The sequence below is a fragment of the Mesorhizobium sp. WSM1386 genome (genome assembly GCF_055901595.1).
Genome location: NZ_CM148373.1, coordinates 840736 through 896167, shown reverse-complemented (window position 1 = coordinate 896167; position 55432 = coordinate 840736). Strand labels below are relative to the sequence as shown.

Below are 55432 nucleotides of genomic sequence, written 5' to 3'. Positions count from 1 at the left end.
GCAATGGTCACATTGGAGAAATCAGGCGTGCCGCCCGGCCGCACTTCCGGCTCGGGAACATGGAAACGCAACATCCCAGCATCGGTCATGACCTTTGTCCTCCAATGTTGCCCAGTGCCGATACTTGCACATCCGCGCCGCCAGACCAGTGCGAATTCGCTGGGGCAGGCCTCGCGCATCGGACCAGCCACGCCGGCCGATCCAGCCTCCCGCGCACAAGATGTAGATATGTCCGCGAAATTTCTTGTCGATGTTGGGCGGCGGTGCGCAATTTGGCGCAAGCTTGGGCGGGGTTTGTCGGAAGATAAGGCGATTGGCTGGCAAGCTCGCGCCTTTCCTCTCCCCCGTCGATCGGGGGAGAGGTGTCGAGCGAAGCTCGACGGAGTGGGGGTCGACCAGCTTCCGCTGAGCGCCGCTCGCTCGAGTTCTTGCTCGCCAGCGTGTGCCGTCTTGCGGCGGCGCGATTGACGAGCGGCTTCCCCCACTCCGTCGCTGCTTCGCAGCGCCACCTCTCCCCCCTCCGGAGGGAGAGGAAGGGTGCCTGTCCGAACCGGATAGATAGGTAACAGAATGGACCTGATGGATGGGTGACAGTTTTCTCCTTCGCTGGGAGGACCGGCGATGGTTTGGCGAGAGACTGGCATCATGGACGAGCGACTTCGGTTTGTTGTGGACTGCCTGGCAGGTGAGGAGACGATGAGCGAGATTTGTGCGGCCTACGGCATCTCTCGCAAGATCGGCTACAAGTGGCTTGGTCGCTATCGTGCGTTGGGCCCGGAAGGTTTGCGCGATCTGCCACGGGCGCCGCTCAATCACGGCCGGGCGACGGCTCTGGATCTGGTGGAACGGATCGTGGCGGCAAAGGAGACGCATCCACTGTGGGGGCCCAAGAAGATCGTGGCGCGGCTCAAGCGCACGGCCCCCGAGCTGCGCTGGCCGTCAGCTTCGACGGCGGGTGCCATCCTTGCACGACATGGGCTTGTGGGCGCGCGCAAGCGGCCACGGCTGCGGGCCTGCGGCAACGGCCCTGGCCGCCGGCCGAGGAACCGAACGCAGTGTGGACTGGCGACCACAAAGGCTGGTTCCCGACCGGCGACAAGCGGCGTTGCGAGCCCTTGACGGTGATGGATGCGTCAAGCCGCTATCTTCTGGCGCTGGAAGCAACGGGCTCGACGGCCGATGCCGAGGCCTGGCCGGTGTTCGAGCGGTTGTTCGAGGAGCATGGGCTGCCGGATCGCTTCAGAAGCGACAATGGCCCGCCGTTCGCGTCGGCCGGCGTCGCCGGGCTGACGCCACTTGCCGCGCGCTTCGTCAAACTTGGCATCGTGCTGGAGCGGATCGCACCCGGCAAGCCGCAGCAGAACGGCCGCCATGAGCGCTTTCATCTGACCATGCTGCCGCTGGCCAAGCACCCGCAAGCCGACAGAACAGCTCAGGGTCGAGCCTTCGAGGCCTTTCGGCGCAGCTACAATGAGGAGCGACCGCATGAGGCGCTGGCCATGGACACTCCAGCCCAGCATTACCGCCGCTCACAGCGCCTCATGCCAAGAACGCCACCCGAGCCCGATTATCCGGCCGAGGCCGCGGTCCGCCACGTGCGCCACAATGGCGAGATCCGATGGAATGGCGGCTTCATCTATGTCTCGCAAACACTGGCCGGTGAAGCGGTCGCGGCCACCGAAACCGAGGATGGCCAATGGGCGCTTTCCTTCTATGCCCATCCCCTGGGCATCATCGACACGAGGCGCATGAAGCTCGTCCGCCGCAGCGCCGCGCCAACCAAACCGCTTGGCGCTGCGGCGGACGAATAGAGGGGAGAAGTGTTACCTATGTATCCGGTTCAAAGTGTTACCTATCTATCGGCTGGACATGCCAAAGCTGGAAGCCGCCCCCGCATCATGCTAACCCACCCTTCATGGCACAGAAGAAAGCTTTCGAGGTCGATACCTGGCTCGCGCGACCTGATCCGCGCGTCTCAATCGTCCTGCTTTACGGCCCCGATCGCGGCCTCGTTTCCGAGCGTGCGAAAGCCTTTGCCGCAAGGACCGGCCTGCCGCTCGACGATCCCTTCTCGGTGGTCAGGCTCGAGGGCTCGGAGGTCGATCGCGACGAGGGTCGGCTGCTCGACGAGGCCCGCACCGTGCCGATGTTTTCCGACCGGCGCCTGCTCTGGGTGCGCAATGCCAGCGGCCAGAAGGCGCTGGCCGACGATGTCAAGGCGCTGGCGGCGGAGCCCGCGCGTGACGCGATCATCCTCATCGAGGCCGGCGATTTGAAAAAAGGCGTCGGGCTGCGTGCCGTGGTCGAAGGCGCCGACATTGCTATGGCGCTGCCATGCTACGCTGATGAGGCGCGCGACATCGATACGGTCATCGACGACGAGCTGCGCAAGGCCGGCATGTCGATGACGCTGGAGGCGAGGCAGGCGCTGCGCCGCAATCTCGGCGGCGACCGGCTGGCCTCGCGCGGCGAGATCGAGAAGCTTATTCTTTACGCCCATGGCCAGAAGGAAATCGGGCTCGAAGAGGTGCGGGCCATGTCCGGCGACGTGTCGGGCGCCTCGTTCGACGACGCGGTCGACGCGCTGCTCGAAGGCAAGGTCGGCGACTTCGACACCGCCTTCACCCGTCACTGCCAGTCCGGCGGGCCACCTTTCCTGGTGCTGTCCTCGGCCATGCGCCAGCTGCAGCAGATCCAGGTGATGCGTGGCCAGATGGAGCAAGGCGGCCGCAATGCGGCCTCGGTCGTCGCCGGCGCCCGCCCGCCGGTTTTCTTCTCGCGGCGCAAGCTGGTCGAGAAGGCGCTGGAGCGCTGGAGCAGCGACGCGCTTGGCCGTGCACTAACCCGGCTGCAGACGGCAGTATTGCAGACGCGCCGGCGGCCGGATTTGTCGGTGGCGCTGGCAAGACAGGCGTTGCTGGGGATTGCGGTGGAGAGCGCGAGGCTGGGGCAGCGCGGCTAATCTCCCCCCTCGAGGGGGAGATGTCGCCGAAGGCGACAGAGGGGGTCGGCGCGACCGGACGCCGACCTCTTCTTCCCCTTCAACAGGACGCCGGCGCTTGATGGAGACGACCCCCTCTGGCCTGCCGGCCATCTCCCCTCAAGGAGGGAGATTGGCAGCCTCGCCGATTTCGCCAATCATCGACGCTGAAAAAGAGAAGGGCTGGCAACGCCAGCCCACGCCGAATCCCGAAGGTAATTCGCCGGCTAACTACCGCTCCTGCTTCAACCGCCGGCACAGCTCGTCCAGCTGCTCCAGCGACCTATAGGAAACCCTTAACTCGCCGCCCTTGCCCTTGTGGTCGATGGCCACGATCATGCCGAGCGTGTCGGTCATCAGCTTTTCCAGCGCCAGCGTGTCGGTGTCCTTTTCCGGCGCACCCTGCGGCTGCTTCGGCTTGGCCGGCGTGGGACCGACCGGCATCTGCGCCAACGCCTCGGCCTGGCGCACCGAAAGGCCCTCTTCGACGATGCGCTTGGCCAGACCAGCCGGATCCTCCGCGGTGACCAACGTACGGGCATGACCCGCCGACAGCGCGCCGTCGACCAGCATGTCGCGGATCACATCCGGCAGCTTCAGCAGCCGCAGCGTGTTGGCGACGTGGCTGCGGCTCTTGCCGATGACATTGCCGAGATCGGCCTGGGTGTAGCCGTGCTCGTCGATCAGCTGCTGGTAGCCCTGCGCTTCCTCGACCGCGTTGAGGTCGGCGCGCTGGACGTTCTCGATGATCGCAAGCTCGAGCGCGGTGCGGTCGTTGACCTCGCGGATGATGACCGGGATCTCCGTCAGACCGGCGCGCTGCGCCGCCCGCCAGCGCCGCTCGCCGGCGATGATCTCGTAGCGGCCAGCCTGCGTCGGCGACGGCCGCGCCACCACCGGCTGCACCACGCCATGTTCGCGGATCGACTGGGCGAGATCGGTCAACTCGGCATCGCCAAAATGCCGGCGCGGATTTTTCGGGTTCGGGCTGATGAACTCGATCGGCACCTTGCCATCGGCGCTCATGCCGGGCTTTTCGGGTGCCGCCGGCCGGTCGATTTCGCCGATCAGTGCAGCCAGCCCACGGCCCAGTCTCTTTCTCGAAAGGTCTTCGCTCATCTCTATCCCAAGTCTTCTTTATTCAAGGTCGCAAGATCGTTTCGGTATCGAATCGGCTGTTAATCCTGCATCGGCTCTAATCAAGCGGCGCGCAATTTGCGCTCGCGACGGATCACTTCCGAGGCCAGTTGCAGATAGGCCTGGCTGCCGGAGCACTTCAAATCATAAAGGATCGCCGGTTTGCCGTAGGACGGCGCCTCCGACACCCGCACATTGCGCGGAATGATGGTCTCATAGACTTTGTCGCCCATATGCTGCCGCACGTCCTGAACCACTTGGTTGGCGAGATTGTTGCGGCCGTCATACATGGTCAGCACGATGCCCTGGATGGTGAGGTCCGGATTGATCGAGCGGCGGACCTGCTCGACGGTTTCCAGCAACTGGCTGAGGCCTTCGAGCGCGAAGAACTCGCATTGCAGCGGCACGAGAACAGAATCGGCTGCGGCCATTGAATTCAAAGTCAAAAGATTGAGTGACGGCGGGCAGTCGATCAGCACATAGCCGAACGGCGCTCCGCGCTCGGTCGCTGCGCGCAGCGCGTTGCGCAGTTTGAGCACCCGGTCGGGCGCCGATGCGATCTCCATCTCAATGCCGAGCAGGTCGAGCGTCGACGGCACGATCGACAGGCCAGGCACCGCGGTCGGGATTGCCGCTTCTTCCAGCTCCAGCTCGCCGGTCAGCACGTCATAGGACGACACCGTCCGGTCCTTGCGGTCGATGCCGAGACCGGTGCTGGCGTTGCCTTGCGGATCTAGGTCGACGATCAGCACTTTTTCGCCGATCGCCGCCAGCGCGGTGGCAAGGTTGATGGCGGTGGTGGTCTTGCCGACGCCGCCCTTCTGGTTGGCTACGGTGATGATTCGGGGGCCGTTCTTCATCATGGATTTATGCCAGAAATTCATTTTTCGGGTCGCCAATGGCTCGACAAGTCTAGATCAGACAGGTCGCAGGTCGGACAGTTCGAGGATGACGCCATGCGGGTCGGTCACACTGGGATGTTCTACCAGATCGAAGGCCCATCGGTTAACGCTTTCTTGCACTTCGGCGCGATAATCCCGGCCTTTGTGGAACAGGCCGCGCGCGCCTGTCGTCAGCCAGGGCGCCGACAGATCCAGCAGCGTCGGCAGCGAGGCCAAGGCCCGCGCCGTGACGATTTGCGGTGCCGAAACAAGCGCATGGCTTTCGTCGATGCGGCGCGCCACGACCCGGGCCGGCAGGCTGAACTGACCAACCACGGCCTGCAGGAACGACGCTTTTTTGCGGTTGCTTTCCACAAGGTCGATGCTGGCGCCGTCGCGCTCGGCAAGCAGGAAAGCCATCACGAGGCCGGGAAATCCGCCGCCCGAGCCGATGTCGACCCAGCGCTTGGCATCAGGCTCCAACCGCGCCAGCTGCGCGCTGTCCAGGATATGACGCTGCCAGACGTCGCCGGATGTCGACTGCGCCACGAGATTGATGCTGCGGTTCCATTTCTGGAACATCTCTTCGAACGCCACCAGGCGATCGAATGTTTCACGTGAAACCGGACCGGCCGCGTCCTGCAGGCTCTCTAGTGAGCTCACGCAACAACTCTTCGTTCGCTCTGCGGCCTCTGTGCAGCCTCATGGTGCCGGACATGGGCCACAATGATCGCCAGCGCCGCCGGCGTCATACCTTCCATGCGCTGCGCGTCGGCAATGGAACGCGGCCGCCGCGCCTGCATCTTCTGCTTCAATTCATTGGACAGGCCAGGCACGCCGGCAAAATCGACGGTCTCCGGGATCAGCCGGCTCTCCTCATGGCGGATCTGCGCAACATCGGTCTTCTGCCGGTCGAGATAGACAGAATATTTCGCCTCCGTTTCGAGACGCTCCGCCGTCTTGGCGTCGATTCCACCAAATCCTGGCTCGACCCTGGCCAGCCAGGCCACATCGACATCGGGATAGGCCAGCAGCTCATAGCCGGACCGGCGCACACCATCCCTGTTGATCTCCAACCCGTGCCGCGCCGCCTCATTGGGGGTCATCGTCAGCGCCGTCGCCAGCGCCCGCGCCTCATCGAGCCGCCGCATGGCGTCGCCGTACCGCTGCATCCGTTGCGCCGAGGCGATCCCCAGCTTTGCAGCGAGAGGCGTCAGCCGCTCATCCGCATTGTCGGCGCGCAGCGACAGCCGGAATTCGGCGCGCGAGGTGAACATCCGGTAGGGTTCGCTGATGCCGCGGCTGGTTAGATCATCGACCATAACGCCGATATAGGCCTCGGTGCGGCTGAGCACGATCTGCTCGCCGCCCGATGCGCGCCGCGCCGCGTTGAGCCCCGCAAGCAAGCCTTGGCCCGCGGCTTCCTCATATCCGGTTGTGCCATTGATCTGTCCGGCCAGGAACAGCCCGGCGACACGCTTCGTCTCCAACGTCTGATTGAGCTCGCGCGGATCGACATGATCATATTCGATGGCATAGCCGGGCTGCAGCATCACAGCCCGCTCCAGCCCGGGAATGGTCTTCAGGATGTCGAGCTGCACATCCTCCGGCAGCGAGGTCGAAATGCCGTTGGGATAAACCGTGTCGTCGTCGAGCCCTTCCGGCTCGAGGAAGATCTGGTGGCCGTCGCGGTCACCGAACTTGACGATCTTGTCCTCGATCGACGGGCAATAGCGTGGCCCCACGCCCTCGATCGAGCCGGAATACATGGCGGAGCGACCGAGATTGGCACGGATCAACTCATGCGTGGCCGTGGTCGTGCGGGTGATGCCGCAATCGATCTGCGGCGTCTCGATACGATCGGTCATCAGCGAGAACGGCACGGGATCCTCGTCCGCCGCCTGGCTTTCCAGCGACGCCCAATCGATAGTCTTCCCGTCCAGCCGCGGCGGCGTGCCGGTCTTCAGGCGGCCGAGCGCGAAGCCCGCACGGCTCATCGTCGCCGACAGGCCAAGGCTCGCCTGCTCGTTCATGCGGCCGGCGACAATCTTCTTCTCCCCGATGTGAATGAGCCCGCGCAGGAAGGTGCCCGTCGTCAGCACCACGGCGCCGCAGGCAAGTCGCCTTCCATTGGCCAGGAGCACAGCGGCGATCCGTCCCTCTTCGATCTCGAAGTCGAGCACTTCGGCCTCGATCACGTCGAGATCGTTCTGCTGCCGAATCGCTTCCTGCATGGCGAGGCGATAGAGCTTCCTGTCGGCCTGCGTGCGCGGCCCGCGCACCGCCGGGCCCTTGCGGCGGTTGAGCAGGCGGAATTGGATGCCGGCAGCATCCGCAACCCGGCCCATCAGCCCGTCCATGGCGTCGATCTCGCGGACGAGATGGCCCTTGCCGAGCCCGCCGATCGCTGGGTTGCAAGACATCACGCCGATCGTGGCGAAGCGCAGTGTCACCAGCGCCGTGCGGGCGCCGGCGCGCGCGGCAGCACTGGCCGCCTCGCAACCCGCATGGCCGCCACCCACCACAACCACATCATAGTGATCGGTCATTTCCAAATCCTGGACTCGAATAGAATGCAGGGACACATGTGCCCGCAAGATCAAGCTGTCAAGAAAACTTCGCGGCTAGTTTCACGTGAAACAGGAGTGGAATGCACGTCCGGCGATGTTTCACGTGAATCATGGCTGTTGCACCTGTCCACGTGAGTCACAGCCGGGACCTTCCCCAACTTCGTCATCCACGGGCGGAGCAGCCGCGAAGCGGCGTCGCGGAGACCCGAGGATCCATGCCGGACTTCGAAGTGTTGCCACGTTGCTGAATTCTGCTCCGCTGCACCCCGCAAGAAAGGTCGCGGCATGGATCCTCGGGTCTGCGCTGCGTCGCTGCGCTCCTTCCTCCGCCCGTGGATGACGAAGACAGGAGGGCTTCCGCTAACATCTCGGCGCATACCCGACCAAGCAATTGTTTCACGTGAGTCATTTTCCGATGCAGAACTGCGAGAAGATAACGTCGAGCATATCCTCAACGTCGATGGCGCCGACAATCCGGCCCAGCCGATCGGCGGCCAACCGCAGCTCCTCGGCACGCAGCTCCTGGCCGGCAACGCCACTGTCGATGGCGCGAACCAGATGCCGCTTCGCTTCGTCGAGCAATTCGACATGGCGCAGCCGCGACGGCAGGACATCGCCAACGTTCCCAGCCGCATCCGCGGCGCGCCGGCCGATCTCCGTCAGCAACGCATCGACTCCGGCCCCATTCATAACGGAAATGACGAAGTCATACCGGCGGCCCGCTTCCGCGGACGCTTGGGCGCCCAACAAATCTAGCTTGGTTCCGACGCGTAATGCCGGGATGGTCGCGGACAACGGCCCGATATCCCCGGGGTCTGCTACGTCTTCCAACACCAGCAGGAGATCGGCGCGGTCGGCCTTCGCCCTCGCCCTTTCAATGCCGATCGCCTCGACCTTCCCTGGCGTATCCCGCAACCCGGCCGTATCCGTCAGCCGGACGCGCAGCCCTCCGAGATCCAGCGCCACTTCCAGCAGATCCCGCGTCGTGCCAGGCTCATCCGTTACAATAGCGGCATCCCGCCGCGCCAAGGCGTTGAACAGGCTCGACTTGCCGGCATTGGGCGCACCGAGAATGACGACCTCGAACCCATCGCGAATGATCTCAGCGGCATGGAATCCGGCAATGTGCCGATCGATCTCGTCGATCATTACCCGCACATCAGACCAAACCGTATCCGAAACGGAACCGGGCACGTCGTCCTCGTCGGCAAAGTCGATTTCGGCTTCGATCATGGCCCGCGCATGGATCAGCCGCCTACGCCACCCAAGGTAGAGCTCGCTCTGCACGCCCTCGGCGTTGCGGATGGCAAAGCGGCGCTGCGCCTCGGTCTCGGCGTTGACCAGATCGGCAAGTGCCTCGGTCTCGACCAGGTCGACCTTGCCGTTCAGGAAGGCGCGGCGCGTGAATTCACCGGGTTCTGCGTACCTCACGCCGTCAAAACCGGCGATCGTCTGCAGCATTCCAGCGACAACAGCGCGCCCGCCATGGACATGGAATTCGGCGACGTCCTCGCCGGTGAAGCTGGCCGGGCCAGGGAAGAAGACGACCAGTCCGTTGTCCAGCACGGTTCCATCAGGCGCCTTGAACGTGCGCAGGGTCGCCGCGCGCGCCTTAACCATGCCGCCGGCGATCGTTTCGACAACGAATCGAGTCTGCGGACCTGAAATGCGCAGCACCGCGACGCCGGCCGGCAACCGGCCACTCGACAGTGCAATGATGGAATCGCCTGAAATCATTTGCCCGCTTTGTTGAACCGCCCTAGCTTCCGCCACACGTTGAGTTTGCCCCGAGTTGCCTGTCGTGACATTGCCCGCGAAAAACCTGCTTGCCGACGAAGCCAGTCCCTATCTGCAGCAGCATAGCGGCAATCCCGTCCATTGGCGGGCCTGGTCGCCGGCTTCGCTCGAAGAGGCAAAGGCCCTGGACAGACCGATCCTGCTCTCCGTCGGCTATGCCGCCTGCCACTGGTGCCATGTCATGGCCCATGAAAGCTTCGAGAATGACGACGTCGCCGCCGTCATGAACCGTCTGTTCGTCAATATCAAGGTCGACCGGGAGGAGCGTCCCGACATCGACCAGATCTACATGGCGGCCTTGTCCTCCATGGGTGAGCAAGGCGGCTGGCCGCTGACCATGTTCCTGACGCCGGACGGCAAGCCGTTCTGGGGCGGCACCTATTTTCCGCGTCAGGCGCGCTATGGCCGTCCGGGCTTCATCCAGGTGATGGAGGCCGTCGACAAGGCCTGGCGCGAGAAGCGGGCAAGCCTGCACCAGAGCGCCGATGGCTTGACCTCCCATGTCGAGGCGCGGCTTTCCGGCACGCATTCCAGGGCGGTTCTCGATCGCGGCACGCTGTCCGAACTCGCCGGCCGCATCGACGGCATGATCGACCGCGATCTCGGCGGCCTGCGCGGCGCACCGAAATTCCCCAATGCCCCATTCATGCTCACCCTTTGGCTATCCTGGCTGCGCGACGGCAATTCCGCCCACCGCGAGGACGTGCTCGTCAGCCTCGAACAGATGTTGGCCGGCGGCATCTACGATCATATCGGCGGCGGGCTCAGCCGCTACTCGACCGACGCGGAATGGCTGGTGCCGCATTTCGAGAAGATGCTCTACGACAATGCGGAATTGATCCGCTTCTGCAACTGGGCCTTTGCCGCATCCGGCAATGATTTGTTCCGGCTACGAATCGAAGACACCGTCGACTGGCTGCTGCGCGAAATGCGCGTTGACGGCGGCGCCTTTGCCGCCAGCCTCGATGCCGACAGCGATGGCGAGGAAGGGCTGTTCTACACCTGGAGCAGGGACGAGATAGAAGCCGCCCTCGGCGAAGATTCCGCCTTGTTTTTCAAACATTTCACCCTTTCCAGCCCGCCGGCCTGGGAAGGCAAGCCAATCATCCACCAAACCAGCGATCAGCAGTCCGAGAGCGTGGCCGATCGTGAACAGCTCATCCCGCTCAAGGCGAGGCTTCTCGCCGTGCGCGAAGGGCGCGTCAGGCCAGGCCTCGACGCAAAAACGCTCACCGACTGGAACGGCCTGATGATTGCGGCGCTGGCCGAGGCCGGCCGCTCGCTGGCGCGGCCCGACTGGATCGATGCCGCAGCAAAAGCCTTCGCCCATATCAGCGCCGCCAGCCGCGACGACCGCTTGCCGCATTCGATGCTCGGCGCCCGGAAATTGTTCCCGGCTCTGTCGAGCGATTATGCCGCCATGACCAATGCCGCGATCTCGCTGTTCGAGGCGTCTGGCGATTGGACCTATATCGACCAGGCCGGACGGTTCGTCGAACAGCTCGACCTCTGGCATGCCGATGCCTCGGGAACAGGCTATTATCTGACCGCTTCGGACAGCACAGACGTGCCGATACGCATCAGGGGCGACGTCGACGAAGCCATTTCATCAGCCACCAGCCAGATCATCGAGGCGCTGGTCCGGCTCGCCTCCGTCACAGGCGATCTCGACCTGCAGGAGCGGGCCTGGACGATCGCCGAGCATGCCGCCGGCCGCGCCGAGCACCAGGCCTATGGCCAGGCGGGCATCATCAATGCCTGCGCGCTTGCGCTCGAACCGCTAAAATTGGTCATCGTGGACGCGCCGGAGGGGCCAGCGCTCGTTCCGGTGGCGAATCGAAGCCCTGACCCTAGACGTGTGGATATCGTCGTGCCGATTGGTACGGCAGCGAATCGACCCTTGCTGCCGGGTGGTATCCTGCCACCGACCAACAGGCCCGGCGCCTGGCTGTGCACAGGCCAGGTCTGCCTTCCCGCCGTGACTGATCAGGGTGAGTTGGAAGGATTATTGCGGCGATAGCGCTCACCCTCCCCCTTGTGGGGAGGGTCGGCTCATGATCGAGCGAAGCGTAGAGCATGAGACGGGGTGGGGGTGCTCGTAAAGCGCTACCTTGGCGCAGACCCCCACCCCGCTCCGCTTCGCGGATCGACCCTCCCCACAAGGGGGAGGGTGAGCTGAACTACGTATTCATCGAATCGAAGAAATCGGCGTTGGTCTTGGTCTGCTTCAGCTTGTCGATGAGGAACTCGATCGCGTCGGTGGTTCCCATCGGCGCCAGGATGCGGCGCAGCACGAAGATCTTCTGCAGGTCGGCGCGCGGCACCAGCAGGTCCTCCTTGCGGGTACCGGACTTGAGGATGTCCATGGCCGGGTAGATGCGCTTGTCGGCCACCTTGCGGTCGAGCTGGATTTCGCAGTTGCCGGTGCCCTTGAACTCTTCGAAGATGACTTCGTCCATGCGGCTGCCGGTGTCGATCAGCGCCGTGGCGATGATGGTCAGCGAGCCGCCTTCCTCGATGTTGCGGGCCGCGCCGAAGAAGCGCTTCGGCCGCTGCAGGGCGTTGGCGTCGACACCGCCGGTCAGCACCTTGCCGGAGGACGGCACCACGGTGTTGTAGGCGCGGCCGAGGCGGGTGATGGAATCGAGCAGGATGACGACGTCGCGGCCATGTTCGACCAGGCGCTTGGCCTTCTCGATCACCATCTCGGCGACCTGCACGTGGCGCACCGCCGGCTCGTCGAAGGTCGAGGAGATCACCTCGCCCTTCACCGAGCGCTGCATGTCGGTCACTTCCTCCGGCCGCTCGTCGATCAGAAGCACGATCAGATAGCATTCCGGATGGTTGGCGGTGATCGAGTGGGCGATGTTCTGCATCAGCACCGTCTTGCCGGTGCGCGGCTGCGCGTTGATCAGCGCACGCTGTCCCTTGCCGATCGGCGCCACCAGGTCGATCACCCGCGACGAGATGTCCTTGCTGGTCGGGTTGTCGATCTCCATCTTCAGCCGCTTGGTCGGATAGAGCGGCGTCAGATTGTCGAAGTGGATCTTGTGGCGGATCTTTTCGGGATCGTCGAAATTGATCGTGTTGACCTTGAGCAGCGCGAAATAGCGCTCGCCCTCCTTCGGGCTGCGGATCGGCCCTTCGACGGTGTCGCCGGTCTTCAATGAAAAGCGGCGGATCTGCGAGGGCGAGATGTAGATATCGTCGGGACCGGGCAGATAATTGGCATTGGCGGAGCGCAGGAAACCGAAGCCGTCCTGCAGCACCTCGACCACGCCGTCACCGATGATCTCGATCTCCTGGGCGGCCAGTTTCTTCAGGATGGAGAACATCAGCTCCTGCTTGCGCATGACGCTGGCGTTTTCCACCTCGAGCGATTCGGCATAAGCGATCAGCTCTGGCGGTTTCTTGTTCTTGAACTCTGCGAGTTTCATTTCTTGCATAGACGGACTCTGAATCTGCTTTGGGGGAAAAATATATCGGCGGGATGCGACAAATGCCGGGCGCGGCCGAAAACAGTGGGGGCGGCGCATGACGGGAAGGAAGACCCGTCTTTTATCGTCGGTCGGGTGAAAGAGCAAGCTGCGTTTTACGCGACCGATGGAGGCCTAGAACGGCTTGACGACAACCAGGATTACGATTGCAATCATAAGCAATGTGGGGATCTCGTTGATCATCCGCCAGTGCTTCGCGGACTTTTCGTTGGCATCCTCGGCGAATTTCCGCACCGCGCCGGCCAGATAGCCGTGAACGGCGGACAACAGCAGCACGAAACCGATCTTGGCGTGCAGCCAGCCGCCCTGGAAACCAAAGCCTTTCCAGGCAAGCCACAGGCCGAACATCCAGGTCGCGATCATAGCCGGATTGATGATGCCGCGCAGCAGGCGCCGCTCCATCACCTTGAAGGTCTCCGACTGCACCGAGCCCTTCTCGGCATCGGCGTGATAGACGAGCAGCCGCGGCAAATAGAGCATGCCGGCCATCCAGGAAATGACGGCCAGGATATGGATCGCCTTCGCCCACGGATAGAAACCGTCGGGTACAACGAAAAACAAAAGCGCCGTCAGCACGATCAGCGCGGCGATACCGACGGTCATGCGTATCATCGCCTGGCCGGTGCTGCTGCCACTGTTGGTCATATTGCCTGGATTGTTCATCTCTTTTGGCCGAGCCATCAGCGTGTCGCGCTCCTCACCAGTTTCACCATCGCCTCGACATGCGCCACCGGCGTCTCCGGCGTGATGCCATGGCCGAGATTGAAGATCAGCGGTCCATCCCCCAACGCCTTCAGGATAGCCGCGACGCCATCGGATAGTGCCTTGCCCCCTGCCACCAGCCGCAAGGGATCGAGATTGCCCTGGACGGCACCGGAGCGCTGCAAGTCCTTTGCCGCCGCCAGGGGCACGGTCCAGTCGATCCCCAGCCCCGTCACACCGGTCTTCTCGCGATAGCTCTGGTAGCGGGCGCCGGCGCCCTTGGGAAAACCTATGACCGGCACATCGGGATGGACAGCTCTTACCTGCCTGACGATCTCGGCCACCGGCTGAACACAGAACTGTTCGAAGGAGGCATCGTCGAGCACGCCCGACCAGGAATCGAATATCTGCACCACGTCCGCACCCGCTTCGATCTGGCGGATGAGATAGGCGGCGGAATAATCGGCCAGCACCTTCAGCAGCCGTCTGAACGCCACCGGCTCGCGGTAAGCAAACAGCCGCGCCGGCGCCTGGTCCGGCGTGCCGTGGCCGGCGATCATGTAGGTCGCCACCGTCCACGGCGCGCCGCAGAAGCCGATCAGTGTCGTCTCGTCAGGCAATCTTGCCCGCAAGCGGCGAACCGTCTCGTAAACCGGTTCGAGATTCACGTGAAACACATCGCTTTCGAGAGCCAAAATCTCCGCTGCCGAGATCGGCGTCAAAAGCGGTCCTCTGCCCTCCTCGAAGCGCACGTCACGGCCAAGTGCATGCGGAACGACAAGGATGTCCGAGAACAGGATCGAGGCATCGAAGCCGAAGCGTTCGATCGGCTGCAGCGTCACTTCGACCGCAAGGTCGGGGTCGTAGCAGAGGTCGAGGAACGAACCGGCCCGGCGGCGCGTTTCACGGTACTCCGGCAGATAACGACCGGCCTGGCGCATCATCCAGAGTGGTGGAGGAAAAATCGCCTTGCCCTTCAGGACATCCAGCATGATCCGGTTCTGGGGCATCGAGCGCTCGCTTCTCCAAGCCTCTTTCTAATCAAATATTCTTATATCTAAGATTCTTCTGATTCTAAGAGTCTGTTGGTTCTGGTGGTTGCCACCTGTCCCGCTTCGCCTCGCAAAAAGCCAGCAAGCATATTGTCGCGCGCTCGTTTCGCCGGAATGTTGGGTTCTGGGGACAGTCGGGAATCCATCATCGCTTCCAAGGCGTTAGGACCCGGCCGGAAAACCCGGCCCTGTGGACAGGCCAAGGCCAAGCAAATCCGTCCACGGACTTGTCCCCAGCCCACCGGCGAAGCTGACAGCACATCGAATTGTGGACAAACTGGCATCTGATACAGTCGCCTCCAACGAGCCTGGCTCGCTGTCCGACCTTATCCACATCCGCCCACAGCCCCAGGTGATCCTTGTGAACAAACCCCAGAGCTTCTTTCACCTGCACCTGATTTCCGACGCGACCGGCGAAACGCTGCTCGCCGCCGGCCGGGCGGCTTCGGCGCAATACAAGGACGCGCGCGCCATCGAGCATATCTACCCGCTGATCCGCACCGAAAAGCAGGTGGCGAAAGTGTTCGAGGACATCGAGGAGGAGCCCGGCATCATTCTGTACACCGTCGTCGACCAGAAGCTGGCGCGCGGCATCGATGAGCGCTGTGCGGCGATGGGCCTGCCCTGTGTCTCCGTGCTGGAGCCGGTGCTCACCGTCTTCCAATCCTATCTCGGCACGCCGGCCGGCCGGCGCGTCGGTGCCCAGCATGTCCTCGACGCCGAATATTTTCGCCGCATCGATGCGCTCAACTTCACCATGGATCATGATGACGGCCAGCTGCCGCTCAACATGGACGACGCCGATGTCGTGCTGATCGGCATCTCGCGGACGTCGAAGACGCCGACCAGCATCTATCTCGCCAATCGCGGCATCAAGACCGCCAACATTCCGATCGTGCTCGGCGTGCCCGTCCCCGAAAGCCTGGTCGCGGCCAAGACCCCCCTGGTGGTCGGGCTGATCGCCACCGCCGAACGCATCTCGCATGTCCGCCAGAACCGCATCCTCGGCAACAGCAGCTCCTACGTGCCGACCGATTATGTCGACCGCGCCGCCATCAACGAAGAGCTTGCCTACGCCCGCCAGATCTGCACGCGCCATGGCTGGCCGATGATCGACGTCAGCCGCCGCTCGATCGAGGAAACCGCGGCGGCGATCGTTGCCCTGCGGGGGAAGTCGCGCTAGGCAGACGAGATAAGTGAGTATTCCGTCACGCACCCCTCATCCGTCGCCTTCGGCGACACCTTCTCCCGCAGGGGGAGAAGGAAGAACTCGGCGCCGGCGTCCCGCAGATTACCACCAGTTGGCGATTTGCAGCGGCGTCAGCGCAGCACTTCCCTTCTCCCCTTGTGGGAGAAGGTGGCCGAGCGAAGCTCGGTCGGATGAGGGGTGCGTGACGGAACGCCAACCCTGGTGAAGAAGCATGACCGAGAAAATCATCCTCGCTTCCGGCAGTCCGTTCCGCAAGGCCATGCTGCTTAGTGCCGGCGTCGATGTCGAGGCGGTGCCGGCCGAGGTCGACGAGCGCGCGCTCGAGGCGCCGTTGCAGGATAGCGGTGTTTCGCCGGAAGACGTCGCCCTGGTGCTGGCCGAGGCCAAGGCCACCGAGGTGAGCGAGCGCAGGCCAGGTGCGCTGGTGCTCGGCTGCGACCAGACCTTGTCGCTCGGCGACGAGGTGTTCCACAAGCCGGCTGACATGGAAGCCGCGCGGCGTCATCTCCTGGCGTTGTCCGGCAAGACCCATCAGCTCAACAGCGCCGCCGTCCTGGTCAGGGATGGCAAGGTGCTGTGGCGCCATGTCGGCATTGCCGCCATGACCATGCGCAAGCTCGAGCCCGCCTTTATCGGCCGCCACCTCACCCGCGTCGGCGCCAGGGCGCTGGCCAGCGTCGGCGCCTACCAGGTCGAGGGCGAAGGCATCCAGCTTTTCGAGAAGATCGAAGGCGACCATTTCACCATTGTCGGCCTGCCGCTTTTGCCGCTGCTGGCCGAACTGCGCACGCTTGGAGCGATCGATGGCTGAGGCGACGAAGAAGGCCTTTGTCACTGGCCATCCGATCAAGCATTCGCGCTCGCCGAAGATCCACGGCCATTGGCTGGCCAAGCATGGCATCGACGGCAGCTACGAGGCGATCGACGTGGCGCCGCAGGACTTCGCCGAATTCCTGGCAACCCTGCGGGCGAACGGTTATCGCGGCGGCAATGTCACCATCCCGCACAAGGAGGCCGCCTTCGCGCTGGCCGGCCGCCGCGACCAGGCGGCGGAGGAGATCGGCGCCGTCAACACGCTGTGGTTCGAGGACGGCACCCTATGGGGCGGCAACACCGACGGCCATGGCTTTGCCGCCAATCTGGATGATCATGCGCCGGGCTGGGCAAGCAAGGGACCGGCGGTGGTGCTCGGCGCCGGCGGCGCTTCCCGCGCCGTCATCCACGCGCTGAAAGAGCGCGGCGTATCCGACATCCGCATCGTCAACCGCACGCTGGCCCGTGCGGAGGAATTGCGCGATCGTTTCGGCGCCGGCGTTTCGGCGCACGGCATGGCGGCGACCGGCGAACTGCTTGCCGATGCCGGCCTGCTGGTCAACACCACGGCGCTCGGCATGGTCGGCAATGAGGGCCTCGCCGCCGATCCGGCGCTGCTGCCGAGCCATGCGATCGTCACCGACCTTGTCTATGTGCCGCTGGAAACGCCGCTGCTTGCCGCCGCGCGCGCCAGCGGGCTGAAGACGGTGGACGGCCTCGGCATGCTGCTCAACCAGGCCGTGCCCGGTTTCGAACATTGGTTCGGCGTCAGGCCGAAGGTCACGGCCGAACTTCGCGCGATCATCGTTGCCGACCTGGTGCCGAAGCCATGATCGTGCTCGGCCTCACCGGTTCGATCGGCATGGGCAAGTCGACGACGGCCAAGATGTTCGCCGAGGCCGGCGTGCCGGTCCACGATTCCGACGAGACCGTGCACCGCCTCTATGCCGGCAAGGCAGCACCTCTGGTCGAGGCGGCTTTCCCGGGAACAACCGCTGCCGGCGTGGTCGATCGCGCGAAGCTTGGCGCCCGTGTACTCGGTGATACCGCCGCGCTGAAGCAGCTGGAAGCCATCATCCATCCGCTGGTGCGCGCCGATGCCGACGCCTTCCTGGCCAAGCATCGTACCGCGGGCGAATCGATCGCCGTGCTCGATATTCCGCTGCTGTTCGAAACTGGCGGCCGCAACCGCGTCGACAAGGTCGTCGTCGTCACCGCACCCCCCGAAGTCCAGCGCCAGCGCGTGCTGGCACGACCTGGGATGACAGAAGAAAAGCTGGCGGCGATTCTGGCCAAGCAGGTGCCGGATGCCGAAAAACGCCGGCTGGCCGATTTCATCATCGACACCGGCGAGGGGATGGATGCCGCACGTGCTGAGGTCGATGCAATCATCAGGCAGGTCTCCGGGGATCGCTAGGCTCTTCCTTCCCCGCTTGTGGGGGAAGGTGGATCGGCACGCAGCGCCGAGACGGATGAGAGGTGTTCCAGCGGAGTGAGGCGTTGGCGTTCCCTGGAACACCCCTCATCCGACCGCTTCGCGGCCACCTTCTCTCGCAAGGGGAGAAGGGAAAACAGGCATTGGCCATTGCCATTTTGTTCCGGTCTGGCGATTCTGCCCCCAGGAGCACCTGATTCGATGCGCGAGATCATTTTCGATACCGAAACCACCGGCCTGGATTCGCGCGACGACCGCGTGATCGAGCTGGGCGGCGTCGAGCTGGTCAACCGGTTCCCGACCGGCCGCACCTTCCACCACTACATCAACCCTCAAGGGCGCGCGATCCATGCGGAGGCGCAAGCGGTGCACGGCATCAGCGCCGCGGACCTCGCGGGCAAGCCGACCTTTGCCGAGATCGTCGAGGAGTGGCTGGCCTTCGCCGACGGCGCCAAGCTGGTCGCGCACAATGCGACCTTCGATATCGGCTTCCTCAACGTGGAATTCGGCCGGCTCGGTCATCCCGTCATCGATCCCGGCCTTGTCGTCGACACGCTGGCGCTGGCGCGCCGCAAGCATCCGATGGGCCCCAACTCGCTCGACGCGCTCTGCCGGCGCTACGGCATCGACAACACCAAGCGCACCAAGCACGGCGCCTTGCTCGATTCCGAACTGCTGGCCGAGGTCTATATCGAGCTGATCGGCGGCAAGCAGGCCGCCCTTATCCTCGACAGCGCGACCGCGCCGGCGCAGCGCGGTGAAAATGTCCGCCACATCGAAATCATTGCCGCCGTGCGCCCGGCGCCCCTGCTGCCGCGCCTGACCGAGACCGAACGCGCCGCCCATGCCGCCATGGTCGCCACGCTCGGCGAAAAGGCGCTTTGGCTGAAGGCTGCTTCATCCGAAGCAAAGGCCGCGGCGTCGTAAGAGTCAGTACGGCCACTCGCCTCGACCCAGAGCCGCGATCGCCGAAATGATGCTGGCAAATGCGTTTGCCGCTGCCGGCACTGTCGTCCGGGCGCGCAGGAAACTGTGCACCAGGCGCTTTTCCTCGTGCCACCATGCCTTGCCGCCGGCCGCCAGGATGCGGTCGCGATAGGTCTCGCCATCGGATGACAGCGGATCGCATTCCGCCGTGATGATCGCCGTCGGTGGCAGGCCGGAGAAATCCCTGTCGCGCAGCGGCGAAAATGTCGGATCGTCGGGCGATTGCCGCTTGGCCGACCGCACATCGCGGTAGAAGGCAATGTCGCCGACGGACAGCAGCGGCGCGTTTGCGTGTTCGACATAGGAGCCGGACCTCTCGTCGCCGCCGAGACCGGGATAGACCAGCATCTGGCCGATCGCAGCGCGGGAATGACCGCGCGTCGCCTGCGCCACCGCTGCGGCCAGATTGCCGCCGGCGCTCTCGCCGCACAGCACCAGCGGCTCGCTGCTCGTGGCCGCCGCCCATTCCAAGGCGGCCAGCGCATCGTCGAAAGCGGCGGGGTGGACATGTTCGGGCGCCAGCCGGTAATCGACCGACAGCACGGCAAAGCCGGTGCCGGCGCAGATCTCCGCGCAGATATCGTCATGGCTGTCGAGCCCGCCAAGGATGAAGCCGCCGCCATGGTAGTAGAGCACCGTCGCACGCGGAGCGGTGCCGGCGAGCCGGTAGCGCCGGACGGCAATGTCGCGGCCGCCGGCGGCGATCACCCCGTCCTTGGCGACCACGCCAGGCGGATAGGGCTGGCGCAGCGCCCGGCACATGCGGTCGTAGACCGCGCGCTGCTTGGCGATCGGCTGGTCGACGATCTCCGGCGGGTACCAGGCATTGATGCTGTCGATATAGGCCCACAGCGCCGGATCGAGCCGTGTCTCGTATTCGCCGCGGCCGGTCTTGTCAGTCATGCCGGCGATTCAAAGCTCGGCATAGAGCGCGGCCGCATTGTCGAAGCTGAAGCGCAGCGGCACCGAGCCTTCGACCTGCCAGGCGGTGACGGTCTCGCCCGCCAGCAGCCGGCAGGCGCCGTCGTTGTCGGTGACGGCGCCGCCATAGAGCCGATTGGCGAGGTTGAGGATGCCGGTCTGGTGCATGGCCGCACTGCCGCTGCCGCAGGCATCCTTGACCAGCAGCACGCGAAATCCCTTGGCCACCGCGTCCTTCACCGATGCGTCGATGCAGGCCTCGGTCCAGACGCCCGCGACGACGAGCCATTCGATGCCGCTTGCCTTGATCTGATCGGCACCCGGTCCCGAACGGAAGGCGCTGGCCTCGGCCTTGATCAGCAGCGCCTCGCCCTCGGCCGGCGCCACCTCTTGGCAGATTTCGGTCAGCGGGTCGCTCTTGTCGGAAAAGGCCGACTTGCCGTCGGCACCGACCGGGTGAAACGGCCGGTCCTGGCTGTCGAGATCGACGATATAGGCCCAGTGATAGAGCGGCACATGGTTCTGCCGCGCCGCAGCCTGCAGCCGCTGGACATTGGCGAGGATGCCGGCAAAGCCCTCGACCAGATAGCGCGGATCCTGCCGGTGCTCCTCCTGCAGGTCGATGAAGACGGCGGCCACGGTGCCGCGCTTGATGGCGATGGGACTTTTCATGCGGATACGCCTGGGTGATGCATGGGCAAGGCAGTCAAAGACCCTTCCGTATGACGGCGGGACAGGAACGAGGCGCTCATTGGTTGCCAACCGTCAAACCTGCTTCTCCAGAAACTCGTCCTCATAAGGGAAGCGCGATAGGAGCTCAGTGCCAGTCTCGGTGATCAGGATCTCGTCCTCCAGCTTGACGCCCTCGCGGCCGCCCTTCTCGCCTATATAGCTTTCCACGCTCACCACCATGCCTGGCACGATATGGCCGTCGCGGCCATAGGTCTCGTAATCCATGGCATGGGCGATGAACGGTGTTTCGCCATGCATGCCGACGCCGTGCATGACCGAGGTGTAGCGCTGGTCGACGAATCGGTCCGGGATCTTCCACGCCTTCTCGGCGATCTCGCGGAACGCCATGCCGGGTTTGACGATCGAAATGTTGTGCTGAACCTGGTCGTGCGCCATGCGGTAGAGCGACTTCTGGTAGTCGGTCGGCCTGCCCGGCCCGCAGCGGAAGGTGCGGGAAAAATCGGAGTAATAGCCATAGCAGCCGATCGTGTCGGTATCGAGCGCCAGCAGCTCGCCCGGCCGGATCTTGCGGCCACTGGCCTCGTTGAACCACGGATTGGTGCGCTGGCCCGAGGTCAGCAGCCGCGTCTCGATGAACTCGCCGCCCTGGCGGATCACCTCGCCATACATGATGGCGAACAGCTCGTTTTCGGAGACGCCGGGCTTGATCGCCTCGCGCACCGCATAGACGGCGGCCTCGGCGCCGGCCATCGACACCTGCAGGCACTTCACTTCCTCCGGCGTCTTCACCGCGCGCACGGCGAGGATCTCGCCCTGGCAATCCCGCACCTCGCAGCCACGCTTTTCCAAGGCCATCGCCTGCAGATGGCTGCAGCGGTCGAGCCCGAGCTTCATCGAGCCGCAGCCATGTTTTTTCAGGAGTTCCGCGATCTCGTCGGCGAACGGACCGGCGGTCTCGTCGTCGCGGCCGGAGACCGACGACCAGACCAGCTTGGAAGGCCGCGCCTCGTCGATCGTGTCGAGCACCATCGAGACATGGTAGCTCTGCGGATATTCGAACAGCACGATCGGCCCTTCGGTCGGAATGAAGAAATAGCGGGTCGAGTTGCGCAGGAAATAGCCGAACATGTTGCGCGAGCCGGTAGCGTAGCGCTGGTTGTAGGGGTCGAACAGCACGACGCCGCCATAGCCAGCTTCCCGCATCCAGCCGCGCAATTTGGCCAGCCGGCCTTTGCGCAGCGCATCCGCATCGATGAAGGACGGCTCGGTGTCCGACAGCCACATGCCGCCCGCCGGATCGGCCGCCGCGGGGTGGCGCATGCGATCCTTGAAGTCCACGTCCTCGGTGCTGTCGGGGTCGAATACGACGATGCTCATGGGGTGCCTGGCCTTGGGTCGCTTGGGAAGGCCGAGCATGGCGCAGACGGGGTGGAGGCATTGTGCGGAAAACCGCGTTTGTTGTGCGGGATGCCGCTGGGCAACAAGACATGCAGGTGCCAAGCGCCCCCCTCTGTCCTGCCGGACATCTCCCCCTCAAGGGGGGAGATTGGCAGCTTTGGCCTCATCGCTCTTTTCTTCATCGCTGAAAATGGCGAAAGCCGTTGTTACATCCGATCTCCCCCCTTGAGGGGGAGATGTCCGGCAGGACAGTGGGGGGCGCTGTCCCGCCATTCCTTTGACTACCCTAACGCCGTCGAGCCAGCTTCGGCGCGTGCCCATGCTCTTCCCGAAAGGCCCGGGCAAAGCTCGACATCGAGGCGAAGCCGCAGGCCAGCGCCACGTCGCGCACGGCAAGCGTCGAATGTGCCAGCAGGTCGGCGGCGCGTTTCAGCCTGAGCCGCCGGTAATAGCCATTGGGCGAGATGGCGAGTTCGGACCGAAAACTGCGTTCGAGCTTGTCGGAGGAGACGCCAAGCCGCGCCGTCAGCTCGGCCATGCCGAGCCGCTCCTCGACCGCGTCCTCCATGATGGCGATGGCCGACAGCACCAGCTCGTTCTGCACCCCGGTGCGCAGCCTGAGCGGCATCAGCTTGCGGTCGACGCTGGAGCGCAGCTGGCTGTGCACGAACCATTCGGCGACGCCGGCGGCAAGCTCGGCGCCGTAATCCCGGGTGATGATCTCCAGCATCATGTCGAGGCTGCCGACGCCGCCGGCCGACGTAAAACGCTTGCGGTCGATGACATAGAGGTCGCGCCGCAGCTCGATGTTCGGGAACGCCTCGGTGAAGGCGGCCTGGCTGGTCCAGTGCAAGGTGCAGGCATGGCCGTCGAGCAGGCCCGCGCGAGCCAGGAAGAACGCCGCGTCCGCCACCGCGCCGATATGGGCGCCATTGCGCAGGCTGCGGCGGATCCAGCTCGCCGCGTCCTCGGCGACCAGGTGATCGGCATCGCCGCCCGAGCACACGACGATCCGGTCGACCTTGGGCGCATCCTCGGCGTAAAAGCCCGGTTGGATGACGACGCCGTTCGAAGCCTCGACCGCCCCTTTCGTGCCGCCGACGATGATCCAGCGATAGCACTGCCGCTTGGCCAGCACATTGGCGGCGCGCAGCGGCTCGATGACCGAGCTGAACGCCATCATCGGAAAGCCGGGAAACACCAGCACCGCGAAGGTGAGGGGTTCGGTGGGTTTCGGGGGTTCGCGCGTGGCCATGATGTCCGCAGCCGAAATTGAGGAGCTACAATTCGGGCAGATGGTGTGCGGGGTCAACCGGGGATGAGCTATCCCCCCAGCGCCTGATCCAGATCCGCGATCAGATCGTCGCCATCCTCGATTCCCGCCGATAGCCGCACCAGCGAATCCGAGATCCCGATCTCCGCCCGCTTCTCCGACGGAATAGACCCATGCGTCATCAGCGCCGGGTGTTCGATCAGGCTCTCGACCCCGCCGAGGCTTTCGGCCAGAGTGAACAGTTGCGTGCGTTCGAGGAAGCGTTTTGTGCCGGCAAGATCGCGGTCCAGCACGACGGTGATCATGCCGCCGAAGGCGTACATCTGCTGGACGGCGATGGCGTGCTGCGGGTGGCTGGCGAGGCCGGGATAGATGACGCGGCGTATGTCGTTGCGGGCTTCCAGCCACTGCGCGATCTTCAGCCCGTTGTCGGAATGCCGCTCCATGCGCAGCGCCAACGTCTTCAGGCCGCGCAGCGCGAGGAAACTGTCGAACGGGCCCGATATGGCGCCGATCGCGTTCTGCAGGAATTTCAGCTGGGCGGCCAGTTCCTTGTTGTCGCCGACCACCGCCACGCCACCGACCATGTCGGAATGGCCGTTGAGATATTTGGTCGTCGAATGGACCACGATGTCGATGCCGAGTTCCAGCGGGCGTTGCAGATAGGGGCTGCAAAACGTGTTGTCGGCGACCGAAAGGATGCCCTTGCGCTTGGCAAGTGCGGCGACGCCTTCGAGGTCGACGATGCGCAGCAGCGGGTTGGTCGGCGTCTCGACCCAGAGCATCTTCGTCTCCGGCCGGATCGTGGCCTCCACCGCCGCAAGATCGGTGAAATCGACGAACGAGACCTTGAGGTCGGCAGAGCGCTTGCGCACCCGCTCCATCAGCCGGAAGGAACCGCCATAGATGTCGTCGGTGGCCACGATATGGGCGCCGCTGTCGAGCAGCTCCAGCACGGTGGCGATCGAGGCCAGTCCGGAGGCGAAGGCGAAAGCCGCCGAGCCGCTTTCGAGGTCGGCCACGGCGCGCTCGAAGGCAAAACGCGTCGGGTTCTGGCTGCGGGCATATTCAAAGCCCTTGTGCACGCCGGGCGACTGCTGGCCATAGGTCGAGGTGGCGTAGATCGGCACCATCACGGCGCCTGTCAGCGGATCGTGGCTCTGGCCGCCATGGATGGTGCGCGTCGAGAAAGCCAGGCGGTTCTTGCCCGATGGCGAGGGATTTTCAGTCATCGTGCGCGCCTCAAATGGTTGATCAGGTCAATGCGGGTAATCAGGCCGACGAACTCGTCGCCGTCGAAGATGATGGCGACCTCGTTGCGGTCGAACACCGGCAGCAGCGCATCCAGCGTCTGGCTGGCCTGCAGCGTGTGCAGGTTGGAGGTCATCGCCGTGCGCACCGGCATGTTGAAGCGCTCCCAGCGCCCGTCATAGGGACCGTCGACGTGGGCCAGGATATCGCTTTCGTCGACGATGCCGACGAGCTTGCCATTGTCGAGCACCGGCAGCTGCGAGACATCGGAACGGCGCATGCGGCCATAGGCGTTGAGCAGGCTTTCGTCCGGGCCGATAGAGACGGTGTCGCCGGTGCGGTGCGTGCGCATTACGAGGTCGCGCAGGTCGCCATGCTGCTCGTGTTCGGCCAGCCCCTGCTCGGCCAGCCAGAAATCGTCGAACACCTTTGACAGATATTTGTTGCCGCTGTCGCAGACGAAGGTAACGACGCGCTTGGCCGAGGTCTGCTCGCGGCAATAGCGCAGGGCCGTCGACAAAAGCGTGCCCGAGGATGAGCCGGCCAGGATGCCTTCCCGGGAGAGCAGGTCGCGCACCGCCAGCATGCTCTGCTTGTCGGTGATCGAATAGGCCTTCTTGACCAGCGACAAATCGGCATTGGGCGGCACGAAATCCTCGCCGATGCCTTCCACCGTCCAGCTGCCGGCCTCTTCCATCTTGCCGGTCTTGATCAGCGGCGCCAGCACCGAGCCGACCGGATCGGCGAGCACCATTTCGGTCTTCGGCGAAACCTTGGCGAAGTAACGGCCAAGCCCGGTCAGCGTGCCGCCCGAGCCGACGCCGACCACCACCGCGTCGACATCACCGTCAAGCTGCGAAAAGATTTCGGGGCCGGTGGTGGTTTCGTGGGCCAGCGGGTTGGCCGGGTTGGCGAACTGGTTGGCATAGAAGGCGCCGGGCACGTCTGCAGCGATCTTCTCGGCCATGTCCTGGTAATATTCGGCATGCCCTTTGCCGACATCGGAACGCGTCATGCGCACCTCCGCGCCCAGCGCGCGCAGATGCTGGATCTTTTCACGCGACATCTTGTCGGGCACGACCAGCACGATTCGGTAGCCCTTGGGAATGCCGACCTGGGCAAGGCCGAGGCCGGTATTGCCGGCGGTCGCCTCGACGATGGTGCCGCCCGGCTTCAGCCTGCCCTCCTTCTCGGCCGCCGCGATCATCGACAGCGCGATGCGGTCCTTGATCGAGCCACCCGGATTCTGGCTTTCAAGCTTGATGAACAGCCGGCACTTGCCGGTGTCGAACTTGGTCAGCTCGACCACCGGGGTCTGGCCGATAAGGTCGAGAACCGATTTGTAGGGCGGACGCAGCCGGGAGGATGGACCGTCCGAGAGGGCGCTACCCAGGGCAGCGATCTTGTGCTTGCTCATTCAGATGCTCCATGATCAAGCGACCGCCTCGCAGGCTGGGCGGCAGCGTAGCCTCTTTTCCGGCCGTTTACAGTCGGAAAGAAGATAGAACGTGCCAATCGGCCGGCCAGATAAGGAATGAAATTCCGGGTTCTGGCGGTGGCGTACACCAGCCTCCCAATCCAACGATTGGCGGGACGCACCCCCCTCTGTCCTGCCGGACATCTCCCCCGCAAGGGGGGAGATTGGCCGTCATCTCGGCTTTCGCCTATCTCCAACGGCAAAAGTTGGGGCCACCAGAGAAGCTGCCGATCTCCCTCCTTGCGGGGGAGATGGCCGGCAGGCCAGAGGGGGGTGCTGTCCCGCCGGCATCAAGAGGTTTGTCTCAGCCTAAGAGCCGCTTGCTCAGCCGCGCGCACTGGACGCGGATATCGGGGATGGCGTCGATTTCGAAGAAGGTGCCCCTGGTCAGCGGGCCGACCGCCAGGATCTTGGCCGATACCGTGCCGTCGCTGGCGATGATCTCGCAATTGGCCGACACGTCGAGGCCGATGCGCAGCGGGTCCGGCCGGGCCAGCCCGCGGTCGACCAGCGAGCGCACCACGCTGTTCGACGAGGTCGAGATGTCGCGCACGATGCCCGAGCAATCATAGATGCGGGCGACGTCGAAGGTCTCGAGGCGCTGCGTGTGGCGCGACTGGACCTTGACCGTGAACTCCGCGCCGCGTGCGATGTCGATGACGCGGCCGGCCACCAGCCGGATGCGGCCGGACTGCACGGCCTGCGTCACCCGGGCGTAGACTTCGGGCGCCATGCGGTGGCGGTGGATGTCCCACCACGCCTTGGTGTGTTCGACGAAGCGGCGCTTGGCCGAGGATGGCCAGTTCTGCCAGATCTTCTGGTTGAACGGCCTGAGGCCATCGACCACGTCGCGCCAGTCGACGCCGGCCTTCTGGTTTTCCTTGATCAGCTTGCGGAACCAGCCGACGAAATAGGAAAGCTGGGTGCCGAGCGGGATGTCGGCGACGTCGAGTTTGATCGGGTTACCCTTGCGGTGCGGCGAGGGCAGCAGACCGCGCCGCGACACCGCGACGATGTCGCCGCGGTGGCCGCGCTGTTCCAGCGCCAGGAACGCATCGACCATGCTGAGGCCGGTGCCCAGCACCATGACGCTGCTGTCCGGGGCAAGCGCGGTGTCGGCTTCCGAGCCCATCCTGATCGCATGGCCTTGGGCCGGCTCCTCGTCATGGCCGGTGGCCAGCACCGCAAGATGGGCGACGACGCTGGTGCCGTTGGCGAGCGCGACCTCGACGCCGGACGCGGTGGGCGTGATCGACAGGCTTTCCTCGCGGATCAGGCGAAGCCGCCCCGTCTTGAGTTCGCGGGCCTCGAGCTCGTCGAGCAGTTCGCCGAGATAACGCGCATAGACGCTGCGCGGCGCATAGACCGGCGCCTGGTCCTGGGTGGCAAGGCCGCGCTCCAGCAGCCAGCGCCAGAAATTGCCGGGATCGTCGGCATAGGCGCTCATGCCGGCGGCGCTGACATTGAGCACATGCGCCGACAGCAGCGTGGAATAGGCGATGCCCTGGCCGAAATGCGGGCGCTTTTCGACCAGCGTCACGCGCAGATCGGGATTGGGTGATTTCAAGAGATGCGCCGCCAGCACGACGCCGCTGGCGCCGCCGCCGACAATGATGATCGAATTGGCGCGCCCGCTCATGCGCGTTCCAGCCCCATGCGAACTGTCAGGGTGCGAACTGTCAGGGTGCGAGGCGTCAGGCCTTGATCTTGACCGCGACTGCAAGGTCGTCGCTGCCCGTCGCGTCCGCAAGGTCGTCGAGGCCGATGTCGCGCATTTCGGCGAGGCTGCGCTGGTCGAGCACCTCGGCGATCGCCTGCCGGACCTCGAGCATCAGATGTCGGACTTGGCATGTCGCCTCGTTGCAGTCTTCACAGCGCTGATATTGTGTGCGGCTGGCGCATGGAATTGGCGCCAGCGGACCATCGAGCACGCGCACGACGTGGCCGATCTTGATCTCGTCGGCCGGCCGCGCCAGGCGATAACCACCGTCCTTGCCCTTGCGGCTCTGGACGAAGCCGGCATTGCGCAGCTCGCCCAGGATGGCGTCGAGGAATTTCTTCGGGATGTTGTTGCCGGTCGCGATATCGCCGACGAAAGCGAGCTGTCCGGCGGGCACCCGCGCCAGGTGGACCAGCGCCTTGAGGCCGTACTTGCCTTTTTTGGTGAGCATGAACCGAACGTTTCTCTGTCATGCGATGGCCTCGAGCCATCCGTTGCGAAACGCCTGGCGTGCCTCCCCGCCGCGTCCAAGCATCCATGACACATAAATTCTAGTGACATGATATACAAGCCAATTGTTATTGATCTTGCTTGGTTTTCAAGCCGTTGCGACCATTTTAGGCCCGGCTTGTGACGCCACGGACACAGAAACGCGGCTTGCGTGCCCCGACGCCCACGGCTGGGACCCGGCGCCGGCGATCGCCCCGATACGGTCGGTCTGGCCTCTCATCGTCGTCTCCGGCTCTCTATGTCGATAAGATTACTATACTTAACCTCAGGTACACGGAACGGGTTGTCAAATCACAAGCCATTTGAAGCATGGCTTTGCCTCCCGTTTGCCAAATTGGGAATTCTCCTGCAATTGCTGCATGAAGGGATCGGCTATCTTCGGCTGGTCATCCCGTGATCGTGCCCTCCCGTCAGAGGGGCGATGCCAGCGATGCGACAAGCCGCACGAGATCGACCTGGCGGCGAACATCGGTCTTCTCGAAAACATGCAGGAGATGTGTCTTGACCGTCGCGCTCGCCAGGCCGAGGGCCTTTGCGATCTCGCGCTGGGTGCGGCCGGCGACGATTAATTCCACGATGCGAACCTCGGCGGGGGTCAGGCCGTAGAGGGCCGCGAACGCATCGAAGGGAAGACTTATCGGTCTGTCGACCGGAGCGACGAAGAGGGCCGCTATCGCTCGCCGGAACAGGCCCGGGCGGCTTTCGCGCCGCTTCAGCGGCAGGACATGAATGATGCGCGGCTCTCCCGACAGGCCACGTGTCGGAAAACCGGTGCCGCCGCGGCGCCCGAGCGCGGCCTCGTTGCCGGCGGCCTGGGCGACCGCGTCCTCTATCGCCGACGAGATCGCGGGCGAGGCGTCCGAGACGACAAGGCGGCCATTGCTGACCTTGATCGGATCCTTGCGGGCCAGCATGGCCTCGGCGACCGGATTGGCGTGGACCAGTGTCATCAGTTCATCGACCAGCACGACGCCGACCGAGAGGCCGTCCAGCACCGACGACACGTTGGCGGCGGCTATCGATTGCAGTTCGAGCAGCTGGCCGATGGCGATGGCGCGCCGGAAATGCGGGGCCAGGAGACGCAAGGCGTCGAGTTCGGCGCTGCCGACGATGCCGGCCGTCTCATGCCGTCCGAAGGAAAGCGTGGAAACCATGCGCGCATTGCGCTCCAATCCGATCGCGACCGCGTCGACCACCCCTTGCGGCTGGGCCCATTCGAGAAAATAGCGGCTGGCGACAAGCGCGGCATCCGGCACGGCCTGCGACTGCGCGATCGGCTCCTCGAGCGGATATTGCTTTACCTTGGTGTCACCGCCCCAGAGATCGACGAGGTCCTGGCCGTAAGCGGGAAGTTCGCCGAGCTTCACCGAATCGATGCCGGTCGCAACGCCGAGCGTAACCTCCCCGCCCGGAAGCGGATACACGCCGAGAACCGCGTAGCAGAAGTCCAGCTCGGTGCGGATGCTTTCAACCACCGATTGCCATCGCGCCGGATCGAGGACGCAATCGTAGATCCTGCCGATGAGTTCCGAAATGCGCTCCGCCGGATAGGAGCGGCCAGTCATGTCGCCAGTCATGCCGGCCCGCGCGGGTTGACGGTCACTGTCAAGCATCGCGTGCTGCTGCGCCGACATCGCTTCAACGGGATCAATCCCTCGTTCGAGTTTTGCGATTTTGCTGTCTGAAGTCGACGCGGAGGTGGGGGGCACACCGAAAGCCAACTGAAAGTCAGTAGAAAAAAATAGAAGTTGGGAGTCAAGCCTAATCCAAATGGTGGACGCCGGGATGCCTGTTTTGTGATTGAGTGCGCCGGCTTGAGGTTGAACTGAGTTCAAGGCACGTGACACGCATCGGGAGAATTGCATTTCTCCTCCCCCAGCAATGCGTCGGCACATCAGCCAGGTCTTGAACGCTACGGGACGGAACGGCGTCTATGCGCAGACACATTACATCTAGCTAATACTTGGAGAGAACTTCAAGACGACGTGCTTGTCAGCCCCGCCAACGGCCGTCTTACCCGAAGAACATCGAAGCAGCTCGCGAAAGCGGGGCGCCCGTTGCCGGCCTTGGCCGGCATCTGGCCAGGGTGTCGCCTGGCCGGGAATCCCGACGACGTGCGGCCAAAGGAAGATCTGTCGGCATGTCCTGCACAACGGAACTTTTCCTGAGTGCGATGCGTGGGGCCTTGCTGGGTTTCGCGGTCGCGGCTCCCATCGGTCCCACCGGCCTTTTATGCGTGCAGCGCACGATCGCGGGCGGCATCGCACCGGGTCTGGCGACCGGCTATGGGGCGGCGACCACACACTCGGTCTATGCCTCCATTGCCGCCGCCGGGCTTGGGGCGGTGGCGCATGTGCTGATCGGCTGGCACATGCTGCTGCAGCTCTGCGCAGGAATGTTCCTGCTCTACATGGCGGTGACGGCGGCGCGGCTGACGCCGTCGCTGGACGCTGGCCAGCAGCGGCGCATGCCATCGGGCCGGGCCTATGTGACAGGGCTGTTCTGGACGCTGGGCAACCCGATGACGCTGCTAGGCTTCTTCACGCTCACGCCCGGGATATTGGGAGCCGGCATCCCGTCCTGGGAAAGCCTGGCCATTGTCTCTGCCGGCGTGCTGCTCGGCTCGGCGGCCTGGTGGACGACGCTGACACTGGCCACCAACCATCTGCGCAAGCGGCTCAGCGCGCGCGGGCTGCGCACCGTCAATCTCGTCTTCAGTTCGGGCCTGTTCGTCTTCGCGCTGTCGCTGCTGGCAAGCGCGCTGCGGCTGGAGTTGCTCTAGCGGCGGCTGCATGCGCGTGCCGCTTCACGGCTTCGCCGCCTTCTTCGCCTGCACGGTCATCGAGGGTGCATCCGGCGGCGGGGCGGCCTCGTCAGGTTTCTGTTGCCCGGCGACGGGTGTGTCGGGCGCCTGCGGCGCTCCGGACGTCAGGTTGACCGACACGCCGTAGATCTTCCACTGCCGGTTCGCCGGTTCGAACAAAAGCTCGAAATTGACCTGCATTGGCACCGACGGGAAAAAGCCGGCCATGTGCAGCATGCCGTTCGGCTCGATCTGCGGCAGCAAGGTCAGTTGCGGCTCGAGCACCGCGACGGCGCCGAAGTCGAGCCCCTGCTTGCGTTGGTTTGCGAAGATGTCGCCGAGTTGGGCTGCACTGTTGGCCTGGAAATTCGGCGAGCCGAGATCGCGCAGCACCGTGTAGTTGCCGGTCTTGTTGGCCTGGTCGAGCGCCAGCAGCGTGCTGCGGATCAGGATCAGCACGCCGTTGCGGTCGATGTTGGCCGGACGGGCGGCGTGGACCTTGTCGCCCTTCTCCGTCTTTTTGGCCTGCGCCACCGCAGCGCCCTGGGATGCGGCCAACAGGCCGAGCGACAGCAAGGCTGTCGCGGCCGCCCGCGCCATCCGCCTAACCGATGAAGATTGCGGGTGCTTCATGTGGCCTCTGAAGTTCATCCGAGATCGAGCCGCCGGCGGGGAGACAGGCGACCGCGTCTGTGGGAACGCGGCCGCCAGCGGCTTTTTCAAGCCAGCCCCCTCGCACCTCGGATCATGCCGACCGCATCAGTTCAGCGTCCATGACGCCCCGACGCTGACGCCGACATCGCCATGGCTGGTGGTGGCCGACAGAGCGGCGTTGAGGCGGAAATCCTCGCTGGTGTTGTAGCCGAGGCCAAGCGCCAAGCCGGATTGACCCTTGAAGTGGCCGAAGCCGCCGGCGAGCGACAGTTTTTCAGGCCTGTCGTCGTAGCGCAGCCCCGCCGTCGCCAGCGCCAGCGCGGTGCCGGCACGCGCTTCCGTGCGGTTTTCGCTGATCTGGTCGCCGAGATCCTGGAAGCCGGCCTCGAGCGCGCCGACGCGGCCGTCGAGCTGGGTGATGCTGGTGGTGTTGGTGGTTACCCGCGTGTCGAGGTCCGCGATCTCGGTCGTGTGCAGCGCAATCGCGGTGGTGTTGTTGGTGATGCGCGTTTCGTGATCGGCGAGTTCGCTCGTGTGGCTGCTCACAGTGCTGTTCAGCGTGCTGATATCGCTGCTGTTCTGGGCGACCTGTGCCGGCAGGCTCGCAAGCGTCGCCACATCGAACGTCGACGCCGCCAGATTGCCGGTGCTGTCCGTCGTCATCAGATAGGTAGGGCCGGCCTGCGCGGCCTTGCTCGCCTGCGAAGCGACGCCGGTCAGCGTGTAGGTGTTCAGGCCATTGCCAAGCATGACCTGGTTGTCGCGCGTCGTCGTTGCGCCCACGCCGATGGCGATGGAGTTGCATAAATTGGCCGTCGCAGCGTCGCCGAGAGCAATTGCATTCACGGCATTTGCCGTAGCCCCGTTGCCAACGGCCGTGGCGTTGCCGCCGTTCGCCTGGGCCGAGCTGCCAAGGGCGGTGGCGTTCACGGCATTCGCCTGGGCCGCGGTGCCGAGGGCGGTGGCATTGGCCTGGTTCGCCCCGCCGGCGCCGGCCTCGGCCCCAGTGCCGATGGCCGTCGTGTTCGCATTGTTGTAGTCGGTGGTCAGGCCGCCCGCGTTCGTGTCGAAAACAAGTCCACCGGCGCCGGCGTTGACGCCGAGCGCCACGCTGTTGTCCCCGAAGGCACCCGCGCCATTGCCCATCGCAACCGAGAGAGTGCCATTGCTATTGGCCGATCTTCCGCATGCGGTGCCGCCGGATGACGTCTGCGCGAAAGCCGCTCCACCATCCTGACCATTGAAATCCTGGCAGATGACTCCTGCCGCGCGCGCCGGGCCTGGTGCGAAGGCGACGCCGCCGGCCGCCGCGATTGCCACCATCACTGCTGTCCCGAGCTCGGGCACTTGGGAGGATGCCGCGCGCACGAAAGCCGCTGTCGCGGCGGACATCGATGCAATGTGTTGTCGCAGAGGACGGGTCGGCGTCACCGTTCTGATCCTTGTCGCGGCAATGGCGTCCTCCGGTATGCTCGCCCGTCCAATCGTTTCTGCAATCACGTTCAACCTCTCGCTTCATTGCCAAATAGCTGACCCGGACGAGTGACCTGGTGTCGCCCCGCCGGCGGCTGACCGGTCCCGCGCGATAGCCAGGCCGGTGGACAAGCTCCGGCCATGGCTGGGCTGAAAACCAAGCAGTTGCGCTACCGACCTTTGTGCTGTCGTCCCCGGACAGCAGTCGCCTTTGCAAACACCGATGCCCTCGAATTCCGCGCAGGACCGCAGCACCCGACGGACGCAAACGAACACAAAGAAAATGTCGCGTCTTCCACCATTCGGTGGATAGCGGCGACCAAGGCCCGATGGTACCGCCAAAGACTGGATCACCATCTCCCTTGGGAGATGACAGGACTTGCCCGATCCGGATCATGCGTTCATTTTGCTGCCATGCAGCAAGGGTATGGTGCGATGCGTTCTGCTTTATCGATGGCTCAATTGTCCGAACTGATCGGGCTGATCTACGACGCCGCGATCGATCCCGCGCGCTGGCCCGTCGCGATCGAGGAGATGCGCATCGCGCTCGGCTTCGGGACCGCCGCCCTCCGCCTGCAAGCGCTGCCGTCGGGCGAGGTGCTGGTCAACGTAGCCAGCAACATCCCGCAACCCTATGTCGACCAGATGGCCAGCTACGGCGCTGAAGTCCTCGAGCTATGGGGTGGCATGGCGGTGGTGGGCTCGCTGCCGATGGATCGACCGGCGGTGTTGAGCCAGCTCAATCCCAACCTCGACAACACGACGAACCGCTACTTTGTGGAGGTCGGTAAACCGCAAGGCATGATCGATTCCCTGGCGGTGCCGCTCGCGCGCGATGGGCGTGGTCTCGGCTCACTGTCCTTCAGCCGCCATGTCGATGCCGCTCCCATCAACGATCTGCAGATCGAGGCCGCCCGATTGTTGATCCCGCACCTGCAGCGCGCCGCGACGATCAACCGGCTGCTCGACATCGCGGCGATCGCCCGGTCGACCTTCGAGTCGGTGCTCGACACGCTGACGGCACCGGTCTTTCTCACCACCGCGGATCTGCATGTCGTGCATGCCAATCCGGCAGCGCGTGCGATTGTCGCCGGGGGCGAGCTGCTGAACATCCGCAACGGGATTCTCAGCCCCAGCGTTTCCGCCGTGTCCAGCGCGCTGGCGGTCGCGGTATCCCAGGCAGCGCAGGACGAGAGCGCCATCGGCCGCAAGGGGTTGGGAGTTCCAATGCGCTGGCGCGACGGCTCGGCTGGAGCCTTGCATGTCCTGCCGCTGCGCCCGGGGCGCGGGGCGTTTGATGCCAGCGTGGTGGCGGCGGTGTTTGTCGCACGCGCGGATACACCCTTTGTCGCGCCGACCGCGCTGGTCGCCGCGCTGTTCGGCCTGACGCCGGCCGAGGCGCGCGTCTTCGAGCAGATCGCGGCGGGCCGTACGGTTGAGGAGACCTCCGATGTTCTCAACATCGGCCGCAGCACGGTCAGGACGCATCTGCTGCGGCTGTTCGAGAAGACCGGCGTGCGGCGGCAGGTCGAGTTGGTTCAGCTCGCCGCGTCTCTCGCGTCGCCCGTAGCCGCCAGCGTCTGACCGGCTATGAGCAGGCGACAATCTCCATCGGAAATTGGAGACCCGCGGATCATGCGTTCAATTTTTCTGCAGTGCGGCAAGGGTGGTGGCAATGCGTTCTCCTCTCTCGATGGCTCGGTTGTCCGAACTGATAGGGCTGATCTACGACGCCGCGATCGATCCCCCGCGCTGGTCCGTCGCCATTGAAGAGATCCGCATCGCGCTCGATTTCGAGAACGCGGCCCTCAACCTGCAAGCGTTGCCGTCGGGCGAAGTGCTGCTCAACGTGACCAGCAACATGCCGCAGGACTACGTCGAACGGATCGCGGACTACGCCGTTGACATTACCGACCAGTGGGGTGGGCTGGCGGTGCTTTTGGCCCTGCCGATGGATCAGCCCGCGGTGATGAGCCGCGTCAATCCAGAGGCGAGTACGACCAACCGCTACTCGCTGGAGTGGGCCAAGCCGCGGGGGTTGGTCGATGTCATGGGGCTGGGGCTCGCTCGCGACGAGCGTGGTTTTGGGTCGCTGGGCCTTGGCCGTCACGAGAGCGTGGAGCCGATCGGTGACTATGAGATCGAGACCGCCCGATTGTTGATCCCGCATCTCCAGCGCGCCGCGACGATCAACCGGCTGCTGGACATCGCGGCGATCGCCCGGTCGACCTTCGAGACGGTGCTCGACACGCTGACAGCACCGATCTTTCTCACCACCGCGGATATGCGTGTCGTGCATGCCAACCCGGCGGCACTTGAACTCGTCGCCAGGGGCGACCTCCTCAACATCCGCAACGGCGTTCTCACCGCCGGCGCGTCGGCCGTGTCCAGCGCGCTGGCTGTCGCGGTATCGCAGGCGGCGCAGGACGAAAGCGCCATAGGCCGCAAGGGGCTGGGAGTTCCGATACGCTGGAAGGACGGCTCGGCCGGAGCCTTGCACGTGCTGCCGCTGCGTCCGGGGCGTGGAGCGTTCGATGCCAGCGTGGTGGCGGCAGTGTTCGTGGCGCGGGCCGATACGCCGTTCGTCGCGCCGACCGCGCTGGTCGCCGCGCTGTTCGGCCTGACGCCGGCCGAGGCGCGCGTCTTCGAGCAGATCGCGGCGGGCCGCACGGTTGAGGAGACCTCCGATGTTCTCAACATCGGCCGCAGCACGGTCAGGACGCATCTGCTGCGGCTGTTCGAGAAGACCGGCGTGCGGCGGCAGGTCGAGCTGGTTCAGCTCGCCGCGTCGCTCGCGTCGCCCATGGCTGGTGTGGCGTAGCTATGAGCAGACCCGGGCCGTAGGAGACATATGGCGCGGGCTGGTTTCCAGCCAGCAAAGAACTCAAGCGGCCGTTACGAGAATTCATTTCAACCGGGCAGTCCGATCCGCAGACCAACGTGCTCGATCACACTGGCAAGCGTCGTCTTTTTGATCTCAAGCGAAATTTTCGTCTTCGCGCGCGCAGCCGGGATGAACAATTCTTCCTCGCTGTATCTGCTCAGGAACTCCGCTACGGCCGACAATTCGGCTCCCTTTACGCAAATATTTATGATGCTGTCAGCCGGCCGCTTCGTCGTTCGCTCGGATAAGATCTGGAGAGGCCCGCAAGTGCAGTCGCAATATCCTTCATCGTAGTGATAAATACAAATACAGTGCTGGTATTGGGGACAAATTGTATTGCATTCACAATCATCCTCAACTGTCATCGTATTCTCCAAACAATTTATGGGTCCCATCGGATCGGGGGACAGAGGTGGACCGCAGACCAACATGAAAAGGATTTCGCGTCGTCCACCGTTCGGTGGACAGCGGCGGCTCAAGTTCGATGATTTCGCTGCCCGAGGCAGTGTCGCGATGTGACGACGGGCGCGCCACAGCCTCCCTTTCCGCTTCGGCACCCCGCCACCGATAGCTTTTTTCCAACAAATCTGCCTTCGTTGGAAGGATTTAACTCTACAAGAACGATAGAATTAGAGGACTATCATGGGGCAATCCGGTTTTTTCGTCTTTCATGGAGCCCTTTGATGTCCACCATTTCGCGACGCATCCTTCTCCTGTCGTCGGCCGCCCTGGCCGGCGCCGCCTTCCTCAGCCCGGCCTTGGCCGAAGATTTGAAGATCACCATCGGCTACCAGACGGTGGTCGAGCCCTCCAAGGTGCCGCAGGCCGATGGCGCCTATGAAAAGGCCACCAAGGCCGCCATCGACTGGCGCAAGTTCGATTCCGGCGCCGATGTCATCGCCGCGGTCGCTTCCGGCTCGGTCGACATCGGCTATGTCGGTTCGAGCCCGCTGGCGGCGGCGGCCAGCCGCGAACTGCCGATCCAGACCATCTTCGTCGTCGGCCTGATCGGGCAATCCGAAGCGCTGGTCGCCCGCAACGGCGCCGGCATCGAGAAGGTCGCCGACCTTGCCGGCAAGAAGGTCGCCGTGCCCTTCGTCTCGACGACGCATTACAGCCTGCTCGCCGCGCTGAAGCATGAGAATGTCGATCCGAAATCGGTCGAGATCCTCAATCTCAGGCCGCCCGAAATCGCCGCTGCTTTCGCACGCGGCGACATCGATGCCGCCTATGTCTGGGATCCGGCGCTCGGCCAGATCAAGACGTCGGGCAAGATCGTGGTGGACTCTTCGCAGGTCGCGGCCTGGGGCGCGCCGACCTTCGACGCCTGGATCGTGCGCACCGACTTCGCCGAGAAGAACCCGGAAGCGGTGCGCGACTTCGTCAAGGTGACCGGCGCTTCCTATGCCGAGTACCTCGCCAAGCCGGACACCTGGTCGGCGACGTCGCCGCAGGCCGAAAAGATCGCCAAGCTCACCGGCGCCAAGCTGGAAGAAGTGCCGGAGCTCCTGAAGGGCTATGTCTTCCCGACATTGGAAGAGCAGGCCTCCGACAAGTTCCTCGGCGGCGGCACCGTCAAGGCGATCGCGGCGGCGTCCGCCTTCCTCAAGGAGCAAGGCAAGGTCGACGCCGTACTGCCGGACTATTCGAAATACGTGACATCGAAATACGTCACCGAGGCGCAGGCCTCGAACTAGAGCAGTCCACCGTTTAACGGAAACGGTGAACTGCTCTAACTCTTTGTTTTGACGCAATTCCGGACGGAAAACCGCTTCACGCTTTTCCTGGAATTGCTCTAGCGCTCAACCAGACACGCGCGCTTCTTCCCGACGCTGCGTGTTGCCTGTCCCGAAACCGCTGATGAAATGGATTTCGGGGCAGGCGGATTTCCTTCAAATCGGCGAGGCACCATGCCGCATCTCGTGCTCGACCCCCATCTCGTACTGGACAAGATCTCGGTCCACTATGACGGCCAGCCGGCACCGGCCGTGGAGCGGGTGTCGATCGACGTCGCCAAGGGCGACTTCGTCGTCCTTGTCGGCCGTTCCGGCTGCGGCAAGACCTCGCTGCTAAATGTCGCGGCCGGCCTGGTCGCGCCGGCGCGCGGCACGGCCACGATCGATGGCCGTCCGATCGCGGCGCCCGGTTCGGACCGGGCGGTGGTCTTCCAGAACGATGCGCTGTTCCCGTGGCTGACCGCGCGCGAGAATGTCGCCTTCGCCCTCAGGTTGCGTGGCGTGCAGCCGGCGGAGCGGGCACGGCGCGCCGATGAGCTTCTGGCGCTGGTGAAACTCGACGGCGCTGGCGACAAGCACATCTGGGAGCTTTCCGGCGGCATGCGCCAGCGTGTCGGCCTGGCCCGGGCGCTCGCCGCCGAACCCGAATTCCTGCTGCTCGACGAGCCGCTCGGCGCGCTCGATGCGCTGACGCGCGAACGCATGCAGACGACGCTGCTCGATCTCTGGACGGCAAGCGCGGCCGGCGTGCTGATGGTGACGCACGGCATCGAGGAGGCATTGGTGCTCGCCACCCGCATCGTCGTGCTGGCGCCCGGACCGGGCCGCGTGGTGCGGACCTTCGAGCCCGGCTTCTCCAGGCGCTACACGTCGGGCGAGGCCATCCGCGCCATCAAGGCCGATCCGGCCTTTGCCGCGGCGCGCGGCGAACTGACCGACGCCATCTTCGAAGGAGAGACGGCATGACCATTTCCTCCTACAGCGAGCGGCCCGGCTCCCGCATCGACGAGGCTGACGGCCTGTCGGTGCCGTGGTCCAGGCCGAGCCCGAAGCGGACAGGCGTCTCGGCCCGCATCGTCAGTGCGGTCACCATCCTGGCGGTGCTGGCTCTATGGGCGCTGTCGGCCCGCCTGCAGCTGGTGTCGCCGGTGTTCCTGCCCTCGCCGCTCGCCGTGTGGAACAAGTTCATCGTCGTCATCAGGGACGGCTTCGTCGACGCGACGCTCGCCCAGCATGCCGTCGCCAGCCTTGGCCGGGTGTTTGCCGCACTGGTCGCGGCCATCCTCGTCGGCGTGCCGGTTGGCCTTGCCATCGGCATCAGCACGGTCGGACGCGGCATTTTCGATCCCTTGCTGGAATTCCTGCGGCCGATCCCGCCGCTCGCCTACTTGCCGCTGGTCATCATCTGGTTCGGCATCGGCGAGCCGTCGAAGATCCTGGTGATCGCAATCGCCATGCTGGCGCCGGTGGCGTTGTCGACCGCCTCGGGCGTTCTCGGCGTCTCGCAGGAGCGCATCAACGCGGCGCGTTCATTGGGTGCCACGCGCGCGCAAGCGGTCCGCCACGTCATCCTGCCCAGCGCGTTGCCCTCGATCCTGACCGGCCTGCGCATCGCGCTCGGCGCCGGCTGGTCGACGCTGGTCGCGGCCGAACTGGTGGCGGCGACGCGCGGGCTTGGCTTCATGATCCAGTCGGCGGCCCAGTTCCTGGTCACCGACGTGGTGGTGATGGGCATATTGGTGATTGCCGCCATCGCCTTCGTGCTCGAATTCGCCATCCGCAGGATCGAGCGTGTGTTCGTCCCGTGGGCGGGACGCGAATGAAAAGCGAAAGGAGAACGACGATGACCCATTCCACCGCCGTGCTGTTCGCCCATTTCGGCAACTGGCTGCTGGGCCTAGCGTCCAACGTCGAGGAGGCCAGGCGCGACGCCCCCCGCTCGCCCGCACCCGTCCGGCTCCAGCCCGGGCGCGACCGCTTGCCGCCACGCGACGAAAGTTTCTACTGGGCCTGGCAGTATTGGTCGCAGTGAGGGGGAACACACCAACGCAGCGATGATGACGGGCGTCGCGTTCCGTCGCGCCCCCCTCTGCCCTGCCGGGCATCTCCCCCTCTAGTGGGGAGATTGGCAGTTTCGGCCAAGCTGCCTTTCAACGCTGAAGATTGGTGAAAGTGGGCATGACAGCCGATCTCCCCCCTTGTGGGGGAGATGTCCGGCAGGACAGAGGGGGGCGCCCACACTCGTTCTGCAACGCAGTCTGCCGCAACTCACCCCCGCCGGTTCGCCCATACCAGGCCGGCGATGCCGACCAGCATGGCGGCGATGCCGATATAGAGCCATTGCGACTGGCCGGTCATGAAACTGCCGCCGAGCACCCCGATGCCTTGCAGCGACCACAGCGCACCGATGGCCAGTACAATCAAGGCCAGCAGATTTTTGGCCAGCAGATTTCTGGTCAGTCTCATTGACGGGTCTCGCTTTCCCAGTCGATCGATTGCGGCGCCGTGACCGCGATGAAAGAGCCAAAGGAAATGGCTCAATCCTGATGATTTCTACTTGGAGATTAAGCCCGGATCTTGTCAAACGGATCTCGGATATCAGCGAAAAGATCATCGCGAATTGATCAAATCTCGCCAAGAAATCCATGACAGACTGTTACCTGGCGACTCCAAACGTGTGCTCTCGCCATGGAACCGCCAGATGACTGCCGCATTTCCTGCCTTATTTCGCACCTAACGGCTGGGGTCTGTCAAAAACGGAGCCTTTCCCCAAATATGAAGAACACAAAACAGACCGCGCTTGTCGCGGTAACGATCGCTGCTGGCCTGATGGTCGGCGCTTCCGCAACCTCGGCGACCGCTGCCGCTCAGTGTGGCCGTGCCTCGTGGTATGCCCTGCACTCCAGGACCGCATCGGGCGAGCGTATGAACCCATCGGCGCTGACCGCGGCCCACCGCACCCTGCCTTTCGGCACCAAGCTGCGGGTGACCAACAAGAACAACGGCCGCAGCGTCGTCGTGCGCATCAACGATCGCGGCCCGTTCATCAAGGGACGCGTGCTCGACCTGTCGAAGGGCGCGGCCGGCCAGCTCGGCTTCATCGGCTCCGGCCACACCGCCGTCTGCATGGCGCGCGTTTGAGATATCCGAGTCCGGCACAGGCCGGGCCCAGCAAGCCCCCCGCCTTCGCAGCCGCACACTGAGCCGGCTCGCCCCGTTCAGGGCGGATTCCCAAGCCTTGGACGAAAGAAGAGCATAGATCACGCCACGTGACGTATTGCATCGCAGCAATTAGTTGTTAACTTCGCCGCGAGACATTTAGGCTCGGCGCTGCTCGTCGTCCCTTCGGTCGCGGCAGCAGCGAGGTTCTCGATGTTCTACCAGCTCTATGAAATGAACCACGCCGTCCTGCAACCCGCGCGTCTTTACGCCGACGCGGTGCGGCTGTTCTACTCCAACCCGCTCAATCCGTTTTCGCACACGCCCTGGGGCCGTTCCATCGCGGCGACCGCCGAACTGTTCGAGCGCACCACGCGACGCTACGGCAAGCCGGTCTTCGGCCTCGACAAGACAGTGGTCGACTGGAAAAGCGTCGCGGTCGCCGAAAAGACCGTCTGGTCGAAGCCGTTCTGCAATCTCGTCCGCTTCGAGCGCGCGGTTCCCGCCGGGCGCCGGCCGGATCCGAAGCTTCTGATCGTGGCGCCGATGTCGGGCCACTACGCGACGCTGCTGCGCGGCACGGTCGAAGCCATGCTGCCCTACGCCGATGTCCACATCACCGACTGGGTCGATGCCCGCATGGTGCCGCTGTCGGACGGCAGCTTCGATCTCGACGATTATATCGACTATGTCATAGACATGCTGCACACGCTGGGTCCGGACACCCATGTGATGGCTGTATGCCAGCCTTCCGTGCCGGTTCTGGCCGCGGCGGCGCTGATGGAAGCCAAGGGCGATCCTTTCGTGCCCTCGACCATGACCCTGATGGGCGGCCCGATCGACACCCGCCGCAACCCGACCGCGGTCAACCTGCTGGCGGAGGAAAAGGGCATCGACTGGTTCCGCGACAATGTCGTCATGCAAGCGCCCTGGCCGGTGCCCGGCTTCGGCCGCGAGGTCTATCCGGGCTTCCTGCAGCTCTCCGGCTTCATGAGCATGAACCTCGACCGCCACATCATCGCCCACAAGGACTTCTTCATGCACCTCGTGAAGCATGACGGCGACAATGCCGAGAAGCACCGCGATTTCTACGACGAATATCTGGCGGTGATGGACCTGACGGCGGAATTCTACCTGCAGACCGTCGACACCGTCTTCGTGCGCCATGCCTTGCCCAAGGGCGAGATGACGCATCGCGGCACCAGGATCGATCCGTCCGTCATCCGCAACGTCGCTTTGTTCACCGTCGAGGGCGAGAACGACGACATATCGGGCCTCGGCCAGACCAAGGCGGCGCAGGATCTGTGCGTCAACATCCCGGCCGACAGGAAGGCGCACTACATGCAGCCGGCGGTCGGCCATTACGGCGTCTTCAACGGCTCGCGCTTCCGCTCCGAGATCGTGCCGCGCATCGTCGATTTCATCACCAGCTATGGCCGCCAGACCCGGGTCGCGGTCAAGCCGAAGCTGGTCCGCACCGCCAAGCGATAGGCAATCGCGGCAAGACCGTTGACCGGTTTTGCCTCCGCAATGCTTCAAAAGACGAAAAAAAGCGGCAGCGGCCGCCGGAAGCCGGACCAATAGGCGCAAAAGCCGGCCACAAGCCCGGTTCTGTTGCACAATAGACGCTGTTCCTCCCCGCGGGTAACCATGCTGCAAATCAGACTGTCGTCGTAATTGACACGGACTGTAAATCGCCCTTAACTTTTCGTTAACAACAGGGTGAGCGGGGACAATGAATTCCTCAACGATGGCGCGATGGCTGCGCGCGTGCGTGGCAGCAGCCGGGCTGGCAGTAACGGGAGGCTGGGTGGCGCCGGCTTTGGCGGCCGGAGTAATGGCGACCGGGGGCCTTACCTCGCAGCCGATCGGCCACTACGATTTCTGCAGGCTGTATCCCGGCGAATGCTCGATCCGTCCGCCCAGGCTGGCGCCCGCCGCCTTGACCGATGGCTTGATGCGCAAGCTGGCCAATGTCACCTCCAGGGTCAACGCCGCCGTCAAGCCGATGAGCGACATGGACATCTACGGCAAGGACGAGGTCTGGGCCTATCCCGACAAGGGCGTCGGCGATTGCGAGGACTATGTCTTGGAAAAGCGCCGCCAGCTCTCCCGCATGGGCGTATCGCTGGCCAACCTCCTGATGACCGTGGTGCGCAAGCCCGACGGCGAAGGGCACGCCGTGCTGACGGTGCGCACCGACGGGGGCGACTATGTGCTCGACAATCTGACCGACAAGGTCAGGCCATGGGACCAGACCGGCTATCGCTTCCTCAAGCGGCAAGCGATCGACAACACCGGCCGCTGGGTCTCGATCCGCGGTGGCCAGCAGGTCCTGGTCGGGTCGGTGCAGTAGGTTTCGCGGTCCTCCTGGGTGGTCGCACGCGTTGCTTCGTCATCCTCGGGTCTGCGCGTCCGCTTCGCTCCCGCTCCGCCCGTGGGATGACGAAAGCGGGGAGGCTTCTCGAGCCGTTACAAAAAATCCTCCGCACCTCCATGAACCATTTCGGTCCGGCCGGCGACACACAGCCGTGAACCGAAACCAACCATGGAGACTTCAAATGACTGCTTTTCTGCGTAACACCCTTCTCGCCACGGTCGCGCTGTCGGGCCTGGCCGGATCTGCTCTGGCCGACCAGACCGTTAGCTGTGCCAATACGAAGACCAACGACGTTTGGGCCGGCCGCTGTTGCGGCGCCGGCACTTCGGAATGCCTGGGCGGCGGCAATGGTGGCCGTGACCATCAAGGCAATGGCGGCAGGGGCGGCAATGGCGGCGGCAGCACTGCCGGCAAGAATTGATCTCGCTACAGCGCCCGCCGGCTGTCGCCGGCGGGCGCTGTTTTGCGTTGAGACGAATGTCCAGCCGCCTCGGAATTCTGCAATCGCCGGCTACGGCCGCCGGCCGAGTGCCGCGCGGATCGATGCGGTGATGTTGCGAAGCTCCGCCTCGTCGAGCTTTTCGATGTTCTCGGCCAAAAGGTTGGCGAGCTCGGTGGCGGCCGGGCTCAGGCCCGACGTGTCCAGCCTGACACGCGGATGCGAGGCCTCGGCCAGCCGCGCCAGCTCCTCGGCATCGTCCCAGATGATGTTGAAATAGCCGATGATCTTCTGGATCAGCGTCCAGGTCGGCGCGCCGCGCCGGCCGTGCTCGAGCGCCGACAGGTAGGCCGCACTGACGCCGATCGCGGCAGCCATATCCTTCTGGCTGACGCCGCGCTCGCTTCGGAGCGCCCGCAGCTTCTCGCCGAACGGGGTCATGCACCCGGCCCCTTGGCTTGGGGTCTCACGAGCGCACCCGCCGCAGCCTGATATAGAGCGCGCCCGAACCGCCATGGTTGCGGGCCGCATGGTCGTGGCTGGAGACCAGCGGCCGGAATGCCGGCGTCGACAGCCAGGCCGGCACCGCGCGCCGCAGCACGCCGTCGCCGCCTGAGGACGACCCTTTGCCGGTGATGACCAGCACATAGCGGATGCCGCCGGCATGCGCCCGATGCAGGAACGAAAACAGCAGCGAATAGGCCTCGTCCTGCGTCATCCCATGCAGGTCGACGCGGCCCTCGATAGGCAGCCGGCCCTTCGACAATTTGTCCAGCGTCGGGTCGTCCAGGCGGTGCGTGACATGCTGTGGCTTCGGCTTTGCCGCACCCACCGCATTGGCGGCGGGCTGGGCCGGTTGCGACGGCGTCGGCTTGGCTTCAAGCGCAATGTCTGGAATGTCGACGGCGGTTCTGCCCTTCAGCGGCTTGGCGGAGCGCGCCACCAGGTTCCACAGCACCCGGTCGTCCTCGCTCAGCTTGTTCTCATGCGGTCTATCCGGGCGCTTGCTCATCGCGCGCCCTCGACCAGCGGGCGCGGCACCAGCGCAAAGAAGTCGGCGGCGTTGCGCACCACGCCGGCGATCTCGCCGGCGGCATCGCCCGAACCGGCGAACAGATCGCCGCGCGCTGGCCCGGTGATGGCCGAACCGGTGTCCTGCGCGATCATCAGCCGCCGGAACGGTCTTGTGTCGAAGGCGGTGAGCGTCGGCGCGTCGATATAAAAGGGCGTGCCGAATGTGTGCAGCAGCCGGTCGACGGCGATCGAGCGGCCCGGTGTCAGCGGCACCTTGGCGGCGGCGATCGGGCCAAGGCTAGAGTCATCCACCGCCGCCTCGCGGAAGAAGATATAGGAGCGGTTCTGCCACAGGATCTCGTCGACGCGGTCCGGATGTGCCTTGAACCAGGCGCGGATCGATTGCATCGTCACCTCGGCGAGCGGGATTTCGCCCAGCTCGCTCAGGATCTTGCCGGGCCCGGTGAAACGCTGGCCGGATTTGGCCGCATAGGTGACGCGGCAAAGCCGGCCGTCCGTCATGGCGAGCCGCGCCGCCCCTTGCACATGGATGAAGAAGGCATCGACCTTGTCGGCGAGCCAGGCGATCTCCAGCCCTTGTCCGGCGAGCGCACCGCGCTCGATGGCGCCACGGTCGAAATATTCAGCCAGCCCGTCCCCCGTCCGCCGCGCGAAGGCGAGATATGGGTCCATGCCGTCAGGTCGGTTGGCGTCGTCGACATCGACGAGATCGGCCGGCCGCGACATGAGCGGCACGGAAAAATGCTGCGTTCGCACTGGCGACGCCTCGACCTGCGGCTCGTAGAAGCCGGTGACGAGGCCGGTCTCGGCCCGCACCAGCATGGGGACGAAATGGCGTTCGAAGAACGTGCGGGCGAAGAACGCGCGGGCCTGCGCCCCGCTCGGCGAAGAGGCGCCGCGCGCATCGGCATAGGCCTCCGCGAAAGCGCCGAAATCGACGCCGAGCGCACCGCTCCGGTAAGGCTTGGCCAGGACGTGGAAGGCGGAACGGCGAAAGGCCTCGAACGCCGGCAGATGGTCGTCGTCGCCCCAGCCGGGGAGATCATCGAAAGACTTTGCCGAAAAGAGAGGCGATAGCGACACCGGAGCCCGCCGTTGTTAAGGCTCAGTCTTCTTCTTCGGTGGCGACGAGCTTCCAGTTCGGATCGCGCGAGCGCGTGTCGCGGGCGAAGGTCCAGACGTCCTTGACCTCGGCCACGGTTTCGGGATCGCCGTCGATGACGGTGCCGGCCTTGTCGCGCGTCGCCGAGATCAGCTCGCTGATGATGCGCAGCGTGACATGCGCCTCGCCGCCCTTCATCTCGGCCGACACGATATCGGCCTTGTCGATGCCGACGAAGGACGACTGGATCTTCTCCGACTTGGCCTCGCGCTCGCCGATCGCGGCGACGAAGCCGTCGAAAACCTCGCGCGACAGAAGGTTCTTCAGCGTTTTGCGGTCGCCATCGGCATAGGCCATGACGATCATCTCGTAGGCCATCTTGGCGCCGTCGACGAAACCCTTGGGATCGAAGGACGGATCATTGTCCTTGATCGTGCGCAGGCCCTTGTTGAGGTCGGTGTCCGGCTTGGCGAAGGCATCGATCGCCGCATAGGCGTCGGGTGCGGCCGGCTCGCCCGGCAGCCGCTTGCGCGGCAGCGACACGACATTCTCGGGCTTCTGGGCGGCGTCCTTGTCGCCGGTGCGCGCCGCCGTGTAGGGGTCGAAAGGCGGCCGCTCGCTACCGGTCCGACGGCCCAGCACATTGCGCAGCTGGAAGAAGATCACCACCGCCGCGATCAGGAAGAAAATCGTGCCGAAGTCGAAGAATCCCATGTCTTCCGCCAATCAATCCCTGCCTCGTGGCCGGACCGCCCGGCCCGGAGCCGACGGTCGCATAGCGTTCATTATCCAAAGCATATAGAACGCAAGGCGCAATCATTCAAATCAAAGGCAGGCATACCTATCTAACAGCCCTAGTGCCAGCGGCGATTGGTCGCCGAAGGGACAAAACAATCGAATGGTCGGTAAAGACTTGCGCATTTCGCTGCTTCCCTTCTTTCTCCTCGCACTTCCGCTGCTGGAAATCGCCGGTTTCGTCGTCGTCGGCCGAGAGATCGGCGCGCTGGCGACGGTCGGCCTGGTGCTGGCCTCGAGCCTCGCCGGCGTGCTCTTGCTGCGGCACCAGGGTTTTGGGGTCATGTCGCGCATCCGCACCGAGATGAACGACGGCCATGATCCCAGCCGCCAGCTCGCCCACGGCGCCATGATCGTGGTCGCGGCGATCCTCCTGATCATCCCGGGTTTCATCACCGACATCATCGGCCTGCTCTTGTTCCTGCCGCCGGTGCGCGACCTTGCCTGGAGCCGGCTCAAGGGCCGCATCGTCGTCGCCACCAATTTCTCGACCGGCGGTTTTCGCGGACGCCAGCGCGACAAGGTCATCGACCTCGACGACGGCGACTATTCGCGCGAGGACGATTTGAAGCGCGGCCCGGATCACAATTCGCCCTGGCGGCGGCTGAAGGATGATTAGGGCGCTGTTCCTGCCTGTCCCGAACGTTAGCGCTGCCCCTCATTGCCCTGCCGGGCATTTCTCCCCGTAAACGGGGCGAAAGAAGCTAACCTCAACGCCGCCGACAATTGGCGAAATCGGCGGTCCAGCGTCCTTCTCCCCGTTCACGGGGAGAAGATGGCGGCAGCCAGATGAGGGGCGGCGCTGACCTCTCAGAACGATTCTCCAACGCAAAACCGAAGCCAACCGAAGCCAACCGCAATCGCCCCGCACCCGAAGGCGGCAAACCTTGTCTTGTCATGCCGACCATGGTAGCGAACGCCCGATTTCAATTCGGTCAGCAACGCTGCCCAGGCAAAAGGAAAAGGCTCATGGCCAGCAATGATGACGCGCCGGTCGGCGCGGCCAACGGAAACGGCAACGCGGCGCAGCAGCCGTCGCTCAACGTCCTGGCCCAATATGTGAAGGACCTGTCCTTCGAAAGCCCCGGCGCGCCCAATTCGCTGCGCGGCCGCGACAAGGCGCCCGGCATCGCCATCAACGTCAACGTCAACGCCAATCCGCTCTCCGACAAGCAGTTCGACGTCAATTTGACGCTGAACGCCAAGGCCTCCTTCGACCAGGAAGTGCTGTTCAACGTCGAGCTGGTCTATGGCGGCGTCTTCGCCATTTCCGGCTTCCCGCAGGAGCACATGCTGCCGATCCTGTTCATCGAATGCCCGCGCCTTCTGTTCCCCTTCGCCCGCCAGATCATCGCCGAGGCGACCCGCAACGGCGGCTTCCCGCCGCTGATGCTCGACCCGATCGATTTCGCGCAGATGTTCCAGCAGAAGATGGCCGAAGACCAGGCCGCGGCCTCGAAGACCCAGGTCAGCTGATTTCAGCCTGAACGGATGCTTGAAAAACCCGGCCTCGCGCCGGGTTTTTTGTTGGGCGCTACCTTGCAAGGCCCGGCGGGACAGCGCCCCCCTCTGCCCTGCCGGGCATCTCCCCCTCAAGGGGGGAGATTGGCAGCTCCGGCGCGACGCTCATTTCTGCAACGTTGGAGATTGGCGAAACCAGAAACGACATCCGATCTCCCCCCTCGAGGGGGAGATGTCCGGCAGGACAGAGGGGGGCGCCGTAGAACTCGACGTCGGACACCCCCTGCGGAGCATCGCATAACTCCTGCGGATTCCAGAACACTCCCTGGCGTCACCCAGCCCTATCATTCCCCCGGCAAATGGCACCCCGGCGGTCGCGGCCCCGCGTTGGCGACCGACCGGAACGCTCAACAACAGGGGAATGAGGATGAAATTCATGCTGACCGACCGCAAGCTGCATCCGCAAGCCGGGCCCGTCGCCGACGATTTCAGGAAGGGCGGCATCAACCGCCGTGAATATTTCGCGCTGATGGCCGGCCTCGGCGTCAGCGCCGCCGGTGCGCTGGCGCTCGGCGGTCTCGCCCCAACCCCGGCCCGCGCGGCCGAGCCGAAGAAGGGCGGCACCTTGCGTGTCGCCATGAACGTCAAGGGTTTCAAGGACCCGCGCACCTTCGACGGCGTGGAAATGTCGAATGTCGCCCGCCACTGCAACGAATATCTGGTGCGCTGGAACACCGATTTCTCGTTCGAGCCCTGGCTGCTCGAAAAGTGGGAGATGAGCGACGACGCCAGGACGCTGACGCTGCATGTGCGCAAGGGCATTTCCTGGTCGAACGGCGACGCCTTCAACGCCGACGATGTCGTCCACAACCTCACCCGCTGGTGCGAGGCCGGTGTCGCCGGCAATTCGGTCGCCGCGCGCATGGGCGCGCTGGTCGACGCCGACACCAAGAAGGTGGTCGATGGCGGCATCGAGAAGGTCGACGACTTCACCATCAAGCTCAACCTGCCCAAGCCAGACATTTCGCTGATCGCCGGCATGGCCGACTATCCGGCGCTGATCATGCACCGCTCCTATGACGGCGACGGCGACCCCATGAAGGGGCTCGCCATAACCACCGGCCCTTGCGAGCTGGTGAGCTGGGACGCCGAGACCGGCGCCGAGGTGAAGCGCAAGTCGAAGCCCTGGTGGAAGGGCGAATTCTGGCTCGACGGCATCAAATGGGTCGACTACGGCTCCGACCCCAACGCCATGCTGTCGGCGTTCGAATCCGGCGAGATCGACACCGACCACGAAACCGCCTCCGATGCCGTCTCGCAGACCGAGCAGATGGGGCTCAAGAACTCCGAGATCGCTACCGGCTCCACCATCGTCGCCCGCTTCAATGTCGGCAACGCGCCCTATGAGGACGTCAAGCTGCGCCGCGCCGCCCAGCTCGCCGTCGACAATTCCGCCGTGCTGAAGCTCGGCCTCGACGGCCGCGGGAAACCCGCCGACAACCACCATGTCGGGCCCATGCACCCCGAATATGCCGATGTCGGCCCGGCCAAGCGCGATGTGGAGGCGGCCAAGAAGCTGCTGGCAGACTCCGGCAAGGCAGGCCACGAATACGACCTCATCTCGGTCGACGTCGAATGGCAAAAGAGCACCGGCGATGCGATCGCCGCGCAGATGCGCGAGGCCGGGTTGAAGATCAAGCGCACCGTGCTGCCCGCCGCCACCTTCTGGAACGACTGGAGCAAATATCCCTTCTCCTGCACCGAATGGCTCGGCCGCCCGCTCGGCGTCCAGGTGCTGGCGCTCGCCTACAAGTCGGGAGCCGCCTGGAACGAAAGCGCCTACGCCAACAAGGAGTTCGACGAGCTGCTCGACAAGGCGCTGGCCACCCCGGATGCCAAGGCGCGCAAGGAGATCATGGCCGGCATCGAGAAGAATTTGCGCGATTCAGGCATCATCATCCAACCCTACTGGCGCTCGGTCTACCGCACCTACCGCAAGGGCGTCGAAGGCTGCGAACAGCACCAGGCGCTGGAGCAGCATTTCGAAAAGGTGTGGATCGAGTCTTAGCATCGAAGAGCACTCCAGCTCGCGCCCCCCGGCGCCCGGGCCGGCTGATTGCCGCTGTTGCGATGGCGCCGGACTTCCGCCCGGCGCCAGCCGCCGGATCGCCGCGCCGAAAACGGCGCGATCACAGCGAAAATGTTGCTGGACGCGCGGATCTCGACGGGCGGGGGAAGCGGGAAGCTGGCGAGAAGCGCCGCCCGGGCTTTGCCGACTACATTTGGCGCAGGCCCCTCTTGGGGAAATGGCCGGCGCGATGCCGTTGTGACAATTGCCTGAGCCCCGCGCCGGCCACCCAGCGACCTTGTTCAGGTCCGCCGCCCGATTTGTGTACCGATCCCCTATTGCACGAGCAACCGAGCCGGGAACTTGGTACGGTTTCGTACCGTCATGTTGGATTGATCTTGGGAGAGCGCTCGGGCGGCGCGGGCGGTGAAGGTCTTCCCTTCTCCCCTTTGTGGGAGAAGGTGGATTGCCGCGAAGCGGCAAGACGGATGAGGGGTGTTCCAGCTTGGCGATACGTCAACGGTAGTGCCCTGAAGCAAGCAGAACTTTTACCGCCTCACTCCGCTGGAGCACCCCTCATCCGTCTCGGCGCTGCGCGCCGATCCACCTTCCCCACAAGGGGGGAAGGAAGGCGCGTCGGCGCCCTACTTGATATGTTGCGTCAGCCGCGCGCTCATCGCTCGAATAGCCGGCGGCAGCGCGGGGAAGCCCGCCCGGGAAGGCCTCCTGCGGACTCTATTACCCGCAGGGTTGCGAGATCGGACAGGCGATGGCCGTCACGGCCGAGAGCTTCTCGCGCTTGTTCAGCGACGGCTTTTCATAGATCTTTTTCATGGATAATCCCCTAGCCCCCATGGCCGGCGCCCAATGACGCCGGCATTCGCGCGATGTCAATGCGGGGTGGATGCCGGATCGGGCGGTGCAGCGGTGAAGCGCGTTCCTCCCTTCCCCCCTTGTGGGGGAAGGTGGCCTCGCGAAGCGAGGTCGGATGAGGGGTGTTCCAGCTTGGCGCTACCGTCAAACAATCACGAGATCGAACCAGAAAACACCAACGCCTCACTCCGCTGGAGCACCCCGTCTCGGCGCTGCGCGCCGATCCACCTTCCCCCACAAGGGGGGAAGGAAGACCGCGTCCCCCTCACCGCTCATCCCTCATCAGCGTCCAGATCCACCCAACAAAAGTCAGCACCAGGAACGGATAGCCGGCGGCAGGCAGCGGCGCCGAGGTCGGCAGCAAGGGCGCGCCCCAGAGGATCATGCAAGCCGAGACGACAAACAGCACGGCGGCCACCAGCGCGGTGAGCCGCATCCACAGCGCAAATGTCCTGGGCGCGCTGACCATGACCAGTGCCGCCGCCCAAAGCGAGATGCCGCCGACATAGGAAGGCACGCTGGCCTCCAACCCCGCCGCATTGCCGGCCATCAGCAGCGTCTCGCCGGCCAGGAAGGTCAGGAAGCCCGCGGCGACGCAATCATTGCCCAGCCGCTGGTATTTCATCGTCAACAGCGCCGTCGCCACCACCAGCGCCGCGCCGTCGATCGTCCAGAGCGTTTCACGCGGCGCGCTGGCGACGAAGGTGCCGGCCAGGCCGAAGGCACCGCCGATGGCGAGGCCGAGAGAGGCGATGGTGTCTAGATTGGAACGCATGTGATGTTTCCCGAAGACGGAGAGAGGATACTCCGGTGCGGGTTAACAACAACACTGTGTAGATCGGGGTAGAACGACGGCGACTGCGATCACGGGAGATTGTTCAAAGGCCAAATTCAATGCGTTAGTCGGGCGTCACCAGCCTCGCATCTGCGCCAATAGTCGGCGTCCATTGCCGGCAAAAATCCGCCCGATTCCGTCATCCTATCCAGACATAGGAGTGTTTTTTCGATATCCAAAATTCCGCTCGCCAACAGGCTACACAAGATACCTATTGAGCCTATGACTTTCTCCTGCCCGATAATTCTTTCCGCGACCAGTCTCGCCCGTCGATCGTCGCAAACAAAGTAGATATCTTGATTCCGGCACGCGAGTATCGAATGCGCTTCTCCCTGCCCGATATTCTCGGTTCGAATGAAATCCTGCAGTTCATCGGGGTCCACCTCACTCTCGCACAGGCCGCATACGTTGTCCGAATGAAGTGTATCGAACAGTTCCCGATAAGGGCCGCTCATCTCCATCTGGACCGCTCCTACAATCGCCTTTTGTCCCCTGAGAAAAGCAAGCACGGTCTGTAGAAGCCCGCAATTAACGAGGTTAACCCAGCTGCAGGTGTCGAATCTGACGCTATCGGATAAATTCATAAACTTCGTTCACCGCATACCCAAATATATTGGCAACACGACTGACAGAATATTGGCCATCCTCGATCTTTGACCTAACGAACGACTTTATGGCGGGGGACAATACCGGGATTTCATCGTAATTATCTTTGACCGGAAGGCTACGCATGTAGGCCTCCGCGCTCTCGAAATTCTTTCTAATTTCGCTCAAAATCCGAGCCGTGACCCCTCTATCTATGACTCGAATCTGCTCCAACCTGTTCCCCGCAGCTTCAAAGCTTGAGCCAAAAAAGCGAGCGATGTACGCGATCTCGACTGACGAGATTGAGTCATCCTTTTGGTCAAATAGTTCCTTGAACCTGCTGATAAATCGCGTAGCCCCAAGAAGGGGTATCAGGAGGCATGATGCAAAAGCGTTAGCTAGTTTCTCATCATCCGCCGTGCTCGCTTCATCGTCGAATATGTTTTCGTCAATTATTGGCCTATTTCTACAATGCCCAAAAATTATGTGAGCCAATTCGTGAGCTATCGTGAATCGCATTCTCGGAAGATATTGGGCTGAAACAAATATGAAATTCATACCGTCTATACTGACGCATGCTCCATCCACCCCAAGGCCTCTCAACTTAATAATGTGAGCCAATCCAGCATCGCTAATGACCTTGGAAATATCTCTAATTGGGTCGATGTCCTGCCCAAGGCGAAAAAGGCTTCTTACCACGAGCGATGTGTCGTCGATTGATCTAAGGCTATCAGTACTCGCCTTCATTTCTATCTGTATATTTCTTTGATCTGGCCCCGCTTCTTTCAATATGAAGTCGGTGATCAACCGGACCCGCATTTCTGAGGAGTAAAACATATCCGGGTGACTGGACGAGCGAAGGCGCATGTCGGCCACACCGGTGCTGTCATCGAACTCGCCGATCGCGTCCACGGGAATGCGCAGATATTTACCGAGGGCAAGCAATTCACTGAGATTTGGACTTGATCCATGGGATATGGATTGCAGTCGCTCGACCGCGATACCAGTTCGCTTAGAGATGGTTGGGAATCGTGGTTCCAGGCGAGAAATTTTGCTTCTCACGCGATCATTTTCCCGACTTAATGTCGCCCAGCCATGCAAGCATGGTATCGACCTCTGATCCACCTATTTTGGACATGCGTCCGATTACGTCAATCGGCCTGTTTCCGGGTTTACCGACGACCTGTTGCAAGATGGGTAAGGTTTCATTTCGGCTACGCTGAACCTGGCCTGGAGTTTCTAAGTTTATGGAATTGCCCCCTACAATAAAGTTCTCGACGCGGCGATCAAATCCATCCTCTGAGTGAGTATCCAGGGGATGTTTGTCGCCGGTCTGGGATACCACCACATTCCCTGCTAGGAGGCCTTCAGGGGTCAGCGACAGTCGGTTCCCCGGAAACCTCGCGTGTGCTTCCAACGCGCTGATTTTTTCCGCTACTTGCATCCCGCCGATTATGTACTGTTGAAATCTTTCGATCTTCCCGCTGACGACAAATATCCAATCGCCGATGGAAACCGCGCGCCGAATATTTGGCATACATGCGCCCAGTGTAGGGACCGGTCCAAACATCGGATCTTTTAAGAAGCGGCCTGCGCCTGGATCTGCTCCCTGACCAGTTATGTAGACATAGCCGTTCATATTTATTCCTCTTGAAAAGGCCACGTTAAGCTATGATCTTTATATTCTCATCATAAAAACAAATTTGGCAACTTGATGGACCATCTTTTATTAGACCCGTTTGAGTACCCCGCAGGGATTGCCATCTGGGGCGGCGTCGAGCCGATTTTCATGACGGCTCACAGGCCCAACGAAGAGGCCGGAATACATGTTCACGCTCGCAAATCACCAAAAGCCGACAAAGACATAGATCAAAGCTTTGATGAAGTCACTTTCAGAGATCAAGCCACCGGACGGGACATACGGATTGATCAAGACGCGGCGGTAGGTTTCATGATCTCCCAGATTCTTGGCTTGCGCATGAGGCATGTTATTTGCACCAATTGCGGAGGGGACGTTTTTCTTGGGCGACAATCTGCAGCTTACCCATCGACGAGCCACAGATGCCCGTCATGTTCGACGGTTAATACTACCGGTGCCGAAACCGTGGCCAACCCATTGATATCCTTGCGCGAAGGGTATTCGAGCAAGATCGATCCGGCTGTGGTGCTGCCCCAACGACCATTATCGCTTCGATGGGACCAGTTTCCCGGAGGGATAGATATTTGGGGGTCCAATCAGGCGATAATCTGGACCGCTTGCAAACCCGAGGAGGAGGGCTTGCATATACACTGGTACGCTGGCGACGGCATGATGCTACGGGATGATACGTTCGACACTGTGACGATAGGAGCGACCGAGATAGACGTTACAGCTGCTCGGCTTTGGATGGCGCAGCGTGAAATACATCAATTACGTGCAGTGATTGGGTCAATAAATTGCGAAGAATGCGGTATACCGATATGCGACCAAGGTGTTCAGGCTCGTGCTGCTTCCAACGAGCACAAATGTTCGAAATGTGCGCACGTGACATTGTCTGTTAGCCCAATTATTGCAAATCCAACACCAACCGTTATTCAATCGCTGAAGGCGAGTTGGAAACAGGCTCAAAGCTAAATCTGCGCTGATTCTTCGTGAGCGTGAGTGGCCGGTGCCCAATCTCCACCGTTCAGCTTCAGCGCCGCGCTGGCGGGGGGCCCGCTGCCTCCGGCAACTCCCCCGCTTTCGAAGCCTGCCATCGATCCACCGGATCGATGACTTGGCGCGCTCCGCGCGCCAACCGGCTTCTCAATCCCCCATCTTCAGCGCCTGGATAAACGCCTCCTGTGGGATATCCACCTTGCCGAAC

The 55432-nt window shown here is 63.6% G+C and carries 54 protein-coding genes and 1 pseudogene (2 of these 55 running past the window's edge); 23 read left to right on the top strand and 32 right to left on the bottom strand.

Going from position 1 to position 55432, the window contains the following annotated elements:
* A protein-coding gene (locus AC0NIH_RS04275; protein WP_473460702.1) for a thiamine pyrophosphate-dependent enzyme crosses the window boundary here: on the bottom strand, nucleotides 1–89 show its 5' end (the start). 1144 nt of this gene lie to the left of the window's left edge; only the first 89 of its 1233 coding nucleotides appear in the window; it begins with the start codon at nucleotides 87–89; its stop codon lies beyond the left edge, outside the window.
* Nucleotides 90–621: 532 nt separating this feature from the next.
* Here AC0NIH_RS04275 and AC0NIH_RS04270 point away from each other — a divergent pair.
* A pseudogene (locus tag AC0NIH_RS04270) lies at nucleotides 622–1811 on the top strand (integrase core domain-containing protein).
* Between the two features lie 104 nt (nucleotides 1812–1915).
* Nucleotides 1916–2962 (top strand): DNA polymerase III subunit delta, encoded by a 1047-nt coding sequence (gene holA / locus AC0NIH_RS04265; RefSeq protein ID WP_473466340.1) that lies wholly within the window; start codon nucleotides 1916–1918, stop codon nucleotides 2960–2962.
* Between the two features lie 249 nt (nucleotides 2963–3211).
* Here the strand turns inward: holA and AC0NIH_RS04260 are convergent, their stop codons facing one another.
* From AC0NIH_RS04260 to mnmE, 5 genes are all read right to left on the bottom strand, one after another.
* Entirely contained in the window at nucleotides 3212–4099 is an 888-nt protein-coding gene (locus AC0NIH_RS04260) for a ParB/RepB/Spo0J family partition protein (protein WP_473466343.1), read from the bottom strand.
* A gap of 80 nt (nucleotides 4100–4179) precedes the next feature.
* Nucleotides 4180–4980: a ParA family protein gene (locus AC0NIH_RS04255; RefSeq protein ID WP_083833341.1), complete on the bottom strand. Its 801-nt coding sequence runs from the start codon at nucleotides 4978–4980 to the stop codon at nucleotides 4180–4182.
* Between the two features lie 54 nt (nucleotides 4981–5034).
* Nucleotides 5035–5661, bottom strand: coding sequence for a 16S rRNA (guanine(527)-N(7))-methyltransferase RsmG (rsmG, locus tag AC0NIH_RS04250; protein ID WP_286438057.1), 627 nt, complete (start codon nucleotides 5659–5661; stop codon nucleotides 5035–5037).
* A complete protein-coding gene (gene mnmG, locus AC0NIH_RS04245; protein WP_473466346.1) occupies nucleotides 5658–7547 on the bottom strand; it encodes a tRNA uridine-5-carboxymethylaminomethyl(34) synthesis enzyme MnmG in 1890 nt (629 codons plus the stop codon). The genes rsmG and mnmG overlap by 4 nt, the downstream gene beginning before the upstream one ends.
* A gap of 426 nt (nucleotides 7548–7973) precedes the next feature.
* Complete coding sequence (gene mnmE, locus AC0NIH_RS04240; RefSeq protein ID WP_473466348.1) at nucleotides 7974–9305, bottom strand: tRNA uridine-5-carboxymethylaminomethyl(34) synthesis GTPase MnmE; 1332 nt, start codon at nucleotides 9303–9305, stop codon at nucleotides 7974–7976.
* Nucleotides 9306–9369: 64 nt separating this feature from the next.
* Here mnmE and AC0NIH_RS04235 point away from each other — a divergent pair, with 64 nt between their 5' ends.
* Nucleotides 9370–11385: a thioredoxin domain-containing protein gene (locus AC0NIH_RS04235; protein WP_473466350.1), complete on the top strand. Its 2016-nt coding sequence runs from the start codon at nucleotides 9370–9372 to the stop codon at nucleotides 11383–11385.
* 160 nt (nucleotides 11386–11545) lie between these two features.
* Here AC0NIH_RS04235 and rho read toward each other — a convergent pair whose 3' ends face one another.
* The 3 genes from rho to hemE form a co-directional block, all read right to left on the bottom strand.
* Nucleotides 11546–12811, bottom strand: coding sequence for a transcription termination factor Rho (rho, locus tag AC0NIH_RS04230; RefSeq protein WP_031250451.1), 1266 nt, complete (start codon nucleotides 12809–12811; stop codon nucleotides 11546–11548).
* Nucleotides 12812–12976: 165 nt separating this feature from the next.
* Entirely contained in the window at nucleotides 12977–13543 is a 567-nt protein-coding gene (gene hemJ, locus AC0NIH_RS04225) for a protoporphyrinogen oxidase HemJ (protein WP_473466353.1), read from the bottom strand.
* Nucleotides 13543–14574 carry a uroporphyrinogen decarboxylase gene (hemE, locus tag AC0NIH_RS04220; protein WP_473466356.1) on the bottom strand — a complete coding sequence of 344 codons (1032 nt, stop codon included), beginning with the start codon at nucleotides 14572–14574 and terminating at the stop codon, nucleotides 13543–13545. Before hemE ends, hemJ begins: the two co-directional genes overlap by 1 nt.
* Nucleotides 14575–14884: 310 nt before the next feature.
* On the opposite strand from hemE, the gene AC0NIH_RS04215 reads away from it, so the two are divergent.
* The 5 genes from AC0NIH_RS04215 to dnaQ all read left to right on the top strand — a co-directional run bounded on the left by AC0NIH_RS04215 (nucleotide 14885) and on the right by dnaQ (nucleotide 19001).
* Complete coding sequence (locus AC0NIH_RS04215) at nucleotides 14885–15799, top strand: pyruvate, water dikinase regulatory protein (protein ID WP_473466359.1); 915 nt, start codon at nucleotides 14885–14887, stop codon at nucleotides 15797–15799.
* Nucleotides 15800–16037: 238 nt separating this feature from the next.
* Entirely contained in the window at nucleotides 16038–16637 is a 600-nt protein-coding gene (locus AC0NIH_RS04210) for a Maf-like protein (RefSeq protein ID WP_473466362.1), read from the top strand.
* Nucleotides 16630–17472, top strand: a complete 843-nt coding sequence (locus AC0NIH_RS04205; RefSeq protein WP_473466365.1) for a shikimate dehydrogenase — start codon at nucleotides 16630–16632, stop codon at nucleotides 17470–17472. The genes AC0NIH_RS04210 and AC0NIH_RS04205 overlap by 8 nt, the downstream gene beginning before the upstream one ends.
* Nucleotides 17469–18056 carry a dephospho-CoA kinase gene (coaE, locus tag AC0NIH_RS04200; RefSeq protein WP_023768963.1) on the top strand — a complete coding sequence of 196 codons (588 nt, stop codon included), beginning with the start codon at nucleotides 17469–17471 and terminating at the stop codon, nucleotides 18054–18056. The genes AC0NIH_RS04205 and coaE overlap by 4 nt, the downstream gene beginning before the upstream one ends.
* 219 nt (nucleotides 18057–18275) lie before the next feature.
* The gene (gene dnaQ, locus AC0NIH_RS04195; RefSeq protein ID WP_473466367.1) at nucleotides 18276–19001 is read left to right on the top strand and encodes a DNA polymerase III subunit epsilon; all 726 of its coding nucleotides are present in this window, start codon (nucleotides 18276–18278) and stop codon (nucleotides 18999–19001) included.
* A gap of 3 nt (nucleotides 19002–19004) precedes the next feature.
* Here the strand turns inward: dnaQ and AC0NIH_RS04190 are convergent, their stop codons facing one another.
* The 9 genes from AC0NIH_RS04190 to AC0NIH_RS04150 form a co-directional block, all read right to left on the bottom strand.
* Entirely contained in the window at nucleotides 19005–19964 is a 960-nt protein-coding gene (locus AC0NIH_RS04190) for an alpha/beta hydrolase (protein WP_473466371.1), read from the bottom strand.
* Between the two features lie 9 nt (nucleotides 19965–19973).
* Complete coding sequence (locus AC0NIH_RS04185; protein WP_473466374.1) at nucleotides 19974–20654, bottom strand: isochorismatase family protein; 681 nt, start codon at nucleotides 20652–20654, stop codon at nucleotides 19974–19976.
* 93 nt (nucleotides 20655–20747) lie between these two features.
* On the bottom strand, nucleotides 20748–22052 hold the full coding sequence (locus AC0NIH_RS04180) for a M24 family metallopeptidase (RefSeq protein WP_473466377.1): 1305 nt from the start codon (nucleotides 22050–22052) through the stop codon (nucleotides 20748–20750).
* A 307-nt stretch (nucleotides 22053–22359) separates the two neighbouring features.
* The gene (locus AC0NIH_RS04175; protein ID WP_023768968.1) at nucleotides 22360–23328 is read right to left on the bottom strand and encodes a GlxA family transcriptional regulator; all 969 of its coding nucleotides are present in this window, start codon (nucleotides 23326–23328) and stop codon (nucleotides 22360–22362) included.
* A 68-nt stretch (nucleotides 23329–23396) separates the two neighbouring features.
* Nucleotides 23397–24578, bottom strand: a complete 1182-nt coding sequence (locus AC0NIH_RS04170) for a trans-sulfuration enzyme family protein (protein WP_473466380.1) — start codon at nucleotides 24576–24578, stop codon at nucleotides 23397–23399.
* Nucleotides 24575–26014 (bottom strand): pyridoxal-phosphate dependent enzyme, encoded by a 1440-nt coding sequence (locus AC0NIH_RS04165; protein WP_473466382.1) that lies wholly within the window; start codon nucleotides 26012–26014, stop codon nucleotides 24575–24577. The genes AC0NIH_RS04170 and AC0NIH_RS04165 overlap by 4 nt, the downstream gene beginning before the upstream one ends.
* A 364-nt stretch (nucleotides 26015–26378) precedes the next feature.
* On the bottom strand, nucleotides 26379–27713 hold the full coding sequence (locus AC0NIH_RS04160) for an FAD/NAD(P)-binding protein (RefSeq protein ID WP_224732255.1): 1335 nt from the start codon (nucleotides 27711–27713) through the stop codon (nucleotides 26379–26381).
* A gap of 55 nt (nucleotides 27714–27768) precedes the next feature.
* The gene (locus AC0NIH_RS04155) at nucleotides 27769–28245 is read right to left on the bottom strand and encodes an RrF2 family transcriptional regulator (RefSeq protein WP_473466385.1); all 477 of its coding nucleotides are present in this window, start codon (nucleotides 28243–28245) and stop codon (nucleotides 27769–27771) included.
* 469 nt (nucleotides 28246–28714) lie between these two features.
* Nucleotides 28715–29917, bottom strand: a complete 1203-nt coding sequence (locus AC0NIH_RS04150) for a helix-turn-helix transcriptional regulator (protein WP_224690268.1) — start codon at nucleotides 29915–29917, stop codon at nucleotides 28715–28717.
* 527 nt (nucleotides 29918–30444) lie between these two features.
* On the opposite strand from AC0NIH_RS04150, the gene AC0NIH_RS04145 reads away from it, so the two are divergent.
* Nucleotides 30445–31086 carry a LysE family translocator gene (locus AC0NIH_RS04145; protein WP_224690267.1) on the top strand — a complete coding sequence of 214 codons (642 nt, stop codon included), beginning with the start codon at nucleotides 30445–30447 and terminating at the stop codon, nucleotides 31084–31086.
* A 24-nt stretch (nucleotides 31087–31110) separates the two neighbouring features.
* Here the strand turns inward: AC0NIH_RS04145 and AC0NIH_RS04140 are convergent, their stop codons facing one another.
* Nucleotides 31111–31707 (bottom strand): hypothetical protein, encoded by a 597-nt coding sequence (locus tag AC0NIH_RS04140; protein ID WP_473466387.1) that lies wholly within the window; start codon nucleotides 31705–31707, stop codon nucleotides 31111–31113.
* Nucleotides 31708–31866: 159 nt separating this feature from the next.
* Entirely contained in the window at nucleotides 31867–33084 is a 1218-nt protein-coding gene (locus AC0NIH_RS04135; protein WP_474025152.1) for a YadA-like family protein, read from the bottom strand.
* A 612-nt stretch (nucleotides 33085–33696) separates the two neighbouring features.
* On the opposite strand from AC0NIH_RS04135, the gene AC0NIH_RS04130 reads away from it, so the two are divergent.
* Complete coding sequence (locus tag AC0NIH_RS04130) at nucleotides 33697–34818, top strand: helix-turn-helix transcriptional regulator (protein WP_224690264.1); 1122 nt, start codon at nucleotides 33697–33699, stop codon at nucleotides 34816–34818.
* 91 nt (nucleotides 34819–34909) lie between these two features.
* Nucleotides 34910–36055 (top strand): helix-turn-helix transcriptional regulator, encoded by a 1146-nt coding sequence (locus AC0NIH_RS04125; RefSeq protein WP_473466392.1) that lies wholly within the window; start codon nucleotides 34910–34912, stop codon nucleotides 36053–36055.
* 89 nt (nucleotides 36056–36144) lie between these two features.
* On the opposite strand, the gene AC0NIH_RS04120 is transcribed toward AC0NIH_RS04125, so the two are convergent.
* Entirely contained in the window at nucleotides 36145–36300 is a 156-nt protein-coding gene (locus AC0NIH_RS04120) for a hypothetical protein (protein ID WP_473466394.1), read from the bottom strand.
* A 501-nt stretch (nucleotides 36301–36801) separates the two neighbouring features.
* Here AC0NIH_RS04120 and tauA point away from each other — a divergent pair.
* The 4 genes from tauA (at nucleotide 36802) to AC0NIH_RS04100 (ending at nucleotide 39886) form a co-directional block, all read left to right on the top strand.
* The gene (gene tauA / locus AC0NIH_RS04115) at nucleotides 36802–37815 is read left to right on the top strand and encodes a taurine ABC transporter substrate-binding protein (protein ID WP_023769305.1); all 1014 of its coding nucleotides are present in this window, start codon (nucleotides 36802–36804) and stop codon (nucleotides 37813–37815) included.
* A gap of 213 nt (nucleotides 37816–38028) precedes the next feature.
* Nucleotides 38029–38820, top strand: a complete 792-nt coding sequence (locus AC0NIH_RS04110; RefSeq protein ID WP_473466396.1) for a taurine ABC transporter ATP-binding protein — start codon at nucleotides 38029–38031, stop codon at nucleotides 38818–38820.
* Nucleotides 38817–39677 (top strand): ABC transporter permease subunit, encoded by an 861-nt coding sequence (locus tag AC0NIH_RS04105; protein ID WP_473466400.1) that lies wholly within the window; start codon nucleotides 38817–38819, stop codon nucleotides 39675–39677. The genes AC0NIH_RS04110 and AC0NIH_RS04105 overlap by 4 nt, the downstream gene beginning before the upstream one ends.
* A 20-nt stretch (nucleotides 39678–39697) precedes the next feature.
* On the top strand, nucleotides 39698–39886 hold the full coding sequence (locus AC0NIH_RS04100) for a hypothetical protein (RefSeq protein ID WP_031250443.1): 189 nt from the start codon (nucleotides 39698–39700) through the stop codon (nucleotides 39884–39886).
* 236 nt (nucleotides 39887–40122) lie between these two features.
* Here the strand turns inward: AC0NIH_RS04100 and AC0NIH_RS04095 are convergent, their stop codons facing one another.
* A complete protein-coding gene (locus AC0NIH_RS04095; protein WP_473466403.1) occupies nucleotides 40123–40320 on the bottom strand; it encodes a hypothetical protein in 198 nt (65 codons plus the stop codon).
* Between the two features lie 309 nt (nucleotides 40321–40629).
* On the opposite strand from AC0NIH_RS04095, the gene AC0NIH_RS04090 reads away from it, so the two are divergent.
* From AC0NIH_RS04090 to AC0NIH_RS04075, 4 genes are all read left to right on the top strand, one after another.
* Nucleotides 40630–40995: a septal ring lytic transglycosylase RlpA family protein gene (locus tag AC0NIH_RS04090; RefSeq protein WP_023769300.1), complete on the top strand. Its 366-nt coding sequence runs from the start codon at nucleotides 40630–40632 to the stop codon at nucleotides 40993–40995.
* 231 nt (nucleotides 40996–41226) lie between these two features.
* Nucleotides 41227–42504 carry a polyhydroxyalkanoate depolymerase gene (locus AC0NIH_RS04085; RefSeq protein WP_473466406.1) on the top strand — a complete coding sequence of 426 codons (1278 nt, stop codon included), beginning with the start codon at nucleotides 41227–41229 and terminating at the stop codon, nucleotides 42502–42504.
* Nucleotides 42505–42748: 244 nt separating this feature from the next.
* Nucleotides 42749–43369 carry a transglutaminase-like cysteine peptidase gene (locus AC0NIH_RS04080; protein WP_473466409.1) on the top strand — a complete coding sequence of 207 codons (621 nt, stop codon included), beginning with the start codon at nucleotides 42749–42751 and terminating at the stop codon, nucleotides 43367–43369.
* 205 nt (nucleotides 43370–43574) lie between these two features.
* A complete protein-coding gene (locus AC0NIH_RS04075) occupies nucleotides 43575–43814 on the top strand; it encodes a hypothetical protein (protein WP_023769297.1) in 240 nt (79 codons plus the stop codon).
* A gap of 90 nt (nucleotides 43815–43904) precedes the next feature.
* On the opposite strand, the gene AC0NIH_RS04070 is transcribed toward AC0NIH_RS04075, so the two are convergent.
* From AC0NIH_RS04070 to AC0NIH_RS04055, 4 genes are read right to left on the bottom strand one after another with little or no spacing between them, the layout of a single operon-like run.
* A complete protein-coding gene (locus AC0NIH_RS04070; RefSeq protein WP_023779969.1) occupies nucleotides 43905–44273 on the bottom strand; it encodes a helix-turn-helix domain-containing protein in 369 nt (122 codons plus the stop codon).
* Nucleotides 44274–44298: 25 nt separating this feature from the next.
* Complete coding sequence (locus tag AC0NIH_RS04065) at nucleotides 44299–44844, bottom strand: Smr/MutS family protein (protein WP_473466412.1); 546 nt, start codon at nucleotides 44842–44844, stop codon at nucleotides 44299–44301.
* Nucleotides 44841–45950 (bottom strand): murein transglycosylase A, encoded by a 1110-nt coding sequence (mltA, locus tag AC0NIH_RS04060; protein WP_473466415.1) that lies wholly within the window; start codon nucleotides 45948–45950, stop codon nucleotides 44841–44843. Before mltA ends, AC0NIH_RS04065 begins: the two co-directional genes overlap by 4 nt.
* A 22-nt stretch (nucleotides 45951–45972) precedes the next feature.
* The gene (locus AC0NIH_RS04055; protein WP_013892098.1) at nucleotides 45973–46683 is read right to left on the bottom strand and encodes a Tim44/TimA family putative adaptor protein; all 711 of its coding nucleotides are present in this window, start codon (nucleotides 46681–46683) and stop codon (nucleotides 45973–45975) included.
* 199 nt (nucleotides 46684–46882) lie between these two features.
* Here AC0NIH_RS04055 and AC0NIH_RS04050 point away from each other — a divergent pair, with 199 nt between their 5' ends.
* The 3 genes from AC0NIH_RS04050 to AC0NIH_RS04040 all read left to right on the top strand — a co-directional run bounded on the left by AC0NIH_RS04050 (nucleotide 46883) and on the right by AC0NIH_RS04040 (nucleotide 50293).
* Nucleotides 46883–47383: an FxsA family protein gene (locus tag AC0NIH_RS04050; RefSeq protein ID WP_031250441.1), complete on the top strand. Its 501-nt coding sequence runs from the start codon at nucleotides 46883–46885 to the stop codon at nucleotides 47381–47383.
* Between the two features lie 350 nt (nucleotides 47384–47733).
* Nucleotides 47734–48240, top strand: a complete 507-nt coding sequence (gene secB, locus AC0NIH_RS04045) for a protein-export chaperone SecB (RefSeq protein WP_013892096.1) — start codon at nucleotides 47734–47736, stop codon at nucleotides 48238–48240.
* Nucleotides 48241–48652: 412 nt separating this feature from the next.
* Nucleotides 48653–50293 carry an ABC transporter substrate-binding protein gene (locus AC0NIH_RS04040; protein ID WP_473466418.1) on the top strand — a complete coding sequence of 547 codons (1641 nt, stop codon included), beginning with the start codon at nucleotides 48653–48655 and terminating at the stop codon, nucleotides 50291–50293.
* Between the two features lie 738 nt (nucleotides 50294–51031).
* On the opposite strand, the gene AC0NIH_RS04035 is transcribed toward AC0NIH_RS04040, so the two are convergent.
* The 5 genes from AC0NIH_RS04035 to AC0NIH_RS04015 all read right to left on the bottom strand — a co-directional run bounded on the left by AC0NIH_RS04035 (nucleotide 51032) and on the right by AC0NIH_RS04015 (nucleotide 54225).
* Nucleotides 51032–51127: a hypothetical protein gene (locus AC0NIH_RS04035; RefSeq protein WP_023769288.1), complete on the bottom strand. Its 96-nt coding sequence runs from the start codon at nucleotides 51125–51127 to the stop codon at nucleotides 51032–51034.
* 304 nt (nucleotides 51128–51431) lie between these two features.
* Entirely contained in the window at nucleotides 51432–51941 is a 510-nt protein-coding gene (locus AC0NIH_RS04030; RefSeq protein ID WP_473466420.1) for a hypothetical protein, read from the bottom strand.
* Nucleotides 51942–52057: 116 nt separating this feature from the next.
* Entirely contained in the window at nucleotides 52058–52585 is a 528-nt protein-coding gene (locus tag AC0NIH_RS04025) for a PIN domain-containing protein (RefSeq protein WP_473466423.1), read from the bottom strand.
* Nucleotides 52569–53648: an ImmA/IrrE family metallo-endopeptidase gene (locus AC0NIH_RS04020; RefSeq protein ID WP_473466425.1), complete on the bottom strand. Its 1080-nt coding sequence runs from the start codon at nucleotides 53646–53648 to the stop codon at nucleotides 52569–52571. The genes AC0NIH_RS04025 and AC0NIH_RS04020 overlap by 17 nt, the downstream gene beginning before the upstream one ends.
* 4 nt (nucleotides 53649–53652) lie before the next feature.
* Complete coding sequence (locus AC0NIH_RS04015; protein ID WP_473466427.1) at nucleotides 53653–54225, bottom strand: Nmad2 family putative nucleotide modification protein; 573 nt, start codon at nucleotides 54223–54225, stop codon at nucleotides 53653–53655.
* Nucleotides 54226–54300: 75 nt separating this feature from the next.
* Between AC0NIH_RS04015 and AC0NIH_RS04010 the strand changes: the two genes are divergently transcribed.
* Nucleotides 54301–55200 (top strand): hypothetical protein, encoded by a 900-nt coding sequence (locus AC0NIH_RS04010; RefSeq protein WP_473466430.1) that lies wholly within the window; start codon nucleotides 54301–54303, stop codon nucleotides 55198–55200.
* Between the two features lie 171 nt (nucleotides 55201–55371).
* Here the strand turns inward: AC0NIH_RS04010 and lepA are convergent, their stop codons facing one another.
* Nucleotides 55372–55432, bottom strand: the 3' end of a protein-coding gene (gene lepA, locus AC0NIH_RS04005; RefSeq protein ID WP_473466432.1) for a translation elongation factor 4. 1745 nt of this gene lie beyond the right edge of the window; 61 of the gene's 1806 nt are visible here — the last part of the coding sequence; its start codon lies off the right edge, out of view; it ends in the stop codon at nucleotides 55372–55374.

What these genes read in the sequence shown, in the direction of transcription:
- dnaQ (WP_473466367.1), top strand. Translation starts at nt 18,276, where the DNA reads ATGCGCGAGATCATTTTCGATACCGAAACCACCGGCCTGGATTCGCGC.
- AC0NIH_RS04150 (WP_224690268.1), bottom strand. Translation starts at nt 29,917, where the DNA reads ATGCTTGACAGTGACCGTCAACCCGCGCGGGCCGGCATGACTGGCGAC.
- AC0NIH_RS04110 (WP_473466396.1), top strand. Translation starts at nt 38,029, where the DNA reads ATGCCGCATCTCGTGCTCGACCCCCATCTCGTACTGGACAAGATCTCG.
- hemJ (WP_473466353.1), bottom strand. Translation starts at nt 13,543, where the DNA reads ATGGCTCGGCCAAAAGAGATGAACAATCCAGGCAATATGACCAACAGT.
- AC0NIH_RS04260 (WP_473466343.1), bottom strand. Translation starts at nt 4,099, where the DNA reads ATGAGCGAAGACCTTTCGAGAAAGAGACTGGGCCGTGGGCTGGCTGCA.
- AC0NIH_RS04180 (WP_473466377.1), bottom strand. Translation starts at nt 22,052, where the DNA reads ATGAGCATCGTCGTATTCGACCCCGACAGCACCGAGGACGTGGACTTC.
- AC0NIH_RS04035 (WP_023769288.1), bottom strand. Translation starts at nt 51,127, where the DNA reads ATGAAAAAGATCTATGAAAAGCCGTCGCTGAACAAGCGCGAGAAGCTC.
- AC0NIH_RS04165 (WP_473466382.1), bottom strand. Translation starts at nt 26,014, where the DNA reads ATGAGCAAGCACAAGATCGCTGCCCTGGGTAGCGCCCTCTCGGACGGT.
- AC0NIH_RS04080 (WP_473466409.1), top strand. Translation starts at nt 42,749, where the DNA reads ATGAATTCCTCAACGATGGCGCGATGGCTGCGCGCGTGCGTGGCAGCA.
- AC0NIH_RS04090 (WP_023769300.1), top strand. Translation starts at nt 40,630, where the DNA reads ATGAAGAACACAAAACAGACCGCGCTTGTCGCGGTAACGATCGCTGCT.
- AC0NIH_RS04015 (WP_473466427.1), bottom strand. Translation starts at nt 54,225, where the DNA reads ATGAACGGCTATGTCTACATAACTGGTCAGGGAGCAGATCCAGGCGCA.
- AC0NIH_RS04160 (WP_224732255.1), bottom strand. Translation starts at nt 27,713, where the DNA reads ATGAGCGGGCGCGCCAATTCGATCATCATTGTCGGCGGCGGCGCCAGC.
- rho (WP_031250451.1), bottom strand. Translation starts at nt 12,811, where the DNA reads ATGCAAGAAATGAAACTCGCAGAGTTCAAGAACAAGAAACCGCCAGAG.
- AC0NIH_RS04100 (WP_031250443.1), top strand. Translation starts at nt 39,698, where the DNA reads ATGACCCATTCCACCGCCGTGCTGTTCGCCCATTTCGGCAACTGGCTG.
- tauA (WP_023769305.1), top strand. Translation starts at nt 36,802, where the DNA reads ATGTCCACCATTTCGCGACGCATCCTTCTCCTGTCGTCGGCCGCCCTG.
- AC0NIH_RS04105 (WP_473466400.1), top strand. Translation starts at nt 38,817, where the DNA reads ATGACCATTTCCTCCTACAGCGAGCGGCCCGGCTCCCGCATCGACGAG.
- AC0NIH_RS04095 (WP_473466403.1), bottom strand. Translation starts at nt 40,320, where the DNA reads ATGAGACTGACCAGAAATCTGCTGGCCAAAAATCTGCTGGCCTTGATT.
- AC0NIH_RS04040 (WP_473466418.1), top strand. Translation starts at nt 48,653, where the DNA reads ATGAAATTCATGCTGACCGACCGCAAGCTGCATCCGCAAGCCGGGCCC.
- AC0NIH_RS04055 (WP_013892098.1), bottom strand. Translation starts at nt 46,683, where the DNA reads ATGGGATTCTTCGACTTCGGCACGATTTTCTTCCTGATCGCGGCGGTG.
- hemE (WP_473466356.1), bottom strand. Translation starts at nt 14,574, where the DNA reads ATGCCCCAGAACCGGATCATGCTGGATGTCCTGAAGGGCAAGGCGATT.
- AC0NIH_RS04145 (WP_224690267.1), top strand. Translation starts at nt 30,445, where the DNA reads ATGTCCTGCACAACGGAACTTTTCCTGAGTGCGATGCGTGGGGCCTTG.
- AC0NIH_RS04210 (WP_473466362.1), top strand. Translation starts at nt 16,038, where the DNA reads ATGACCGAGAAAATCATCCTCGCTTCCGGCAGTCCGTTCCGCAAGGCC.
- AC0NIH_RS04205 (WP_473466365.1), top strand. Translation starts at nt 16,630, where the DNA reads ATGGCTGAGGCGACGAAGAAGGCCTTTGTCACTGGCCATCCGATCAAG.
- AC0NIH_RS04070 (WP_023779969.1), bottom strand. Translation starts at nt 44,273, where the DNA reads ATGACCCCGTTCGGCGAGAAGCTGCGGGCGCTCCGAAGCGAGCGCGGC.
- coaE (WP_023768963.1), top strand. Translation starts at nt 17,469, where the DNA reads ATGATCGTGCTCGGCCTCACCGGTTCGATCGGCATGGGCAAGTCGACG.
- AC0NIH_RS04255 (WP_083833341.1), bottom strand. Translation starts at nt 4,980, where the DNA reads ATGATGAAGAACGGCCCCCGAATCATCACCGTAGCCAACCAGAAGGGC.
- AC0NIH_RS04140 (WP_473466387.1), bottom strand. Translation starts at nt 31,707, where the DNA reads ATGGCGCGGGCGGCCGCGACAGCCTTGCTGTCGCTCGGCCTGTTGGCC.
- mnmE (WP_473466348.1), bottom strand. Translation starts at nt 9,305, where the DNA reads ATGATTTCAGGCGATTCCATCATTGCACTGTCGAGTGGCCGGTTGCCG.
- AC0NIH_RS04030 (WP_473466420.1), bottom strand. Translation starts at nt 51,941, where the DNA reads ATGCGTTCCAATCTAGACACCATCGCCTCTCTCGGCCTCGCCATCGGC.
- secB (WP_013892096.1), top strand. Translation starts at nt 47,734, where the DNA reads ATGGCCAGCAATGATGACGCGCCGGTCGGCGCGGCCAACGGAAACGGC.
- AC0NIH_RS04190 (WP_473466371.1), bottom strand. Translation starts at nt 19,964, where the DNA reads ATGACTGACAAGACCGGCCGCGGCGAATACGAGACACGGCTCGATCCG.
- AC0NIH_RS04075 (WP_023769297.1), top strand. Translation starts at nt 43,575, where the DNA reads ATGACTGCTTTTCTGCGTAACACCCTTCTCGCCACGGTCGCGCTGTCG.
- mnmG (WP_473466346.1), bottom strand. Translation starts at nt 7,547, where the DNA reads ATGACCGATCACTATGATGTGGTTGTGGTGGGTGGCGGCCATGCGGGT.
- AC0NIH_RS04025 (WP_473466423.1), bottom strand. Translation starts at nt 52,585, where the DNA reads ATGAATTTATCCGATAGCGTCAGATTCGACACCTGCAGCTGGGTTAAC.
- AC0NIH_RS04065 (WP_473466412.1), bottom strand. Translation starts at nt 44,844, where the DNA reads ATGAGCAAGCGCCCGGATAGACCGCATGAGAACAAGCTGAGCGAGGAC.
- AC0NIH_RS04185 (WP_473466374.1), bottom strand. Translation starts at nt 20,654, where the DNA reads ATGAAAAGTCCCATCGCCATCAAGCGCGGCACCGTGGCCGCCGTCTTC.
- holA (WP_473466340.1), top strand. Translation starts at nt 1,916, where the DNA reads ATGGCACAGAAGAAAGCTTTCGAGGTCGATACCTGGCTCGCGCGACCT.
- AC0NIH_RS04010 (WP_473466430.1), top strand. Translation starts at nt 54,301, where the DNA reads ATGGACCATCTTTTATTAGACCCGTTTGAGTACCCCGCAGGGATTGCC.
- AC0NIH_RS04085 (WP_473466406.1), top strand. Translation starts at nt 41,227, where the DNA reads ATGTTCTACCAGCTCTATGAAATGAACCACGCCGTCCTGCAACCCGCG.
- AC0NIH_RS04175 (WP_023768968.1), bottom strand. Translation starts at nt 23,328, where the DNA reads ATGGCCACGCGCGAACCCCCGAAACCCACCGAACCCCTCACCTTCGCG.
- AC0NIH_RS04155 (WP_473466385.1), bottom strand. Translation starts at nt 28,245, where the DNA reads ATGCTCACCAAAAAAGGCAAGTACGGCCTCAAGGCGCTGGTCCACCTG.
- AC0NIH_RS04135 (WP_474025152.1), bottom strand. Translation starts at nt 33,084, where the DNA reads ATGGTGGCAATCGCGGCGGCCGGCGGCGTCGCCTTCGCACCAGGCCCG.
- AC0NIH_RS04125 (WP_473466392.1), top strand. Translation starts at nt 34,910, where the DNA reads ATGCGTTCTCCTCTCTCGATGGCTCGGTTGTCCGAACTGATAGGGCTG.
- AC0NIH_RS04170 (WP_473466380.1), bottom strand. Translation starts at nt 24,578, where the DNA reads ATGACTGAAAATCCCTCGCCATCGGGCAAGAACCGCCTGGCTTTCTCG.